We start from the raw sequence: 57671 nt of genomic DNA, 5'->3' as shown, positions 1-57671 counted from the left end.
TTTTATTTTTTGGGGATTTTAGAAAAAGAATTTTCATTGTTTTTTAGTGGAAAATGAGTGAATAGCTGATAAAGAAAATGCACTTAAATAATTCATAATGGAGAACTTGAAAAAGAGAAAAAAGGATTGAATTTTGTTGTTTTTCTACGAAATGTTAAATGCTACGAGAATAATATAACGTTAAAAAAAGAAAAATCAATTGCATAGTTAGTATTTTCTTTTAAATTAAAGGATAAATTAATGGTTGTCTAAAATAAAAAAACATTAACTTTGTTTTTATAAATTGAATAGAATTGTTTGGTTATTTGCTTTTTCGTAATGAGATGATTTGATAAATAAAAGAATGCAGCAATTTACTTCTGCCAATTTACTTTGTTCTGCAAAAAATAAATGATTGCGCTTACATGCATTGTTATTATTGGATTTGGGACTTATAATAAAAAATATTTTTTATTTATTGGAAACCTTTACATATTATTTTTTATCAAGTAAGATGTGGGTGTCGGAGGGAGAAAAAGTAAAACGTGTTGAGAGATTTAAATTTTAATAAAATAGACTATTTATAGTGAATTGGTTCATCAGATTCCTACATGTGAGGTGTTGTCCAGCTGGTGGAATGGACGGGAGCTGGTAACAGCTTTTTCACTACAGAAAGGAGGCAGATTAGCTCCTCTATAGGAGTTGTTTCAAAGCAACAGATTTAGATTCCGACAATCATTTCCATCAAGTATAAATACAACGAGTCCAGATACTTTCTCGAATAAAGGCTGCAGCTTCATTCAGATATGAACTTCATTGGACACATTCTAAAAAGAGCAGTTAAAGGAGAGCGAAGGTATGTCGAAATTCAAAATTGCAATTGTTAACTCCAGTAGTTTTGGTAAGGTGTTTCCAGAGCATATGGAACGTTTGGAAAAAATTGGTCCTGTTGCCCATTTCACTGTGGATGGTGAAATCAATGGGCGGGAATTAGCTGAAAAGCTTCAAGGCTATAATATTATTATTGCAAGTGTCACGCCGTTTTTTACTCAGGAGTTTTTTGACCATAAGGATGAACTTATTTTAATTTCACGGCACGGCATTGGCTACAATAACATTGATGTGGAAGCAGCCGAAAAGCATAATACGATTGTAACTATTATTCCAGCTCTTGTTGAACGTGATGCTGTTTCAGAGAACAATGTAACCAATTTGATGACAATTCTACGTCGAACAGTTGAAGCACACCAGAGCGTGAAGGAGGACGACTGGGAGGCCAGAGCTGATTTTGTTGGACGGACACTGTTTAACAAAACTGTGGGCGTTATCGGCGTGGGCAATACTGGCAGCGGTGTAGTAGAAATTGTCCGCAATGGTTTTCGCTGCGAGGTATTGGCTTATGATCCATATAAATCGGAGATGCATATTCAAAGCTTTGGTGCCCGAAAAATCGAGCTGGATGAACTGTTGGAATCCTCAGATGTCATTTGTCTGTGTGCAAACCTGACTGATGAAAACTATCATATGATTTCTGAAAAAGAAATTGCTAAGATGAAGGACAATGTGTATATCTCCAATAGTGCTCGGGGAGCTTTAGTGAGCGAAGAAGCAATTGTAAGCGGATTAAAATCAGGGAAGATTGCCGGCTTTGCGACAGATGTGCTGGAGGAAGAGCCAGGACGTAAGGATCATCCGTATCTTTCAATGAGCAATGTTGTGATGACCCCTCATACCTCTGCTTATACAATGGAATGCTTAGAGGAAATGGGTAAGAAATGTGTTCGTGATGTGGAAGATGTTGCTGCTGGCAAGCTGCCGGAAAGAGCCGTTCAGGCTTACAGCAGCTATATAGCATAGAGAAAACAGGGGGAAAGCTGTATGCTGGATGATTTGAAAGTGAAAATCGGACCGCAGTTCTACCAGTATCATGTAGGCGCAATTGACCGTGTATCGCTGCTGCTGGAGGAATACCAGGCTAAAAAAATACTGGTTGTACATGGATCTGTTTCGTGGGAAAAAGCCAAGCCAAAGCTGACATTCTTGAATGAGGAACGCTATTCATTTATTTTCCATCAATATACTGGAGAATGCAGCTACTATGGAGCAGATTTGATTGTAGCACTTAGTAAACAAGAGGAAGTTGATTTTATTATTGGTGTTGGCGGTGGAAAACTGACTGATTTAGTTGGCTACGCAGCACATGTTCTGAACGTGAATTTTGGGGTTATTCCTACATTGGCTAGTAACTGCGCACCGTGGACACCGCTTTCGGTGATGTATAAGGAAAGTGGAGAAGCAGAAGGAAAGACGGAGCATTTTTTAAGACAGGCTGCTTTTCTGGTAACTGATCCAAGTTTAATCATTGATGCACCAGTCGATTATTTTATTGCCGGTTTAGCTGATACGTTGGCCAAATGGTATGAATCTGATGCAATATTGCAGCAGAAAGACCTGATAAATGAACCATTTTTACAGCTGGCTGGCTTTACATCCAAGCTTTGTAAAGAGGCAATTACTAAGGATTCTGCTCAGGCAATCGAAGATATGAAAAGCGGCAAATTGTCTGACTGTTTTGTTCGGTTATCGGAAATTGTCTTCGCTGTTGCGGGAATGGTCGGCGGATTAGGGGATAAATATGCCCGAAATGCTGCAGCACATGCGATGCATGACGGGATGAGTAAGTATATTCCCGAAAGTCATCAGTATCTTCATGGTGAAAAAGTTGCTTATGGGATTTTTTATCAGCTGGCGCTTGAAGAGAAATGGGCAATGATTGATCAGCTGCTGCCGTTTTATCAGGAGCTGAAGCTGCCGATGTCGTTACATCAGATGGGCATTTATCCTGAGGATGAGGCAGTGATTGAGGATATTATTAAATTTATTGATTCGAAAGAAAAGGTTCATCTCATTCCAATAACGATTACTGAAGATACCTTGCGCACAGCAGTGTATCAGCTGGAAGAGTACATTAAAGGGAAGGGATAGAGGGAGGACATATGGAAACATTAAGTGTATTGCAGAGTTTGTTGATTGCATTATGGACAGCAGCTGTTATGTCAAGATGGCTGGGAGGAGGAGCAACCTTAACATTAAGGTTCTCTCCATTGATGACGGGTCTTATTGTCGGTCTGGTAATGGGGAATGTCGCTCAGGCGATGATTGTGACTGCTTCGCTTCAAATGATTTATATGGGCGTTTTTTCACCCGGTGGTTCGATGCCTGCAGAGCCTTCAATCGCTGCGGCGATTGCTGTTCCGGTTGCGTTAATGGGGAATCTTTCTCCCGAAGCGGCCATTGCAGTAGCGGTACCAGTAGGATTGCTAGGCAGCTATTTATATCAATTTAGATTTTTCATCAACACATTTTTAGGAAAATATACGGATAAAGCTGTCGATGACTTGAATCCTAAAGCGATTGCACGTTCAATCATTGTTTATCCGACAATTGCTTCATTCCTGTTGTTTGTACCGCTGGTATTCGTTTCGCTTTACTTCGGTGCTCCAGTTATTGCCGATGTTATTACCGCATTGGAAGGAACCGTAGTGATTCACGTTCTGGAGGTTGTGGGCGGCGGTTTAGCAGCTATCGGAATTGCAACGACTGTTTATGTTATTGGCCGGAAGGACTACATGGTATTTTTCTTCCTTGCCTACTTCATGAGTATCGTGTTGAAGTCATTAGAAGTGACAATGGTTACTTATGCCATCTTCGGTGTATTGATTGCCCTGATTTTTGTACAGTCTCAAAAAGGGAAAAACGTACAAGCGGCAGATGGCGGCGGAGGTACAGCAAGTGCTTCGTTTGATGACGACGATGATTATGATGATGGATTTTAATGGGGAGAAGGAGGGAATAAAATGACAGAGATGACAAAAAATACCAATCAGGCACCAGAGGAAATTACGAAAAAAGATGTAACGAAAGCGTATCTTAGATGGCATTTTGCCAATGAGATTCCCCATTCTTTTGAACGTTATCTGGCACCGTCTTTGCTTTATGCAATGATGCCGATTTTAAGAAAGCTATATAAAAATGATGATGCACTAAAGGCAGCATACAAACGTCAGCTGCTATTCTTCAATACTCAGCTTAGCTGGGGCGGTGGAGTAATTACTGGCCTGATGTCTTCGATGGAGCAGCAGAGAGCTCAGGAAGAGCACGATGGCGCAGAAGTGTTGATGCAGGATGATTTAATGTACAATACTAAGGCCGGTTTGATGGGGGCTTTAGCAGGAATCGGTGATGCGATTGACTCAGGAACCGTACAGTATATTTTCATTGCAATCGCTGTGCCGTGGGCAGAACAGGGGAGCGCGTTAGGCGCGTTGTTCCCATTCATCGCTTTTGCTTTGTATCAAGCGATCTTAGGTGTTTTCTTTGCCCGTCAGGCCTTCACGATGGGGCGCAATGCAACAGGGTTGATGCAGAGCTCAGGTGTTCAAAATGCGATTGAAACATTGTCAGTGCTTGGACTGTTTATGATGGGGATTCTGGCTGGAAACTATGTGAAGGTTGCTTCGACCCTGCAGTTTAAAATATCAGGGCGGGAATTCGTTATACAGGATATACTGGATCAAATTGTTCCCGGGATACTGCCATTAGCAGTTGTTATGGGCGTTTACTGGTTCTACACCAAGAAGGGTCTGAAGGTAACACAGGCACTGTTATGGCTGACCGGTATTTTGATTGTGCTGGCAGCAGTAGGAATCTTATAAACCAGAGAAGGAAGTGACTAGTAATGGGAGTAGTTAATTTAGCACGTGTAGATGAACGGCTGATACATGGACAGGTAATGATGACTTTGTCGCAAAAGAGCGGCGTCAATTCAATCTTCGTAGTAGATGAAGTAGTGGCTAAGGATAAGTTCATGCGTGATTTATACAAGAGCGCCGGCAGCCGAACGGGTCAGAAAACGATTGTGATTACACCGGAAAAGGCAAAATTCTACTGGGATGAATTTAATTTCAAGGAATACAACTGTATTTTGATTACTAAAACAGTCAGTGTCATTTACGATTTAGTTACACATGGTGTACCAATGAAGGAACTGAACATTGGGGGGATTGCGCAAAAAGATCCTGAGAAAGATATTCTGGTAACGAAATCTGTTTATTTAAATAAATCAGATGCGGAAAAGCTGAAGGAAATGAATGAGAAATATGGGGTAGAGAACATCTATTTTCAAGCAACACCGTCTGCACCTAAATCAACATTGAAAGATGTTTTGGGGCAGTTTGGTTTATAAAAGGGACAGGTAAAAAAGCTGGATGACGGCTGAAAGATCAGGAGGGATGGATACGATGGAACAAAATGAGACATTCAAAGACTGGCTTTTTCGCTACCAGCATATCTATCGTCTGCGCCGCACCGACAAGCAAAAGCAGCGGTTTCTTTCAGCACTGTTCAAAGATATCGCAGAGGTTAGACAAGATATTCAGGTCATTGAATACCAGAAAAATAAACGGTACATTTCCAGCAATTTATACGTTGGAAATATTGAAAAGGCCGATCGGATTATCTGTACGTATTACGACACGCCGCCGCAAAGTCTAGGCGCCTACTATCTGTTTGACCGCAGACAGCAGCGCAAGGCGACAACCAATTTTATTTTAATCAGTCTGTTCGCTGCGCTAATTGCGGGACTTTTGTTGACTATTGTCTATATGAAAAGCGCAAATGATACCTTTGATTTTCGGTCATTCAGTACACTCTTGGTAGTTGCCGGTTACGGTTTATACTTTTATCTATTGAGTAAGATTGCTAAAGGTCTATCCAACAGAAAAACACTGATTCGCAACAGTTCTTCTATTCTATCAATTTTGACTTTAATTACGGAAATCAGAGATCAGAAAACAGCATTTGCTTTTGTAGATGAAGGCTGCTTTGGCGACGTCGGCTTAGAGGTACTGCAGAGCTCCTGCAGAAAATCAGCGAAGATTTATTATTTGGATTGTGTCGGTGCTGAGGATGAGCTGCATTTTATAGGAAGCAGCATTCCCGAAGCCAGACTAAAGGATTTTATCGTTCAGCCGTCTTCGAATCAAGTTACACATATTTTTAGCGGGAAAACGGAGCATTCAGAACAAGGAGAACGTTATTATCTTGAGAAATCAGTGTTAAACAGCAAGACAATACAGCTAAATAACTTAAAAATAATTAGTAAGTTGTTTAAATAAGAGCAAGGAGGCTACTCAATGCTAGGAATTGTAATTGCAACCCATGGCCAGTTGAGCACTGGGTTAAAGGATGCAGCTGAAGTCATCATGGGGGCAGTTGATAATATTGCAACGGTTAGTTTGAATCCAGGGGATGATATTCAAGAGTTGGGTTTAAATATAAGACAGGCTGTTGACGGTGTGAATCAAGGAGCAGGTGTAATCATTTTAGTAGATTTAGTTAGTGCCAGTCCTTATAATCAGGCAGTATTAACTGCCAATTCTTTGAAGGAGCTGCAGGATTCGCTCTATATTATTGGTGGAGTGAATCTGCCAATGCTGCTTGAAGCAATCAACCACCAGCTGCTGGGCACTTCTGTAGAAGCAGCAGCTCAGGCAATCGCTGCGCAGGGAACTGAAAGCATCAATACATGGCATGTATCGATGGTTGCGACAGAAGAAGATGATGACGAGGATGATTTTTAGGGGCTGTGACATTCGTATGCCTCAATCCCTTAAACCGGGATAAACGGTGTTTCAGAAGTAACTTCTTCGCCTTAGTGCTTGAAGCTGAACACTTCTGTCACAACCTCTTAATAAAAATAGGGTAGATATAAATCTGCTCAAAAAAATAGTGAAGGATGATTCAGAATGAAGTGGGGATTCAGATGGTATGGTGAAAAAGGAGATTCCATCCCATTAAAGCATGTAAAGCAGATTCCAGGGATAAATGGAGTTGTGGGCACACTGTTGAACAAACTGCCCGGAGATGTGTGGGAAATTGAGGAAATTCAGGAATTAAAAGAATCAATTGAAAAAGAAAACCTAGAGTTATTGGGTATCGAAAGTGTCGCTATTCATGACTCGATTAAGGCTGGCGCGCCCGATAGAGATCAATATATCGACAATTATATTCAGACAATTAAAAACCTGTCTCATTGCGGCGTCCATCTGATTTGCTACAGCTTTAAACCGATTTTCGGCTGGGCTAAGACAACGTTGGCGCATGAAAATCCAGATGGCAGCTTTTCACTGCTGTATGATCAGGCAGTTGTTGACAATATGGAAGCAAGTGATATGTATAAACTGATTCACAGCCAATCTAAAGGCTTTCGTCTGCCGGGCTGGGAAGAAGAGCGGCTGAACAAGTTTAACAGTCTGGTTAAAATCTATGAAGGTGTCACAGAAGACGATTTATTTGAAAATCTGAAATATTTTCTGATGAAAGTAATTCCGATTTGTGAAGAAAATGATGTGAAGATGGCCATTCATCCGGATGATCCGCCTTGGGAAATTTTTGGTTTCCCGAGAATCACAAAAAATCTGGCAGATTTGCAGCGAATCATGGATATCATCGATTCACCTTACAATGGCATTACCTTCTGTACAGGTTCTTTAGGTGCGGATCCAGCCAATGATTTAGTAGAGATGATTGAGAAGGTCGGCAGCCGCATCAACTTTGTCCATTTCCGGAATGTCGGATTTTTAGGAGAAAAGAAATTTGTTGAAAGTGCTCATTTGAGTACAGAAGGTTCGCTGGATATGTATGCGATTATGAAGGCGCTGATAGATGCGGGCTTCGATGGCGTGATTCGTCCGGACCATGGACGGACTATCTGGGGCGAGCATGCAATGCCGGGTTACGGATTATACGATCGGGCGATTGGTATTTCTTATATGCAGGGACTACATGAGGCAATTACCAAAGCGAAGCTGAATTAGTTTTTTGGTGAATTTTAGCAGCAATTAGGTATATAAACAACAGTCCCTTAGGCGTTCCAAAAACCTAGGGGACTGAATCAATTAGAGCAGCAGAATATAAAGCATTGGACAAGCGCTGATTAAACTGCTGAACGTAAAGGAAGAGTGCGTATGCTGGCAAATATGAATCATGAAATCTACAAACAGATGGAAGCAGTCCGTTTGCTGCCGCTATATACAGCAACAGACTTAGCCTATCTGGACAAGCTGGAAGAGATTCTGGTTACCAATGAGGTTCGCTTTATTGAAGTAACTTTTCGCAGTAGTCTAGCTGCAGAAGCAATCAAAAAACTGGCAGACTCAGGTGAACTAATTGTGGGTGCCGGAACGGTTAGAACGTTGCAGGAAGCTGAGCTGGCAGCGGCAAACGGAGCGAAGTTTATCGTATCTCCAGCAGTCGTTCCCGAAGTCATTGAATTTTGTATCAAAGAAGACATTCCGGTATTCCCAGGTACAGCGACACCGGGAGATATTCAAAGAGCGTTAGATTACGGTATTAAGGTAGTCAAGTTTTTCCCAGCTGATATTTATGGCGGCGTGAAGGCAATTAAAGCTTTGAGCGGCCCGTTTTATGATGTGAAATTCCTGCCGACTGGCGGGATTGATCAAACGAATGTATTAGACTACATTGGTAATGACCATGTGATTGCTGTAGGCGGTTCCTTTATTATCTCAGAAGGGGCAATCAAAGAAGATAATGGAGAGACGGCAAATAAAGCACTAAAAGAGCTGGTAGCACAGCTTCGGGAATATAAAGAAGGGTAAGGAAATGAAGGGCTGAAGAAATCAGTTGTCTTTTTGAAAATAACTGATTTTTGAGGCAAATAGAAAATTAAGTAGGAAATTGTGACAGCTTTTGTATTGGCGGAAACTCATTGAGAGGATTCTGCCAATATTTTTTTGCTAGTAGTGGAATCATATGATTTTTATGATTGTAAGCGCCCGAACATCAAGGAAAGCAAAGAGTTAAGTTCTAACTTCACGAGCAAGCATTTCTTGCAAACAAGACGAGTCCGCTTTTCTGACTGTGGAGAAGGTGAATAGAGATAAAATAGCAGATACAGTAGATAATTGTACAATATTAGTAGATAATTATTTATAGCGAGTGTTAATTAAAAGGAGGTTCATATGAAAAAAAATGTAAAAGTGCTAACGATTGTTTATCTGCTATCTATCTGCTTGCTATTATCTGCTATTTATTTACCTGGTATTCTTTCTCCCCAAGCACAAACGCTTGATTTTAGAGGCTATGTGGAGGAAATACAGGTGGATGAGAAAAAACAACTGATTACAATCAATGCGTCCTATATCAATTCTGAGGCGAAAGCAGAGATTAAGGCATCTACAAAAATTTCATGTAAATACCTAGATGGTCGAGATTTCCCCATCACTAATTTAAAACAAGGAGACATGATTGATTTAGATTATAAAGGAGAATGGGGACTTAATGGAGCAGGTGTGATGCAGGCTGAGGCTAAATGGCTCACTGTGTGTCCAGTGAACTGATTGTCAATGAAAGCAGCTGTTTTTGAGTGAGAATCCGGTAATTAGTAAGAGAAGTCATCTTTATTTTGCCATTTTATTATGCTAAATAATCAAAAAGGTTAAAGAACTATTTTATGTTGGGGAAAAAATTAAAAGGAGTGTTAAATATGCTATTTGGCAAAAAGAATCCAGTGACTATTCTATCAGGAGGGTCGTGGATTTTTCCTAATGCAAAGGACAATGTAGAGCTTTCTGTCGTACGCGGGAAAAATAATATGATTGGTTTCGCTTTTAAATCTTCAGAGAAATTCTTCTATCTTCGTGAAATTATTATGGAGAATGTTGGAGCCGATAAAGGGAAAGCACAGATGGCTGGTTCAGCATTTGGAGCAGCAAAATCACTTTTAGGCGGCGGTGGTCTGGGTGATGCTATGATGTCTGCAAAAAGCGGTAAAAAACTAGGAAAGCAATTAGCTGGAGAGTCAACAGCTAAACTAAGATTATTTGACCTGGAAGATAATAATGAATTTCAGGTATTAATCGAATGCCCGTCAGAAGCACATACAATGCTGTCAAATTATATCGTTGCTGAATAAATAGTTCAGATAGGGATGCTTTATCATGGGGAAAGAGCAGCCGCTAGATATAATGATATGAATCGAGTAATTGAATGTATAAAAGAAGCAGACGGAGCGATAGACAGCCCGTTTGCTTCTTCTTTTTGTTGGTGTTTTTCTATTTAAAAAGATGCCAAAAATTTTTTTGATAATGACGAATCCATAAGGTGCTTACGAGCACTAACAGAGCTAGTACTGCTAGATTGACTGGCCAGAATGGCAAATACACAGCTGCAAATCCATAGATAAGTAAAATAATTACACTACCAAAAATAGAACCTAGCATAGTGGCTACTAGCCCAATATTTCCGGAACCTCTATTAAACAGTTGGGTAACACTTGTCCAGTCCAAAAGTAGAAATCGGTAATCTCTGGCGAAAAAACGCAGACAAAGCAGATAGCTTCCCAAAAGTGCCCCTGCCAAAATGGAAATAATAAAAATAGGCGGCAGATGAAAGACAAAGCCGGCAATTAAAGAAATCCCACCTGTTAATAGACTTTGTAGAATTAAACCAACTTGAAATTTTTGCTTCATATACTGACTCATTGAGATAGGTAATGATTGCAAAAAAGTAAAATTTTCTTGATCAAGAGAAATTAGATTGCTGATAAAAGAGGTTTGGTTCACCGTCATGCTGGCTAAAGCAATCCCAGCGACAAATACGACACCAATAAAATTGATGCTGATTGAGCTTAAATCCAGCGAGCCGCTGACTGCAAATGTGACAATGAATATCACAGGCATCAGTAAGGAATTTGATAAGACCTGCATGATTAGGTTCGGTTCTTTTAACAACTGCATGTTATAGCTGATGAACAACTGCTTCAGATTTTGATTTTCTTTATGCTTCCGCTGTCTATTACTGGTTGCTGAAGAAGCATCTGTCAGTTGTTCATATAGTTTAGGTAGAATGAACAAATAGATAGCCCCTAGCAAGGCCAGGAAAATAGCTAATAATCCGACAAAGCTGATAAGTCCAGCCGATGAAAATGGTGCAGAAATAATGTGAAAGACCGGCATCAGCACTGCAATTGGTGATCGGTCCATTTGTTCGCTGCCGGAATAAGAGCTTTGACCGTTCATCAGTAAAATACCAACAACTGCAATTGTCATTGAAATTCCCAGCAACAGACTGGTCACTACTTTTTTATTTTTTTTGAAAAATTTGGTTCTGGTTAAGCCGAAAACAATGAGGCTGCATAGAGCAAAAACGGTTGCTAGAATCAGGCAGAAAACGAGTAAAGCCAGCAGCAATGTTAACGGTAGAAAAATCCCTGCGCGGAAGCCAGTCAATAGAAACACAACAAACATTGGTAAAACAAAAGGAACTACGGTTAAGGTGACGACTAGAATTTTCGAAAGAAAAATAGTACTTTGCTGAAAAGGAAGCGGCAGATAGGCCGGCAAATCCTGGCTTTCAAAAAAGACATTATAAATAACAGAAATTCCCTGTGAAAAAGCCAGAATACTGAATAAGGCTACGTAATAAGTGAAAAAACCGGGCAGTTTACTTAAATCCAGCATAAACATCGTTGCGCCGTAGATAAAGAGGAATAAGACACCTGATAATAAATATTGATTGATGATGGATCGTGTCAGTTCTTTACCGCTTTTCCCTTTGCCGCGCAAACGATTCGTTACTTGCGGGTTTGCATAGCGTAAGTTTACCCGAGTCAACTCAAAGAGCTGCAATTTATTCATAGGAATCACCTTCGATATCTGCTAAAATTTGCGCATCAGCCTGGCGCCCAGCCATTTTCAAATAGATGGATTCTAGTGATTCATTAGGCGATTGTGCTAATAGATTTTCGACAGAGCCGTTATAGATTAGCTCTCCCTTTTTCAAAATCGCCAGCTCATCACATAATTGTTGTGCGGTATCCAAGGCATGTGTAGAAAAAATTACCGTTTTGCCTTTTTTCGCATGAGCTTTCATCATTTCTTTTAAGTCAAAGGCTGCCTGAGGGTCTAAGCCCTGTAGCGGCTCATCTAAAATCCAAATATCAGGATCAGCTAGCAAAGCACCAATAATAATGGTTTTTTGACGCATACCATGAGAAAAGCCGGCAATTGTTTCATTTTGATGATTTGTCATATCAAATAAGGCTGCTAGCTCACTTAAGCGCTCTTGCTTTTTCGCTTTTTCGATTTCATAGGCAGCGCTGATTAAATCCCAGTATTCTCCAGCAGTTAACTGAAGAAAAATATCCGGGGTATCTGGGACATAAGCAATTTTTTTCTTGATTGTCTGACGATTTGCTGCAAGCTCTAGCCCATCGACTGTAATTGTTCCGCTGGAGGGCTGAATGATACTGACCAGACTTTTTATAGTCGTTGATTTTCCAGCACCGTTGTGACCAAGAAAACCAAAAATTTCACCTGGCTTAATCGTTAAGCTTAAATCTTTTAATGCTTGTTTTGCTTCATAATTTTTACTGACATTTACCAATTCAATCATAAATTTCCCACCTTTTCTTTTTCCTGTTGTTTACTATTGTACTCCAGCTGATTTTACAAAAAAATACTTTTTGAAAATTTTCTTGATACTATCGGTAAAAATAGGGCATTGGATTTCTTGATATTGCCGTGACAATATTTTTTTACATAGAAGCCTATCAATCAAAGCTGGATTTTTGCTTTTCTTGATAGGCTTCTATTTGTTTTAACAATTAATTGTTATTGCTGACTTATTCATTTTGAAGAGCTGGTGGTTATAGGATAGGCAACCTCAATCTCAAATCCATTCTTAGCACCTTGTCTAAGCCCCGCATTACCGTTAGCATCAATCGTCACATCTGTTGACAAGCTGATTTTTGCCCGATTATTTTGAGACATATGCTGAATCTCATAAAAGAATACGCCTTGTTCATCCGCTTTTATCCAAGTTTCTCCGCCGTCATTGTTTTCTAGGTTTTCTACATAAACGTAGATGATTGTATTAGGATCAGTTGTGCCATTTAGTTGAAAGTTTCCGTCTGAGTCAGTAAAAACCTTTGTTCCAGAGGTGTAATCTTTCACGTTCATTGGGACACTCTTTTGCTGGATATTGCTTAGAACAGCTCCTGTCTCTTGGGTATCAGACCCACTGGTAGTATGTTTAGATTCCATATCGTCACAGCCTGTTAAAAAGGCAATGACCGCAAAAGGAAGCAATAGTATTTTTTTCATCGATAAGCTCCATTCTAGTTGATAAAATTTAAGCTGCTTATTCTTTATAGCCTGCGTAAAACTGTTTATAATAAACAAAAGTTCTTGTATTAATCAATTATAGCATGTTCTTACTTTGCTTTATGCAACAAGGTAGCGGCGTATTCAGCTGATTAGTGATTTCCTGCCGAAACATGCAGCAATAGCTGTGGCTATATCTATAAAATTTGTTTGACTTTGATTTTAGTGAACAGTAAATTGTAAGCAATAGAAAAATTTGAGGAGCAGCAATGATGGAAAGACAACTAACAAAACGAAATCTGTGGTCTTTTTCTTTAGGAACTGTCGGTAGAGATATGGCTGCGGCAGGCTTATTTACTAATTATTTATTGACCTATGTATTATTTACGAAGTCTCTGACGCCAATTCAATTTTCAGCCATCACAATCATCATGTTTTCCGCTCGTTTTTTTGATGCTGTCATTGATCCGATTTTGGGTAATCTTATTGATACGAGTACAAAGAAAAGTAAGTTCAAGCCGTTTATCCTTTGGGGTGCTCTGGGAACAGGGGTGATTGTCTCGTTTTCTTTTGCCAACACTCTGCAGGGCTGGCCGTATGTTGTCTTTTTCGGAATAATGTACGTTCTCTTTAGTATTTGTTTTTCGGTCAATGACATTGCTTATTGGGGAATGCTGCCGTCCTTAACAACTAGTCAGGATGGGCGTAACCGCTTAACATCGATGACCACCTTAATGGCGGGTATTGGTGCGTTTCTCTGCAGCTTTCTTGTACCGGTATTTACAGTTGGAGAACACGTTGTCGGTGGCAGCGCGGTAACTGGCTACGCCGTTATTGGTATTTTATTTTCAGTTATTATGCTGATTACACAAGGGATTACTTTGTTTGGTGTAAAGGAGGAAGTGGTTCCGATTCGCCCATCTCAAAAAACAAAATTTAGTATTAAAGAGATTGCCCGCATCATTCTTAAGAATGATCAGGCACTTTGGAGCGGAGTCATTCTTTTTATTTATATGATGGTTTCTACGTTTAGTACGACACTAGTGTCTACGTATCTGTATTTCAGTTTTGGTTACAATGGTCTTTTTCTTACCCTATTTAATATAGTGGGTCAATTTTCAGGTGCAGTAGTATTTATTATTTTTCCAATGCTGTCTCGTAAACTTGGACGGAAGCAGCTGATTAGAATGGCTGCCGCTCTTTCTGTTTCAGGGTACATTTTGTTGTTTCTATCAGGGATTCTTCTGTCTCCAGATTTGGGGATGATTAAGCTTGGAATCATGGCTGGAGCGAATATATTGCCGTCGATTGGCAATGGTGTATTCTACTTAGTTATTATGATTAATATTGCTAACTCAGTTGAATACAATGAATGGAAATATGGAACGCGGAATGAAGGCATCATTTTCTCAGTTCGTCCCTTTGTTACACAGCTGGGTATGGGCTTAGGACAGCTTCTTACTATGGCTGTATACTTAACAATTGGCATCCTAACTTCAACCAATCAAATTTCTGTGCTGGAGAATAAGGCTGCCCGTTCACAAATCTCATCTGTAGAGAAGACTGCTGGAATCCAAAGAATTATTGAGGCGGCTCCCGATATGAAAAGCACTCTTTTACTAGTGTTTTTAACTGTGATTCCAATGCTTGGGATCACTATTTGCTACTATCTGTTTAATAAAAAAGGACTGCTTTCAGAGGCAGAATTTGATCAGTTGAATCAAGAGCTGATTAAAAGGAGGGAGCCCCTTGGTTAAGTGGATAATTATTTTGGTATTATTGTTTACCGCTGGTGTCTGTCTGGCTGCATTCAAAATGTATCGAATGGCTTTTAATCGTTCTGGGAATAGAGAAGAAGCGTTTGAGACAGATCATAATCTAATTGCTGCGCCAGCAGCAGAGCTTCTAAATCCAGTAAAGGAAAAGAAAGTAGAATGGCAAGAGACTTCAATTGAAAAAAGTGTCCAGCTTCAAAGTGTTGATGGGTTGCGTTTACAGGGCTATGTCTATCCTCAGAAGGAATCGAAACGCTGGGTACTCCTAGTGCATGGCTTTGGTGGTAACCATAAGGAAATGTTTGATAAAGCGCCTTATTTTGCAGAGCTGGGTTACAATCTATTACTGCCGGATAACCGCGCGCATGGTGAAAGTGAAGGGCAGCTTATCGGCTTTGGCTGGCAGGATCGGCTGGATATTCTAGTATGGATAAACTATTTAATCGAGCAGGAAAGTGAATGTGAGATTATTCTTTATGGCATTTCAATGGGGGCAGCAGCTGTGATGATGACATTAGGAGAAGAGCTGCCTCGACAGGTAAAGGCAGCAATTGAGGATTGCGGCTATTCGTCGGTTGGGGAGGAGCTTAGCTATCAGTTGAAGCAGATTTTTCACCTTCCGAGTGAACCGCTGCTGAGTATAGTTTCGTTAATCAACAAGCTAAGGCAAGGCTGGTGGTTAAAAGAAGGCAGCTCGGTGAGACAGCTAAGTAAAAATACACGGCCCACCTTATTTATTCATGGCACAGCAGATACCTTCGTCCCCTTTGAAATGTTGGAAAAAAATGTTCAGGCACAAAAAGGTCTGAAAGATACGCTGGTGATTGACAAGGCGCAGCATGGAATGGCAGGGATTGTTGGAGGAGAGACGTATTGGCAGACAATCAGAGAATTTTTGATAGAGTATACTTCTCTTAGTTAATATTGAATGAGGAAATAAAGAAATTTTGTTTGCTGATGAAGAATAAAGCTGCTGTTGTCTCATCTATAAGCGGAATCATTTGAGTTGTTCTTCAATAGAGTCGTAAGCAGTAAAATTTACTTTTTTTTAAATACTACTTATGATAAATGGCATTACTAGTATGTATGGGAGGAAATGATTATGGTTAGAAAAATATACAACTGTGAAAACGGCTGTTCCGTTGAATCTACACTACAGCTCATTTCGGGTCGCTGGAAAAGCGTGCTGCTTTATCATTTGATTTTAGAAGGCGATTATCGCTATAGTGAGCTGCAACGGATGGTTCCGGGAATTACCCGAAGAATGCTGTCGCTTCAGCTAAAGGATTTGGAAAGTGATGGTCTGATTGAGCGGAATGTACTTCAGGAGAAACCGTTGATGGTTTCCTATCACATAACAACATTTGGCTTGACGCTTAAACCAGTAATCGAAATGCTTTATAACTGGGGAGAAAGCTTTAATCAGATGAACACCGGCAAGTTGGAGGAAGAATGCTTAATTCGTTATCAGGAAAGCACAGGCTAAGAAAAATGCCTGTGCTTTTGTTTATGCTGTGAGTGGTCTGTTTGGAAATAGAGGAGTAACTGTTCAAAATAATTTAGTAATAATCTCTGCTATTTATCGAAATGAAAATAATGCCGTTTAAAATTAAAAGAAAAATGACAGATGGTTATGGAATCAATTTTAAGTGTAGAATGTTGGATTCTCGAAATGAGGATTTTATCAAACGTTTGATGATTGTGTAACAAAAAAATACTTAGCGTACTTTCTCAGAGAATCTATAAAAATACCCTATTAGAAGACGGCAACAGGAATAAATTTCTTTGAAAAGTTAAATAAGAGCTACAAGAAAAATACGTGTTGAAGAAAAGCGGATATCTGTTCTGGAGCATAGGCCGGCTTTTAATAAATAATGTAAATGAGGATTAATGCGTGATATGATAGAGTTAAGGTCCTATCTATAGAGAGTTGGGTGTTTGAACAGCTTAGAGATAAATCAAGAAAAGGTTGATTGTATGGAAGTGATTTTGTTCTAAAAGAAAAAGACTAGCAGAATGTGTTGCTATTTTTAATTGAAATAGATATTATTTTTTGAGTTTAAATAGCACTGTTCAATTGTTTTCAAAAGTAATCATTTGATACAAGGCAAAAATTTTCTCTAAATAGATAGATTGACTGGAAATAAGAAAGGAGTATCTAATGGAAATAGAATTCTTCATCAAAGTGATGATGTGGGATTAAAGGATGAGTTGAGTATGATGAAAAGCGAATGAAGGAATAACTTTTATCCAATAGTGTAAAGCTTTAAATGAAGAGTTGTGTAAGGAAATATTATTCCTGCTAATGAATAAACTTTAAAAAATAAGTAGTGGATCAATCAAAGATAGTCGTTCCAGTTATTGCCAAGTTGCCTGGAGGATTTTTAAAGTAAACACTAAAAGGTTTCTTAAGGATAGAAGTGAATAGTTTTACTAGAAAAGAATGAGGAGTATAGGATGAAAAAGATACAAATTGGAATGCTAACATTATTAGGTTTGATGGTGCTGTCAGCTTGTGGCTCCTCGGATGCGGATAAGAAGTCAAGCAATACTGAACCAAGCCTCACAGAGGAAACAAAGCAGTCTTCTAGTGAAGAAGTGAAGACTGAAGCCCTTCAAGAAAATGCGCCGAAAATAACTCAAGATGAACTCAAAAATTTATGGATTAATGCTATAGCAGGAAACACCTATGATGACAATTATATTGGAAATATTACGTACAACATTACGCCTGAAATGAACGAAGATACTTTTAGTATGGTTAAGGAATTTACTAAAGCTGTTTACAATAGTGATTATGATAATGCGGTTTTAGAAGAACAGACAGCCATAGATGAGCTAAAGCAGCATCTGCAGGGTGATGGAGCTGATATTTATTTTGAAACACTAGAATCATTACGAAACACTCAAAAAGAGTGGGTGAAAGAACTCAGGTCGGTAGAAACAAAGGAACAAGCCCTTGCGTTAAAAGAAAAGATTGATAATAATACCCAACAGTATTCTTCTGACTCAATGCAGTTGGGGATGGCTATGAGGCTTATTGTTCAAGAGAATGATTTTGGGTTATCTACAGAGGAACAAACGGTCTTTCTGACAGATATTATAAGGATGGCTACGGAGAAATATGGCGATCCAACTGATGCAGAAAGTATGGAGTAAAGCATTGTAAAAAGAGGTGCTTCCTTTCGATAAGTTTGAGCGCACTTTCTACTATGGGCTAGTAACTGGGAGAGAGCCTGAGCGAGGATTACAATAATTCCATAGGTATAACACAATGCAGGGATTGTGCCATAAGTTTGCCTCAGTCCCTTAAAACCGAATAACGTGAAAATCGGCGTTTTTGATTGGAGGGAAGAAACATGATTGCGAATATTGATGAACTATATGAAGCTTTAAAGGAAGTTATGGATGATAAAAAATGGTGGAATACGGACAATTTATGGGAAATTATGATTGGCGCAATTCTTGTCCAAAATACTAACTGGCGCAATGTTGATTATTCACTCCAGAACATCCAGTCAGAAGTGGGCTTTTTACCTGAAAAGATTTTGCTGCTGGAGGATCAGGAGTTGGAGAAACTTATTCGCCCAAGTGGTTTTTATAAAAATAAATCGCAGACCATTAAACGGCTGCTAAAATGGTTGAAAGCATATGATTTTGATTTAGAAGCTGTTGCGGCTATTGATTCTTCGAAGCTGCGGAAGCTGCTGTTGGAAATAAAAGGAATTGGGTACGAAACAGCAGATGTTTTATTGGTTTATGTCTTTAAAAAATCAGCATTTATTGCGGATAAATATGCGCAGCGTCTTTTTCAGTGTCTTGGGATTGAAGAGCACTTAAATTATCAGAAGCTGCAGAATATGATTCCGTGGTCGGAAACATATACAAGTGAGGCAGCTCAGAACTTTCATGGCTGGATAGTAGATTACGGACAGCAATATTTAAAAAATAAAGAGCTTTGGAAAACCGGTCCGCTCAGCACGTTTACACTGAAAATTATTTGAGTAATTTTTTTAATTGGAGGTATAAAAAAATTCCCTAATTTACATTGAAAATAATGTTGCGTATGATATAGAGGTTCAAGTGATGAACAGAAAAATCGGCGAAGCTGCTATTTCTGGCAGCCGTAATATCTATACCAACAGAAGAGGAGAATTTATATGAATGCCAACAAGGAAGAATTGCGTAATCAAATTTTGTCTGTACATAAGCGCCGCTTTGCAACAAAAGCTTTTGATTCCAAAAAAAAGATTTCAGCGGAGGATTGGGCGGTTATTTTAGAAGCGGGACGTCTATCGCCAAGTTCATTTGGTTATGAGCCATGGAAATTCCTATTGATTGAAAATGAAGCAGTCAAAGATGGGTTAAATGAGATTGCCTGGGGAGCTCAAAACAGCTTAAAGGGAGCCAGCCATTTTCTAATTGTGTTAGCCAGAAAGAATCTAACCGGCAATAGTACACATGTGAAGCATATGGTAGAAGATGTGTTTGGCGTACCGTATTCTGAAACTGCCCCTCAAACAGTCTTTTTCAATCAGTTTCAAAAAAATGACTTTCAGCTGACAGATGAGCGGTCGTTGTTTGACTGGGCATCAAAGCAGACCTATATTGCTATGGCCAATATGATGACAACCGCTGCATTTCTTGATATTGACAGCTGCCCAATCGAAGGATTCAATAAAGAAGCTGTGGAACAGTATCTATCCAGTCAGAATATAGTTAATCTTGATACATTTGGCGTATCCTATATGGCTGGATTTGGCTATCGTGCACAAGATATTCCAGTAAAGAAAAGACAAGCCTTGTCTGATATTTATGAGGTTGTCGAATAAGTGATGTTCTCTTAAAATAACTTAAACTCCTGCATTCCAATAAATTGGGGCAGGAGTTATTTTAATTTTTCAACTTATTTTTACATTGAAGGTTTGCAACATAGCAATTTCTGCTTGTAATCTTGTTTAATTTGTTGTATATTCCACTTGTGGAATATAAAGCGTGAGGGTGATATACTATGTCGTTAAAACATGGACTATTGGGTTTATTAAATGCTGGAGCGATGACAGGCTATGAGTTGGATCGTTCATTTAAACGGTCGCTTTCTTTTGTGTGGAAGGCTCAGACGAGTCAGATTTACCGAGAGCTTACAGCAATGGAAGCAAAGGGCTGGCTGGAGAGTCAACGGGTGGTTCAAGAAGAAAAGCCAAATAAACGGCTATATTCAATAACTGATGCTGGAAGAGAAGAATTGAATCGCTGGCTCTCAGTTCCCAAACCAGATATTGAAAAGGCTTTCGATGTGCGAAATGGATTTTTGATGCGTGTACTTTTAGCGGGAGAAACAACAGATGAAGAAGCTCTGGCTATGTTAGTGGCATTTCGTGAAAAATGTCTGCAGGATCTTTCGTCATATGGAGCGATTTATCAATCCATCCAATCCAGCAATAAGACGGAAGAAACGGCCAAGAGGGAAAAATACTGGATGCTGTCGGCGAAGTTTGGCGAAGGTCAATACCATGCTGCGTTGGAATGGGTAGAGGAAGCGATTGACTTATTGAGGAGTGAAGAAAATGAAATATCCAGAAATTGATGATATTAAAAGTGCCTTGTTTATCCAGCCTCATCCTGATGATAATGAGATTGGTGCAGGGGGACTGATTGCCTATTTAAGAAAAAAAGAGATACCAGTTTATTCACTAACTGTTACAAAAGGAGATGGCGGAGGTGGTGATACTGCCCCAGAGATTATCAGCGGCATTAGAGCCAAAGAAGCACAGGAAGCGGCAAAAATACTGAATCAAACCTATTTAGGTAGTTTAGGCTATTCTAATGAACAGCCGGGAACGATAGATGAGATTGTACAGGATTTAGTCGAAGTTATCAGAAAATACCGTCCAGATGCTGTTTTTTCAGTTGACGGCAAGCTGAAGGATGAAATACATCCAGCTCATTTACGAGTAGGTGCTGCTGTAGATACAGCCTTTTTCAGAGCAGGGCAAAAGACCTATCCTTTTGGTCAGAAAAAAATGTATGACACTGCTTTTTCACCGCGAATATTAGGAAAATATTTTACAGAGGACGATAACACAATTTTGGATATTACAAACTATTATGCACTGAAGCTTAAGGCTATCAGCGCCCATCGTTCTCAAGTTAATGAGGAATTTCTGGCGATGCTGGAAGGCTATTATGAATTATTGGCAATGGGGACAGGTTATGAGAAAGCTGAACGCTTCAAGCTGCTTTTCAAAGAGCAGACACATGCCTTTGCTATTCCTAAAGCACTAAAAAAATATCTAGTTTAAAAGCTGTAAAAATAAACCTTTTGAAAGGAGAAATAGAAAAATGAAAGATGCGGTATATTGGGTTGAGAAGTTTAAACAAAAAGAAATCAGTTTATCGGAGTACTATAAAGAGTTGGATCAACAGGTTCAAAAACTGAACCCAGCAGTTAACGGATTGGTTGAATGGGATTTTGAAGCAATTAGTAAAGAGGTCAAAGACTTCTCTATAGATGAACAATTGCCTTTTTCCGGCATGCCTTTCCCCTTAAAAATGCTAGGACAAGAGAAAGCCGGCTGGAAAGCGACTTTCGGCTCACATTTATTTTCGGATGCTCGTTCAAAGCGTACATCAAATTATGTGAAAAAGTTAGAACAGCTTGGCTTTATTGCTGCCGGGCAAACCAATTCTCCAGAATTCGGCTTTAAAAACATTACAGATCCAGTACTCTATGGTCCAGCCAGAAATCCGTGGAATCTGGACTATTCTCCTGGAGGGTCCAGCGGTGGAGCAGCGGCAGTCGTTGCCAGCGGGCTTTTTCCAATTGCCGGAGCAAGCGATGGAGGCGGCTCGATTCGAATTCCAGCAGCCTTTACTGGTTTGATTGGTCTTAAGCCCACCAGAGGTGCGATGCCGACAGGGCCAAACGGTTGGCGGGGCTGGCAAGGAGCAGCCATTGACTTTGCACTGACTGTTTCTATGCGGGATACAGAAAAGCTTTTCTACGGTATGAGAGGAATTGAAAAAGCAGCGCCCTATCAGCCGCCACTTGCAGAATGGCAGTCTCATACAATCGATAGACCGCTGAAAATTGCTTATATAGCTGAATCTCCTGTGGGAACAGAAGTATCTAAGGATGCGCAGCAGGCGTTAAAACAAATGGTTAATGAGTTAAATCAGTTGGGGCACGATTTGACTGAAGTAGTCTATCCTGTTGATGGCGTCAGTCTAATCGAAAGCTACTACCTGATGAACGGGGCGGAAACCTCTGCAATGTTTGACGGCATGCAGCAGAAGCTTCAAAGAAAGCTCACAGCAGATGATGTGGAGCTGATAACCTGGGGACTTTATCAATATGGGGAACAGATACCTGTAAAAAAATACATTCATGCTCTTAATCTATGGGATCATGCAGCAGTTAAGATGGAGGAGTTATTTACTCAGTATGATTTGCTGCTGACGCCAACTACTGCCTATTCTGCGCCTGAAATTGATCAGGAGCTTCAAAGTGATGCTCAGCGTGAAGCATTGCGCCACGCAGAAGAACTAACTGAGGCTGAGTTGAAAGAATTGATCTGTGAGATGTTTGAAAAGAGTCTTGCGCTGTCACCGTATACTCAAATAGCAAATATGACCGGTCAGCCGGCAATTAGCCTGCCTACTTACGTAACTGAAAAGGGGCTGCCCCTCGGCATTCAATTTATTGCATCAAAGGGCCGGGAAGACCTGCTTCTTCATATGGGAAAACAACTGGAAAAAGAGCAGCTGTTTAAGCTGCCGAAGGTCTGGAAAAATACTTGAAATAAAAATGGAGGCCGAGACATAAATAAATTTCCAGATTTTTAGTATACCTAAATCCGAATAAACGGTGAGACAAAAACAACTTTTCCTATTTCCGAAGGTCTTGCTCCTGCGGTTACTCGTCGCAGTTAAGTGCTGTGTGAGTGCTCCTGCGGTTACTCGTCGCAGTTTAATGCTAGTGAGTGCTCCAGCGATTACTCGTCGCAGTTCAAAGCTGGTATGTCCTACTCACGCTTTTTCTATTTTAGCGGGGTAGTTTTGAAATCTTCCGGTATAGTGTATGCGATAGGGCTTTCACTGTTTAAGAGGGGCTCAGTCAACTGAATGGAAAAAGTCTCAGGAGTATGATACGGGTTAAAATAATACAGCTTATTTTTAGTATCGAATGCAGCACGATATTGCGTATAATCCATAGCTCCGTCATCTTTAATATTCACGCCTTTAGGAATGGTGACATTATCTAAAACGTGGAAAATAGCAGAGAGTGCACCATCTGTTGTTTCGGTATGGGAAATATTGTTTTTCAAATAAGCTGCGCGAACAAAGCGTTCAGGAGAAGTATAGCCGCCAGGCAGGCCATAAGTTCCAGAGCCTTGACCAAAAGGAGCTGCTGAAAAATTGCCAAATGTTTTTGGCAGATAATTTTCAGGCTGTAAAAACAGATAATTGTTTAAATTCTGCAGCTGCCACTCAAAACGGGGACTATTAGTCATGAGCCCCACTGGATTGTTTTTAATCGTCAATGCTTGATCATGAGTTTCGATAATAATTGATTCACCGGAAGCATCTGTTACGATAAAGTGTAGGGGTAAAATAACGTTTAGCAGTTGGTTTTTGGCATTGATAATCGCAACCTCAGCGATTCTTGTTCTAAGTTCAGTGATACTGCTGATATTGCCGAGGGCCCACATGATGAACTCATGGGGAGCCAAAGAGAGCTTACCAGGTCCAGCCGTTTCCACATAGGAAGCCTCGCCGGGAAAATATAATTCGGCAATTGCCAGCCCCTGCTCATTAACACCATCAGCAAATAGATAAGAATTCAGCTTTCTCCCTGTACCGACAAAGCCTAATGGAAATGTCAGATGTCCACCCAAATCTGTTGTGAAGAGATAGTTTCTCGGGATAACAACTGGGCGGCCGTCCAGTTCAAAGCCAAAATCCATTGTTCGGGCCAGGTATGTTGTCAGCTGGTTGGATAAAGTAATACTCGTACACATAGAAAAACCTCCTTTATGCTGAAAATTATACGTACTCTTATAAAAAATCTCAAAGAAAACAGTTAGCAAATAAGCGGAAACTGTACTGGAAAGGAAGTCGTGAGCCTGAAGCCGGTTCAGCTAAATAAAATAACGAAGAATAGTGGAGAGATTATTTGCTGATTTTTCACAGAAGCTGTATCCTATAGATGTTCAACATCTGTTGTCAAAAAGGCAGGGATTGTTTGGAGCTGCTCGCTGAGCAGGTGGTGTAATGTGTCTAGCGGCAGATGTTGAAAGCTAAAGTAAAGGGGACAGGGTTATATGGATAAAGAAGCGGAATTTCAGGTTCCTCAGGAAATTATTGAGCAGCTGGAGTTTAATAAAAAAACAGAAATTGATTTAGATGTGGATAACGGCAAAGTGATAATTCGAAAAAAGGAGAAGACTGCTGCCGGACAAACGATATCCTTACGAGGATTTATACTGCCAACATTATTGGCTACTCTTGTTTTTTTCCTGTTTTTCTATTTTAAAGAATACAAATATGTTCCCTTGGTAGGCCGTCTTTCTATCGGGGAGCTGGTAAGTACAGTAGGAGTGCTTACTGGAATCGCCACTCTGTTTTTTTCATTTATAGGAATAAAAAAAGGCCGAATTGTTTCACAGGCTAAAAATTTATATTGGCGAAATTTTCCTGCAATTGTGATTTCTTTTTCGATTATTCTATTTTTAGGCTCACTCTTTCTGTTTAAACTTCTAGGCTATATGTTTCCTGGGATTGCTTTTGATTTATTTACCTCTACACTGTTCTTCTTTTTAATTATGGCTATGGTGAATTACCTGATGATATATATAGTGATGGAGTTGTCGCCGATGCTTTTGACTAATATTTTAACCGTAGTGATTGTCGGCGGCGTTTTAGGCGCTATGCTGACAAATCGGGAAAAGCAGTGGTGGCAGCATAATTTTAGTTTTCTTGGAACGATGGAGGCGACTAGCAGATGGCAGTTTAATCTGACGCTGATTCTGTCTGCTGTTCTGATGATTGCATTAATCGACTATCTTTTTGTTAATCTAAAGCAAAGATACGGTGGTTTGCGGTTGTCGATTTTACGCTGGCTATTGATTCTTACAGCTCTTAATTTAGGTGGAGTAGGGGCTTTTCCATACAAAGAGCATTCGATTTCAGCAGTCATTCATAATCAGGTGGCTGCTAATCTGGTGTACCTGATTATTATCTTAATTATAGGGATGTACTGGCTGCTGCCCAAGGTTACCAAAGAATTTCAAATAACTTCTTATGTTATTATGGGATTTCTGGTTGCTACAGTTGTTCTTTTTCAGGTTGTTCATTATTTTTCATTAACAGCTTTTGAATTTGTGGCTTTTCTGATTGCATTTGTCTGGCTGTTGATGCTCTTCCAGTATCTGCAAAAGCTGGTGCTTGACAGTACACAAAGAGCTTATATTCCTGTGTATTTGAAAAATGACGAGAGGGAGCAGTGATGAGCAGCTTTGCTTATGTAAAAGAAAAGATAAATGGATAAATTATTTTATAAAGTGAGAAACACATGAAGAATTCGTGATGAATAACGGCTGAAAATTTTTGCTTGTGTTGATTATTAAAAGGCTGCAGCATATCGGTATATCGATGCTACAGCCTTTTATTTAATTTGCGAAGTGTCATTTTTAAGTGTTTGCTGGACGTTCATTACTGAATACCTTTTCCTTCTCTATAGTTTATGCATATGCTAATACCATTAAATTTATGTCCGGTGTGATACAGGTTTGAAGAGTGATTCGCTCACCGCCGCCGGTTCCAACTGTTAAGTCCCAATGGTTTGCGCCAGAAGCTAAGTCGTTTCCATAATCATCTACGGTCAGAATTGACTGGACAACATAGTCTGTCGAAGTCCCGGCACTATCTGTTACTGTGATAACACTGCCTGTGCTTAAGCTTAAAACAGAAGCAAATATTCCTGGATTGTGTCCAATAAAGTGAGTATTTTGACCATCTGCTCCTGATTGAACGGCTGCTCCGCCCCAAGTTGAAGCAGTGCCATAAGGGTTGCCGTCGATAATTGCCTGACCGCTGCCTGTTCCGCCATTTTGATAAGGAATTGAAACGCCAAGAAAATTCAGTGTATTGGCACTGTAAACTGGCGCTGGCGGTTGAGTAGGTTCTGCCGGCGGGGTAGATATGGTTGGGATTTCTTCTTCTGCAATGGGAGCTTGACTGATTTCTGCTGGCGGTGTTTCAGGGATAGGTTCGTCGAGTGGGATGGCGGGCTCTTCTGAGGGAGGAGATTCGGCTATGATAATCTCATCAGCCACAATGATGGTTCGGTCCTTAGCGATGTGATTGCTGCTGCTGTCAGTTACGCTATAGGTTAGTGTATACGAGCCTGCACTTGAAGTGTTTACTTTACCTTTTACGACCACCTTTTCCTTAAGGTCGCCATCAACATTGTCTGTTACTGAAAGCTCTGACAAAGGATCAAATGGAGTGCCATGTGGAATCGTAAGATTTTTAAAAGTTAAGTCGGGGGGGGTTCTATCAATAAAGGTGATGACAGCCATATGCTTCTCGTAATTGCCGTTTTTTGCCATTTGTTTATAAAAGACATAGCGTTTTTGTGGTTTATCCGCCTTCAACAGCTGGTCACGTTCATCTTCAAGCTTAATCGTTTCTGGAGCTAATCTGAGCAGTTCATAGAAGCTGACTTCTTTTCCTACCTCAGCCCGTTCGTATCGAAGTGTTAGGGGAGCATCTGTTGTTTTTCCAGTTTGTGTTTCGGAAGCTGCGGTTGATTTGATAGAGGGAGACAAAATTAATGATGCCAGCCAGAAAAGATAACCTGCTGAAAATAGCAGACTGGCTATCAATCCCAGCTTTGCAAAACCCAGCTTTTTCATAGTGGTTCTTCCTTTCTTTTGATGAACGTAGTTATCTGACTATTCTAATAAATACATAGATTTCCCTCCTTTATAAAAAATAGTTAAAACCCAATCTTTAGAGAGGATGATAAACTTTCCCTAGTAGAAGTTTATCATTTTCATAGTTCATAATATATTTCTGAAACATTCAAAAAAGTTTATTATTTTAAAAAAAACTAAAAAATATAACAAAAATATATTTTTGTTATATTTTTATTTATTTATTTTTCCGTAAGTATAACAAACTATTTGCCATTTTTTTGATATAAATGTTAAACCAAAAAAAGAGATATCTTTAAAAAGTTTTTGAAAAAGTCTTTTTTCAAAAAAACATCCAAAACTGCAAGAGTTTCGGATGTTTTCAAAAGATAAAGTTTTTTTCCTTATAAAGATATATAAACCGTTTTATAAAGCTCTTATTTTTACTCAGATAGTAGCTCGACTGCTTAAATCGTGTGAGAAAAATGATTTCTAACGAATTTAGCTATGCTTGTACTCTTGGGCTTTTCTTAACAGCCTGATGATTATTAGGTTGGAGCAAATTGACTGTTGTATAAATCTGCATAAAAGCTTTTCTGCGCCAGCAGCAGCTGATGATTGCCTTGTTCAATAATAGCACCATCCTTCATTACGAGGATTAAATCTGCATTTTTGATGGTAGATAAACGATGAGCAATGACAAAGCTGGTACGGTTTTCGGTTAGATGATCCATTGCTTGCTGTATCAATTTTTCTGTTCGTGTGTCAACACTGGACGTTGCCTCATCCAGAATAAGGATATCAGGATTAGCCAGAATGGCTCGTGCAATAGTCAAAAGCTGCTGCTGCCCTTGGGAAATCTCGCTTCCTTCCGAAGAGATAATTGTTTTGTAGCCATCAGGCAGCGTTCGGATGAAATGATCACATTGAGCAGCCTTAGCTGCTGTAATAATTTCCGGCATAGTCGCCTCTTGCTTGCCGTAAGCAATGTTTTCAGCGATTGATCCTTGGAATAGCCAAGTGTCCTGAAGAACCATCCCAAATTTTCTACGAATATCAGCGGCTGCGAATTGAGAGGTATCCATTTCGTCCACAGTGATTTGTCCGCCGCTTAATGGATAAAAACGCATTAATAGATTAATCATCGTTGTTTTTCCAGCTCCAGTCGGTCCCACAATAGCTACAGTCTGTTTTGGTTTTACAGTAAAATTGACATCCGTCATTAGCTGATTTTCCGATGTATAGCCGAAGGCAACCTTATGGAAAGCTACTTCTCCTTTTAGTGTTGCAGGAACAGGCAGCGGCTGAGTCGTTTCTACTTCTTCTACAGCGTCGAGTATTTCAAAAATCCGTTCCATAGCAGCTAGGGCACTTTGTAAAGTATTGATGATATACGAAGCTTGAGTAATCGGTTCAGAGACTTGATTAATATATTGCAGGTAGGCTTGAATCAAGCCAATGGAAAGCTGACCGCTGATGACTAAAAAGCCGCCAACAACTGCACTAATAACAAAGCCAATCTGATTAATGAAACGGATGAGCGGATTGATTGCAAAACTAACAAACTGGGCTCGCTTAAACGCTTCAAACTGCTGATTATTCAGCGCAGTCATTTCCTGCTCTACTTCTTCTTGACGGTTATACGCTTTGATAACTAAATTACCAGAGTAATATTCCTCCGCTTTAGCTCCGACATCTCCAAGAGCCTGCTGATTGGCTGCAAAATAGACTTGATTGTGCATGGCTAGTTTTTTTGTTATATAGCTGCTGAGCACGAGAATAATCAAAATGCCAATAGTCAGTAATGGACTGAGTATCAACATAGTGACAACACCAAATAAAATGCTGATGACAGCTGTGATTAACTGCATCAAACCGACCTGCAGCACCTCAGAGACTTTGTCCAGATCTAGAATGGTTCGGCTGAGAATATCACCGGTCTTATGCTGATCATAGAAACCGATCGGCAGCCTATTTAGTTTGGCAGTAACTTGTTTACGTAGTGTAAGAGTCAAGGTTTCGCTCACACTAGCCATTGTATACTCCTGAAGCAGAGAGAAGAGACTAATCATTCCCCAGCTGACAAATAACAGGATAATGGGCAGCTTGATATTAGTAAACATATTTTCTAGTGTAAAGCGGCTGGACTTGATTAAAAGAATCAAATTATCTAAGCCCCAGCCGACAATCAGAGGGGTGACTGCCATTAAGGCTGAAAAGCAGAAGGCTGAAAAAATGATTAAGATAAATTTTTTCTTTTGGATAATTAACAGCTGGAGTAAACGCCGACTGGTTTGTTTTAGTTCTTTTGGTGAATCGATAGTTTCTTTAGCTTGTTTTTGCGTCATGTCCATTCCCTCCTATTCCTTGTGATACAGCGAATTCCTGATAAGTTTTACAGCTGCTGAGAAGCTCGTCATGACTTCCGCGTCCGACAATCCGACCTTCATCCAGAACGATAATCTGATCAGCGTCTTTTATTGTAGCAATTCGCTGGGCCACAATAACTACAGCTGCATCTTTTAGAAAAGTTTTTAACGCAGACCGCAGTTTGGCATCTGTTTGATAGTCCAATGCGGAAAAGCTATCGTCAAAAAAATATAAATCTGCTGGTTTAATTAAGGCTCTGGCAATACTTAAACGTTGTTTCTGTCCCCCAGAGAAATTGCTCCCTTTTTGAGCAACAAATGACTGGTATTGATTAGGTAATCCTTCAATAAAGGCTTTCGCCTGTGCAACTTCAGCAGTCTGTTTGATTTGCTCTGGCGTAGCCTGTGGGTTTCCAAATAAAAAGTTATCCATGATTGTACCACTGAAAAGCAGTGCCTTTTGCGGAACATAACTGATTCTCTCTCTCAGCTCCTGTTGTGTTACGCTGCGGATATCTGTATCCAAAAATTCAACGGTGCCTTTCGTAACATCCTTAAATCGTAACAGCGCTTTGGCAATAGTGCTTTTTCCTGATCCAGTTCCGCCAACAATAGCTGTAACCTGCTCCCGATGAATATCAAAGCTAATATCCTTTAAGACAGGTTCTTCTGCCCCCGTATAGGCAAAATCTGCTTGCCTAAAACTTGCTACCAGTGTGGTTTTTGCTGGTTTAAATGTTTCTGAACCATCTTCGATTTCATTTTCTTTATACAGAATCTCTTCAATCCTATGCAGGGAAGTCAGGGCTTTTGGAATCATCACAATAACCATTGCGGCCATCGTCAGAAACCATAAACTTAAGGTTGTGTATTCTATAATCGCGGTAATGCTTCCGACCGGAATCTGTCCCTCACCACTTAAAAAACCGCCGAAAAATAGAATAGCTGTCATTGATAAGCCCATGGTCAGGTTAACCATTGGATTAAGAACGGCAAAAAGGCGATTGACCTTAATCATGACCTGAGAATAGGTAGTGAAAGCTTGATCTGTCCGCTTTTTCTCGTGCTCTGGTGTATCAAATGCTCTAATTACTTTCACACCAGTATACATTTCACGAAGAATACGCATCATTTTATCCACATTTCTCTGCATAATTGCGGCCAGCGGAATTGCTTTTTTTATGACAACGCCGGCAACAATCGAAAACAATAAAATAGCAAGGAGAGGAATCCAAATCATTCGAGGTGAAACAGCTCCAGTTAAGATAATAGAAGCTAGAACAATCAAAGGTGCCGGCAAAATCATTTGAAGTGTCATCATCAGTATCTGCTGAATATTATTGATGTCACTGGTGCTTCTTGCCAATAATGTCGGCGTACCAAATTCCTCAACATCTGTAATCGATAGCTCTTGAGTTTTTCTGAAAAGCTTTTCTCGTAAAAAATGACCAAATTTACCGGCCAGATGAGCAGAATAATAACTGGTTAGGATGGAAAGAATCCCTGTCAGCAATGCAGTTAAAAGCATCCATCCGCCATATTGAAGGATGGCTTGTTTATTTTGTACCAGTATTCCGTCATCGATAATACTTGCTACAAAATGGGGAACCAGAAGTGTTCCAAAAGACTGCAGCGTCATTAAAATAACCACTCCGAAAATCATGCTGGAATAGTTCTTAGAAAACAGCTTGAATTGTTTCATTATTTTTCCTCCTAAAATCGACATACCATGTTAGAATAAACTGTAACGTAACGTTACAGTCAACCCTTTGGAGATGATTTTTTGAAAAAATATTTATCAGTTAGCGAAATGGCTGAATATGCTGGAGTAAGCCGACGAACATTGATTTACTATGATCAGATAGATTTATTTAAACCGAAAAAAACAGGTGATAATGGCTACCGTTATTATAGCTTTGATCAGTACGCAGAACTGGATGTTATTCTCATTTTGAAGGCACTCAATATGTCATTAGAAGACATAGCTGCTTTTCTGAAGCAGAGAAATCCTGAATATACGTTAAAAGAACTAGGCGTTCAACGGGAAAAGGTGAGAGAACGAATCACGAATCTTAAGCAGATTGAAGGAGTACTGGATGAGTATATTCACCGCTATGAAAAAATTCGATCAGTGGATTTTGAGGTGCTGACTTATGATTATCGGGAGAAGGAATATTATGTTGTCTCTGATATGATTGACCACACAGATGAACCATCGGCGTTTCAGGTCTATTCTCATTTTTATTCCCTGATTCAGTCCAGAGATATTTTTAGCGGATACCCCATAGGTTTTTTGACTGAAGGAAGTGACTTTGAGCAACGGGATATTCACTCCTCTCCTTATCGGGCTTTAATCAGAATTCCCGAAGAAAGGCGGAAAGTATATCCAAATAATCTGGTTATTGAAAAGCCGGCTGGCTACTATGTTTCGGGTTTTGTCAGAGATGATATTCATCATCTGGTAAATTTTTCTGAACGCTTCAAAAAATACTTAAATGAACAGAATCTAGTTATCAATGGAGATATTTGGGAATTGATGTGGCAGGATGAGGTAGCAACAGCTAGCAAGGAGCAGCAGATTTTTGAGGTTATGCTGCCGGTTAAAAGCATGAATTGAGCAATAGGATAGTGCTAACTGGAGATAAAGGGCTGTTTTTATTATGACAAAAATATACTGACAAAAGAAGGATTCTTTCTTACAAATTTTATTAAAATATGTTTAAAAAAGTAAATAGTTTTTGAATAGATTGAGTAGGTAGTAAATCAGTTTCGGGAGCTTTCTAAGAGTTCTCCATGTAGTAGGAGGACCAAGAGTTTGAGATATAACTAAATGTCCAAACTTGGACTTCTCTAACATCCGAATAAACAGTGGGACAGAAGCAACATACTGCAATTCGTTCCGATAGCATCAACTTCTAAGCGCTAAAAGCACTAAGAGTTGAAGTTTTCGGAAATCAGCCGAATTTTTCAAAGTTTAGCACTTCTGTCCCATCCTCATTCCTCCTGTTGTATTTTTCATAAAACCTGCTATTATTTCGATTGATTTTAGCTTATTATAGTAGAAAAGGAGCAACTAAAAAGGGAGTAATGGCGTATGAAGAATATTCAACTAATAAGTAGAAAGAAATATAATTATCCATTGGTGTATGAGTGGATGGAACCAGGAGTTTATCGCTTTTTAGGAGAAGATGATTTAGTAGACAAGGGTAGTTTTGTATTGTCAATGTCGTTTGAGCTGGAAGAAGAATTAGGAGAAGCAGAAGACCATCAATACCCCTTAGAGGATATTCTGGATAAATATGGTGCATTTGTTTCCGAAGTAATTGAGGACAACAATAATACTTCAGTGATGAAGCTAGAGCTGTCAACAGGGGACGACCTGGCAAATATTCAAAAGCTAAAAGCTTTGGCCGGACGTCATGTTTATAATAAAGAGCGCACAGAGAATGGACAAGTCTTTATTGATTTAATGATTGACTGAAGTTGTGAAAATTATCTTATGGTAATAAATTATTGAGGTATAAAAAACGATTTTGCGGATAGAACATAAGGGATAGCGTATAATACCGCTCAAGAGGTATTTGTATGGTTTTAAAGTGACTGTCAAAGTTTTCATTGTTTTAGCAGCAGTTTTAATCAATAATAGAAGAATAGAACGAGGAGTTTTTAGGAGGAAATAAAATGAAAAAAGTGATAATGGGGTTAAGCTTGTGTTTGCTAATGGGGCTGACAGCCTGCTCAAATGGAGGTAAAAAAAATACTACAGATGAAACAACCACATCCAGTAGTATAAGTAAGGAACAGAGTGAGAAATACGAAGCAGCAATAGATGATGGAAAACAAGCAATTGTTGATAAAGAAATCAGCAAAGCAGTAGCTTCTTTTCAATTGGCATTAGAATATAAGACTGATGATAGAGAGGCCAATCAGCTCATATCACAGGCCGAGCTGTATCAAGAGGCGCTTTCCTTAACAGAAGACAAAGAGTACGCTCAGGCACTCAAAAAGCTGACAAAACTAAAAGAAACACGAGGTGGTTCAACCGCTTTGAAGCAATATGGAACTAATCTAACTGATAAAATCAGTAAAGAAGTAAAAGCTGAACGGGAAGAAACGAAGAAACGGAAAGCTACCGAGGAAAGTAAGCAGGCAGAAAAAGAAAAGAACTCTACTGAAGAAAGCAAAGAAGCAGAGAAAAAAGAAGAAACAGATCCTTCGAAAGAAGCAGCTCCTGCAGCTAATTCATTATGGAATGCACAAAAGAGCAGTGCTCTAGGCGCATTCATGATAAGCTGGGGTCAAACAATGGGACAGGCGTATATAGAATATTCCCCATCTTCTGAACTGGACTACTATGGAGTTAAATTCCCTAGTACGTTTGCGGCTGGGAATATTGCTGTAAACGGCGCTCCAGCCAGTGTACAGTGGTCTACTGACGGTTCTGCAAGCAATGTTTACAATGTTGTGGCTATTTACTCAGATGTTCATACTACAAGTGCTATGGAAAGACATTTATACCTGTTTGCCATCTATAATGGTCAGCCGGTTGCTCTGGTGACTATGCAAAATCAAGGGAATAACGAAAACCTAATTTATTTCACACCAACACAAAATGCCGACCTAAGTAATGGATTTGCGCAAATTATCGGCGGCTAGTTAAATAAGCTGTTATGAAAAAACTCATTTTTTAAATGAGTTTTTTCTTTATGTTTAGGTGATTAAATGACTGGGATTGAAAATAAATTCCAATCATTCTGATAGTGAACCTGTCTGTTTTTTAGGTAAGGGATGAGATTAAATTAATAACGGCTGCTTCTAAAATATAAATAAAAGCAGGCAGTAAAAAAAATAAATTTTTTGTTGACAAAAATAAAAGAGAGGTGTATTATAAAAATATAAATAAACCGACAGACGGTCTATGGAGAACAGCAAATTATTCTTTTGCATCACCTCAGCATATGTTGAGGTGAAAAATATCTCAAAAAACGACAGGCAGTCGGTCTTATGAATAGGAGGAAAAATGATGAATCATACACAAACAATTAACACAGTCGCTGAAAGAAGCCAAGTTGATCTGCAAACCAGTGAAGCTGTAATTAAAAGCTACGAACGGTATTGCGGAAGCAATATTACACGAACATCAAGTAAAAATATGAAGGCGATTATCAGCTTTATTGCAGAGGATTCTTCGGTTGATATGTGGCAGGCAGAATCTGTAATGACGGAACTATTTGCGCTGCTGAAAGAACAAGCCAAGAAAAAAATTTCATTTTTAAAATAAAAACAATGAGTTACAGTAACGAACAAAAAAAACAAAAGATAAGGGGAAAAAGAAAATGATGAGAACAAAAGTAATGGTAGGAATACTTGGAGCAATCACATGTTTAGGGTTAGTGTCTCAAGCAGCAGAAAAAGAACTAAACAAAGAAGAGATTAAAAGTTATATAGTAAATAACTTCAAAGAACACGATGAGCGTGATGCATTGATTGACTTTGATAATGATGAAAAGGAAGAACATACATTTTTAGAATGGTTAGGCTTTTAAAGAGCAGCCAAGCAGACACCCTTGAACGACTCTTCAAGGGTGTCTGTTGGTTCCTAACTAGGATAGACACGTTTTTTTAATCCAAGTAGCGTGACATTAGCTCCATATGGTGCATGACAGCAGCCTTGCGCATGACTCCCATTCCGGGAAATTTATTTTCCGCAGCGGCCTTCAGTAATAGCTGCAAGCCCGCAGTTACCTGAGAACCGCATAAGATCGTCAGCCAGCGGGTCACTTCCTCCATTAGCTCGAAGAATTTTTCTTTTTGAGAAGGAGCCTCTTCGCTGGAAAGAAAATGGTGGATACGCAGGATATTCTGCTCAAAATAGACAAGATGGAGGCTTAAAATTTTTGAGGGATAGCTATGCTCGTAGTAAATTCGGCTGTCGATAGAGAAATCGCTGAACCCCAAAAATCCTTTTTTATGAAATGTAAGATGAGTTGTTGAAAATAGCTCATCTGGGCATTCCTGATAAAAAACCGTTTTTGGAAGTCGAGTAAAGCCATCCTGAGATAGGATCTTTTCTCCTTGAACTTTATTCAGAAGACGGAATTCTTCAGGAACAACAACTTTATATCGCCCCTCTTGCCAGTCGCTACTCATAACAGGCTGGGCTTCATGAACAATTAACAGAGGAGGGACTACTTCAATGGTTTCTATCGGCTGTTCAATAATTAATGCTTTTTCGCTCGAAGCAGCTTGAAGCTGCCGCAGCCCTTCCTCTGTGAGGAAATCACCGCTCAGCGGATTTTGAATAAGGTAGAATAGATAATTCTTTTGTTGAGCTAGAGCAATAAATTTTTTCAGTGCGTTGGAATTCTTCACTGGTTCGATAATCGGCAGAATTTTTCGGGATAATAAATCATTTTCCAAAAGAGCGGTCAAAGCCAGTAAATCAAACTGCTTTCCTCTAAAATAGGGATAGTACATCAGCTCTCCTCCAATAAACGCTTTTCCAACTCAAAGTAAGCCGCTCTAGTTGCTTCCAGCTCTTCCTTCAATGCCTCGACCGCCTGTTCATTGACATCTTCGATGAATCGGTCGTAAAAATTGATACCGCCGCCAAATAAATCATATTCAGGCTGCCTTTTTTTTAGCTCTTTATAAAGCTGGTCTGTGGAAAAAACACGTAATCCCCGAGCGGTTTGTTTTGCTTTTCCTACTTCTCTGGCTTGGGCACCAATCAGGCGAAAAATCAATGCTTGTTCATTAACCATCAGTTCTTGACGCTGAGGCTTTTTTTCAATTGTAAAGTAGCCGGGCAATGTCTGAGAATCTGGTGAAAGATATTGATGGTAGACCATTAGGCCGATATGAGCGGGAATCTCTTCTTTTACTTTTTCAGCCAGTGCTTCAGGAAGAACAAAATAGTTATAGTTTCCTACAAAGGAAAGCTTAGCATTGGAACGAAAGTCGGCTTTACTAACCTTTAGCTCATAACAACGCCATTCAAACTTGTTGTCAGCCAGCAAACGGCAGCTCAATGTATCGACAATACCCTGATCCTCCGGCATAGTAACCTCTTCGACAACAATATCGCCATTTTCCCGGCAATAATAATAAAGCACCTCTTCCATCTGCAGCGTTAGGGATGTTTTCATGAGCAGCTCCTTTAAAACTTTTTTATCTACTATAAAACATATGTTCGCAAAAAGAAAGAGCTTTTAATCTTTTTTAAACAAGAAGAAATAAAAAAAAGTTGCTGAAAAAGCCTTAAAAAAACAAAAGCAGAAAATTCTTTTTTTGTTTTTTTCTATAAGTTCATTTAAGGTAGTAGGGTAGCGCTAATTGATTTACTATTATTTTGTAAAAAATAAAAAACATATTATAAGAAACGGAACTGTTGGTTGCCTAATGTAGCTAATCTGAAATATTCTTGTAATATTTCTATGTTTGAAATGAAATATGAATGTGTTAGAATCAATTCGTCATAAGGAAAAATTAAGATTTTAATATAGAGGAAATTGTGGAATAAATCAGTCGGAGGAATTAAGAGTGAAGAAACGTATATTTGCATCATTATTAGTATGTTCATTAGCACTTACTGTAGCAGTTGCTCCAAGTACAGCGTCAGCAGAGAATATTGATCAGAAGATTGAACAAAAAGATAAAGAGATTTCAGATTTAAAGGCTCAACAGTCAGATCTAGCATCTCAAGTTTCTTCTTTGGAAGCTGATATTGCAGATATTATTAACAAAAGCTCAGAACTATTAGAAGAGCAGACAACACTGCAAAGCAAATCAGATCAGTTGAAAAAGGATATTGAAACATTAAACCAGCGTATTGAAAAACGTGAAGCAGCAATCAAAAATCAAGCACGTGATGTACAGGTGAATGGTCAAAGTACAACATTTATTGATGCCGTATTGAATGCAGAATCAATCTCTGATGCGATTGGCCGTGTTCACGCTTTTACAACAATTGTTAGTGCAAATAATGACTTAATCAACCAGCAAAAAGCAGATAAGCAAGCTGTAGTAGATAAAGAAGCTGAAAATGAACAGAAACTGCAAGAGCTTGAAGTAAGCAAAGCAGAGCTGGATACAAAAAGAGCAGACTTTGCTACAAAACAATCAAGTCTGAACGTTTTAAGAACCTCTTTAGAGTTGGAACAAGCAACAGCTGAAGGAACAAAAGCTGATTTACAACAACAAAAATCAGCGGCAGAAGCTGAACAAGCTCGTATTGCAGCAGCTCAAAAAGAAGCAGCTGAAAAAGCAAAAGCTGAAAAAACAGCCGCAGCAACTGCTGAAAGCTCTGCAGCAAGTAGCGCCGCAAGCTCAGAAACAGCACAAAGTAGTACAGATTCTTCAGAAACAGCGCCAAGTAGTGAAATACCAAATACAGGTGGTTCTACTAATACAGGTAATGAATCAAACAATGCAGGCGGAAATACTGGCAATACAGGCGGAGGCATTGTTGAGTCAGGAGATGCAACCTTCATGGCTCTTAATGCTAAACGTAAAGAGAATGGCTTGAATCCCGTTAGCTGGGATGCTGGTTTGGCAGGAACTGCTTCAGCTCGTGCATCATTAATTAGTGCAACTGGTGGAATTCCTTCTGATCATTGGTCTCGTGGAGATGAAGTGATTGCAATGGGATTTGCTCCTGGGGCTGAAGTTATTAATGCTTGGTACGATGAGAAAAATATGGTGAGTGCTTCTGGTTTTGGTCACCGTGATTGGGAAATGAACCCAGGCATGACAAGAGTTGGTTTTGGCTATAGCGGTGGAGTAATCGTTGGTCATTCCGGCTGATAATAATTTTACAATTTTAAACAGACCTTTCATGAAAATAAAAGGTCTGTTTTTTTGGCAATTATTTAATAAAGTAGGATAGTATTGGTTTTCAATAGTATTAGCTGAGAATCAATGAAATAAACGGGCTATAATTAGTTACGGAACTGGTAATATTACTAGAATCAAAATACTAATCAATCATTCAAGGAAATGCTAATAAAAGGATTTCCGATATTGATTAGGGCTGATTCCCAGTTTTGTTTTAAATTGGCGATTGAAATTTGACTGAATAGGTATTTCTAAAATAAAAAACCGCCAACAATTTTTTTGAGTCTTTAGAAAAAGGGACAGCCAACGGATGAAATGAAATCGACTAAAACTCTAAATCATTCGCTTTGTTGTCCTTTTCAAAAAAGAACTTGGAACAAAAACCAGAGATTCTCTGTTTTTTTATTCCAAGTTCTGCACTCTTATTCATTTTTTGTCTCACCAACACAACTTGATGTCGAACGATTAATCCTGTATTCGCTGGTCTTTTTTACTTCAAATAGTCATCTTTAGTAAATTCTGTATGTTCATACTTCCCTTTTTCCCCATAAAACCGGTTATAGCGTTGTTTGAACTTACGGAAAAGATAGGTAACAGTGACTTTTATCAAACAATACAGAGGGATTCCGAAAATAACCCCTACCAGTCCAAGCAGCTCACCCATAACTAACAAAACAAGTAAAATTGTAATAGGATGGATTTTTAATTTGTCCCCCATCACTCTAGGAATAACTAAATCACCGTGAATCAGCTGAATGACAAACCAGACGATAACAAACTTGACAACCATAAAGGTAGAGTCCTGAAAGGCAATGATTAGTCCAGGAACAAAGGCAATAAAAGGACCAATATATGGAATAATACAGAGGATACCAGCGGCTAAAGCCAAAACACTGGAAAACTGCAGGCCAATTAAAAGAAAGGACGGCCAGTACATAACTCCTAAAACGATCGACGCAATAATCTGTCCTTTTAAATAGTCGCCAATTTGAATATTAACAATCTGACTGTATTCATCAAAGTCAGCACGAAAGGCAGGAGGAATCATCCGTTTAATCGAAGCATAAAATTTCTCTTTATCCTTCAATAGGAAGAACGCGATAATTGGTCCGGTAAACATAGTTAGAAAAGTTGCAGAGACGGCAGAAAAGACGCTTCCCAGCCCTTGTGCTCCTTTTTCGATATAATCCCCGGCAACGTTACTTATCTTGCTCCAGAGATTCTCTAAGGACTCTGTAGCTTGACTAAATTCATCAGCAAACGGTGTCTTAGCAATTAATGATTCGGTTGTTTTTTGGAAATCATTCAAAATGGAAGGGAATTGTTCGATTAAGTCCTCTGTCTGCTTCTGAACAATCGGAAAAACCTGTAGTCCGCCTAAAAACAGCAGCAGCAGAATCAAAATATATAAACCGGCAATTGCCCATACTCGGGGAATTTTTTTCTCGAGCAGCCGCACAAGGGGATTTAATAAGTAATAAATGATAACAGAAAAAATACCCGGTGCCAATACTGAAATAAAAATAACCCAAAGCGGTTTAAAAATAAAGGAAACTGTGTGAAATAAAAAGATTGTTATTGCCAGCAAACAAAGTGCTGCCAAAGTAAAAATTAGACTTTTCCCACCTAAAAATCGTATCCAGCGATTTTTTTCTTTGTCCATTTTATCACTCCTACTTTAACTCAATGTTATTTTTATTATAGACTATTGTCGAAAGGCTGTAAAAATTTTACTATGTATTGTAGTTTGTGAAGTGAAAAAACCGCTGATTTCTGATGGAAAACCGTTAGCATTTAAAGACAGGAGAAGCCTTCGAGCAAGTTGCAAAGTATGAATGGCTGAAACAGTGCATCTCATAGATTTAAGCCGTTAAAATCAGCTATTCTTTTTACAGTCAGTTAAAGGTATAGTTAAATCTGGAATAAAAGGAGAAATAATTAAGGAGGAAAAGGTTGTATGAGGTTTAAAAAGGTGATAAAAAGCATCGTGCTGCTGCCGCTGCTTATTTTTCTGGCAACATTTATTTATGGACTGCTGAGTTTTGATGTTTCAGGGATGGATGAAGGACTTCCTTATGGCCTAATTTATTCTTTTGTAATTATGGGATATGTTTATCTAGCCTATCTTTTAGCATTTGTTCTGAATGGGATTGTTGCTGTTGTATTTCTGATAAAATTCAGCAGAAAATCTGTCAGACTGCAGTTTCTGATTAGTGGGTATTTAGCAGCTTTACTCCTGCTGGTAGCTGTCTGGTGAACAGCTAATGACCTCACAGACTGTCTCAGCGGTAATTCCAATTCAGCATCCTTATAAAGGGGGCAGCGACTTAGATGAAAGAGAGCAAAATGTTGAAGAATATTACAAGGTCTTGATTAAGGCGATTGATTTTTCTGCTATGGTAGATGGGTATTACGAAATAATTATCGGTAATAGTCACAGAGGACAGCAGATGTTGGTCAAAAATCATAAAGTAGTCGAGGTTATTGAGTCACAGGGCGGTAGCATGCTGAAAAGACCAGTGGACAATCTTGGCAGTTATACCTCCTCAGAATATATGCAGTGGTAAAAAAGAACCGTGAGTAAATAAGGAGCAGGGTAAAGTGATAGAAGAAGGAATTTCAATGGAAAAACTAGAATATCTAAAGGTTGTTGACTACTACTTGGAAAAGCTACAAAATATGATTCGAGAGAATGAGAGTCAAAAAATTGCAGCAATTATCTATGAGGATGCCTTTGCAGATATTGCCTGGACTCCATATTTTTTGGAGAAAGTCTATTGTTTGATTCAGATTGAGCATCGACAAATGTCGCAAAATCTGATTGATGCGTTTAAAAGTATCTATGGAAAGAAGCTGGAGTTTGCTAATATAGAACCCTTAAGCATCAAGCAAATGATGATGGTATTGAACTTGTTGGAGCGGTATCTGGCTTCAAATGAAGAAGACTATCACCTGTTTTTCTTAAAAAGCAGCGAGCGGGCGGAAAAAAGCCGTAGATGGCTGGAAGCCACGCTATTTAATCACAGTAGAGTAGAACTATTTGAGACGGAGCTATTTCAAACGCTAGATGAATATATGGATTATTTAGATAGCGGTTATAAACAGTTGCTAGAGCTGCTGAAGCGTGATCCAAACATCTCTAAATATAGAGATGATGGTACGATACTGGCTTGGATTTTTAACGTTTTATCCATAGTGAACCATGCAGGCTTTGTTTTAGATCGTTTAGATGCTCAGCGGATTTATGCAGTATTGAAGCTAAATGAAATAAATAAGGATACGCCCTCTACTAAACAAGATTTGCCGCAAATGTTAAAAAAAGCTCAAAAGCGGAGTATTTTGAAGTGGTGGAGGCGGCGAAAAAGAAAACCGCAGCTGTAAAGTGAATAGTTGATGTATAGCTGCTTGAAGACCGAGACAGATGGGTTAGGTATTGTGGGAACCACCCCTGTCCCGCTGCTGCTTATTAGGATGATATTAGTGAAAGAAAAGGTTAGGGAGGAGTTATGTCCGCACTCCTTTTAGCTTTCCTTAATTTTTTGGTAGAAGGTTGGCTTTTTTGAATCTACTGACTTATGATAGAAAATGAGTAGTAATCATAAAATGTAGTGAAAGTGAGGAAGAGCTGTGATTAAAAATATTGTCTTTGATGTAGGAAATGTTCTGGTTTGCTACAAGCCAAAGGAATTCATCCGTAAGTTTACAGATGATACAAGCCATCAGAATCTGCTGCTGAATGCCATTTTTCATTCTCCTGAATGGATAAAATATGATCGGGGTACTATTACGAAAGCAGCATTAAAAGAGGCGGCCTGTCTAAAACTGCCTGCGATATTGCAGACTACTGCTGTGGAAATGATTGAAGACTGGTACAAGGAAATTAAGCCGATTGCTGAAATGGAGCAGGTACTTTTGAAGTTGAAGGAAAAAGGCTATCAGCTATACATTCTTTCTAACACTTCTCTGGCATTTTATCAGTTCAAGGATAAGATACCTGGTCTGGATTATTTTGACGGTATATTCTTATCAGCGGAATGGCATATGATTAAACCGGAGGCTGAAATCTATAAAACCTTCTGCAGCCATTTTCAATTGGTACCGGCTCATTGCTTCTTTATCGACGACATGCCTTTAAATATAGAAGCGGCTATGAATATGGGGATGAATGGGACGGTTTTTAGAGGAAAAGTAGCGGACTTACTTAGTGATTTTAAAGTAGCTGGGATTGATATTTTTAAAGAAAATTAGTTGTAAGATAGCTTTTGTGTATTAAATTATGAGTAGTGGAAATAGGTAAAAAAGATAGCGGTGTCCAAGTGTTTGCATTTGTTGTATACTATATTTGCTTAATTTTAGTATTTATAGAAATCTTATGAGCATTTTTGTGGGTAATAAACACAAAAATTGTCAACAATAGTGTTAAAATAAAGTGCTAAAATAATATGAAAAGAGAACTCAATAAGAAAAATAGAAATTGAAGAAATTAAACGAAAGCAGTGACGTCTAAAATGTTTGTCGGTGTTTTATGAGGAGTGGACATTTAACTATGGGGAAAATTGTGACTAAGTTCAGTAACTTGATTCTGCTTATACTATTGGCTGGGAGCTACTGGATGTGGATAATGGGAATAGTAAACGAGAAAGTCCTGTTTGTATATAGTAATGCAGCATACATCTGTCTAGCCGGTTTGCTACTTATTCTAGTAATTAACTTTAAAGAAATGACAAAGCCGGATTGGCTGCTTTTGGCTTTAGCTATTATTGTCTTTCTATTTTATTTATTGGTGTCTGTTCTTTTCAATATTGATAATCAACCGCTAGTCATCCCAATTATTTGCTTATTTTTACTGGGATTTAAGAAAATAATTTTTGATGCGATTGATTTTACTTTATTAATAGGAATTTCTTTTGTTTCATTAGTAGTTATTCTTTATAAGGTTTATGTGACGGTTAGCACTGGAATACCCAACTGGATTAATTCTAATACAATTGGCGCCGCAATCACTTTTTCAACTATCACAATTGTGATTTTTCTAAAATCATTAAATATAGGCAAGATGAAATATTTCCTACAAATTCCAATTTATGCGAGTAGTTTGCTGGCTATCTGGGCGCTACGGTCTGATACTTCATTTTTAGTTTTAGGGATATTTGGACTGCTGGATAATTTCTTCTCTAAAAAGTTTATTCAAACACTAAAAATAAATGTCTTTGCCGGTATTTTCGCTTTCTTATCACTAATCGCACCGATGTTCTTCTATCTTATTGCCCAATCTAAATCGACAATTCTATTTTCTGGAAGAGAAGCTATCTGGAACGAGTTCTTTCGTGACTGGCTGAGTAAACCTCGCCATATTCTGATAGGGATGGAAACCTTTAAAAGTACAAATTATGTACGGCCACAAGCCGTTCATAATGGATTTCTGTTTATTTTGGGAAATTATGGTTTATTAGGGTATTTGTTGTTGTTTGGTCTGTTTACACTAATTATCTACAAATTCTGGAACCCAAGAATTCTTCATTCGAAAAGAGATATTTCATTTTTATTAGCATTTTTTTGTGTATTTATTCATTCTACTATGGAGCAGACTTTTACATCATATCAATGGATGCCAATTGTTTATCTATTTATTGGATTAACGATTAGTGATCGGCAGACCACAGAAAAGAATGGGCCGCACAGCACAGCTGAAATGAAAAATTCGATAGAGATAGGAACAAGATCCAGCAGGCATCGGCGATAAGTGCAGCCTCTGTTTTCTTTCTAATGTTTCCTTAATTTAGAAGGAAAATATTAGTTCCGTTAAGAAGAGAAAGGCTATCCTAGTGGAGGTGAAGCTTTCTCTTTTTTAATATGTAATTGTAGTAAAAGATAGAACAAACTAGTCTATAAAAAACTGAGTAAGAGCACTATCTAATAAGAAACCTTTAGCTGTCATCGACTAGTCTCGAATGACAACTAAAGGTTTTTTTGCACAATGGACAGGCTTCTTTCCGAAAAGGAGCTGTTGAACGGCCTCTCTGCCAATTTCGGATTGACGAAAATCAATACTCGAAAATCCAGAGAGCCGGCTATAAGGTAAATTACTTTCACCCACTACGACAAAATCGCTCCCATGCTCATAACCGATTTGCTTCGCACCTGCGATGATACCAGCAGCAACCTCGTCTCCATTGGAAAAAATGGCGTCTGGTTTTTCGACAGCTGAAAAGAGTGTTTTGCTTAATTCAAAGCCATCTTCGTATGTTCGAATATGAGGAAAGTAGTTCACCCCTTCAGAGAAAGAACCAAAGTATTTTTTGAAAGTTTCGGCTTTTTTTAACGAACTGACGCTTTCCTGAATGGAACGGTTGACAATAAATCTGACACTTTTTCGTCCTTCAGAAGCAAGATGCCTGAACACTTCTTCATAGGCATACTGACGATCTGGAAATATTGCAGAGACAACAGCTGAGTTGCTTTTTTCAGTTAAAACAACCGGACCAGCAGAGGCGAGCTGGTCGATGGTTTTATCATTACGGGATTGATAAGTAACAATCAGCCCGTCAATAACTTTTTTTTGTAGAAGAGAATAGTAATGGCTTTCTGCATCCTTTTCAAAAAAGGTCGGCAGCAGCAACACCTGATAGCCATATTTCTTTGTTTCTAAAAGGATGCTGCTAATCAGCTCATCATAACAGGAATTGTTGTTGTAAGGAATCAGAATGCCAATTGTATTACTGGTTCCTTTGCTAAGATTAACAGCATTTTTATTCGCAATATAATTTGTCTCTGCAATGATTTGATTGATTCGTTGTCTCGTTTCTGAAGAGACATGGGGGTGTTGATTGAGCACGCGGGATACCGTGGGAACGGATACCTTTGCCATTCGGGTAATATCTCTAATATTGGTCACAGCTAATCATCTCCTCTAGCTCAGTATACTGAAAAATTAAAAAAGCGGCTGTCTTTTTTTGCTTGACGTGGAACGCGTTCCAGCGTGTACACTTGAATTATCATAAAATAGGAGGAACAACAATGGCAGTGAAATTGATTGCAGTAGATATGGATGGTACATTTTTAAATAATCAGAAGGAATATGACCGAAAACGGTTTGCTAAAGCTTTCCAAAAGATGGAGGAAAAAGGCATTCGCTTTGTAGTTGCCAGCGGCAATCAGTATTTTCAATTAAGATCCTTTTTTCCGGAGTACGATGAAAGAATTAGTTTTGTTTCTGAGAATGGAGCAAATATTATTTTAGGGAGAAGCTCTTTTTATCACGGACAGATGGAACCCGGGCTTGTCCAGCAGGTTCTTCAAGTGATTGAAAAGCTGGAGCCTAAGAATTTAATTCTTTGCGGTAAAAACAGTGCATATGTATCAGAAGATATCTCACCGGAAACGTTGGCGCTTTCTAAAATTTATTATCCAGAAATTCAAAAAGTAGCTGATTTTAACGAGATTGAAGATACTCTTTTCAAAATTGCACTGAGCTTTGAGACGGAAGCAGTCACAGAAACATTGGCAGCACTGGAAAAGGTATTAGCAGGGCGGCTGGTTCCGGTTTCCAGCGGACATGGAGATATTGATTTAATTATTCCGGGGATTCACAAAGCGAATGGTATTAAACTGCTGCAAAAGGAGTGGGGGATTGCAGATGAGGAGGTAGCAGCGTTCGGCGACAGCGGTAATGACTATGAAATGATAGTCCATGCTCACCATAGCTTTGCTATGGAAAATGGCAGCCCTGTCATCAGAGAAGCTGCGAAAACGATAATAGGCAATAATAATACAGATACGGTTCTGGCAACGATTGAGAAGCTGATAGACCTAGAATAGTTAAGGAAGAAAAGTAAAAGAGCAAAAGCTTGGGTATTTAAAGAGATTAAAGAGTCGAAAATTATGTTAGAAAAAGTTTCTTTGTTCCCCTTTTATTCGTATATGATTTTTGATATGATAGCGGTCAAGTAGTACTGACAGTAGTTGCTAAAAAATGAAATAGGGGGATAATTATGGAAGCTATCAGAATTATTGAAATCAGTGACCGAAAGATGGTCTCGTCGGGAATCGGCATGTTTGGTGAGGAAAAATTTGAGCATTTTGAGCAATGGTTTTCGACAATACCTCGGGATATTTTTCCGAAAGATTTTCTATTTTGGGACAATACAACTAAGGAAAAAGAAGGATTCCATTGGCTATACATTTATGAAGATGGGCTGAGCGTTCCGGCTGAGTTTGAAATCATCGACTTTACAGGGGGCCTGTATGCTGTCTCAACGGGGATTGACCAGCAAACAGATATGGAAGCAATGACCATGGAAGTAGATAAGTTCTTGGCTGAACATGGATTTCAACGGGATCTGTCAAGATTTCAATTAGGAAACAGCTTTACCGCCCCAGCTGCGAAAGAAATTCTGGGTTATGATCAGATGGATTACTACACACCGATAAAAAAAGCTTAGGAGTCGGAAGTATAGCTGCTAACGATAAATAAAGAAGCGGTGACATTAGCACATCACCCGCCTCTAAAGCTGAATAAACAATATGTTAAAAGCTGACTCTTCGGAATTAAAGCGGATTTTCTCAAAAATATAGAATGAGATGAGAATGAATAGTTAGACCAACGGCCAACTGGAGAAATCTGGTTGGTCGCTTTATGTTGTCGGTCATATTAGATTCAGATGATTTCTTACACAGTTTCTTTTTCAACCTGTGCGCCCAGACTTTTCAAATACTCTTTGTGCCACTTGTTGGAAACCTGCCGCGTTCCCGGCTCAAAAAAGATTTCTTCAGTTCCGGCATCCTTGGCTTTTTTATAGTACCATTTCTTCCAACGGAGAAATGCCAGATTTGCTTCCAATAGTTTGATTTTTGTTTCCAACAGCTCTTCCTGCTCAACAATAAATTCGTAGCGTTCCGGCAGGGTTTCTGCACCTTGTACACACCAATTCATAAATTTTGCAATTTCTTTAACGGGAATAGCCGATTTTTTCAAACACTCAATCACTTCAATATAGCCTAAATCATCTTGGGTAAATATCCGCCGGCCTGATGGGGATTTTTTTACAAAAGGCAGCAGCCCCTCCTTATCGTAATAGCGTAAAGTATCCGTTGAGATACCATATATTTTTGAAATTTCTCCGATAGAATACATTCTATTTCCTCCTTCAGATTTGATTATTTAGCAGTAATAAAAAAAGCTGAATCAGTTCTCTTGACTTGGAGTAAGCTCCAACTTGTATACTAAGTATACTTTAACAAAGAAAGCAGGAATTGACTATGAATAAACCATTAGTTGTCATCACTGGGGCAAGCTCTGGATTTGGATCAGAAATTGCAAAGCTGTTTAATCAGGAAGATTATCCTATGCTGCTGTTAGGCAGACGGAAAGAAAAAATAATGAAGCTGCCGCTAAACTTTGAGAAGGTTATAGTAGATAGTGTAGATGTAACTGATGGAGAAGCCTTCAAAAACAGCATAAAAGAAGCAGAAGCTGTTTATGGACCCACGGATCTTTTAATCAATAATGCAGGTGTTATGCTGTTGGGAAATGTTCAAAATCAAGAGCCAAATGAATGGAAAACCATGATGGATACCAACGTGCTAGGTGTACTAAATGGCATGCAGGCGGTATTAACAAATATGAAAGACCGAAAACACGGAACGATTATCAACATGTCTTCTTTAGCTGGTCGTAAAACCTTTGTGAATCATGCGGCGTATGTAGCATCAAAGTTTGGGGTGCATGGCTTAAGTGAAACAGTTCGGGAAGAGGTTTCCAGCTATAATGTCCGCGTCTCTTTAGTTGCACCAGGAGCTGCCGAGACAGAACTACTGACACATGTGACTGACCAGCAGGCTCTTTCTGATTATGAAGCCTGGAAAGATACAATGGGCGGTGTTACTATGAACCCTGTGCATGTGGCTGAGGCGGTTAAGTTTATCTATGATATGCCTCAGGAAGTCAATATTCGCGAAATCGATATTGCTGCAACACGGCAGGACGGATAGTACAAACCAATCTAAAATCAGTTGATTTATAAATGAAAAGCAGGATAGAACACTCTCTTTGTGTTATTCTGCTTTTTTAATCTGAATACACGTTGAGATAAAATTTGCTTTTTCGAAAAATTAGCTATTGTGTTTCAAATACAGGGTAATATTCTAACTAGTAACCGATAAAAGAACCAAGATGAAACAACTGCTAGTGATGGAAATCCAAAGTAGAAACATTTCTCATACTTAAGCATAATGCGGTGTTAAAAATAAACAAAATGAGAATAGACTAACAACAGACAAAAAAGTTTTTCACTTGAAAGTGCAAGGGTTGGTATAACAAGGATGTAAGCGTTACAATATGGTTGAGTCCGTATTTACGGAGTAACTGCTGCTGAAAGAAGGGAAACCGATGAAGTCCACTGTAGAAGCTGCGCCTTATATGGCTGCTGTTTATGAACGACTAAAACCGCACATTATCCATACACCGCTAATGCCCAGCAATACGATGAATCAAATGATTGACGGAGAAATATTTTTAAAGCTGGAGAATCTTCAACGGACAGGCGCATTTAAATTTCGAGGCGCTTACAATAAGCTGCAGCAGCTTTCAGAGCTTGAAAAGAACAAAGGTGTTATTGCCTGCTCAGCTGGAAATCATGCGCAGGGAGTAGCACTGGCTGCTTCTCTGTTGGGAATAAATGCCCGTATCTATATGCCGATGACAGCACCGCGGACAAAGATTGAAGCAACAAAAGCATATGGCGCGGAAGTAGTATTGGCTGGAGAAACCTTTGATGAAACGAAGCAGCTGACAATCATGGAGGCTGAGCAGTCGGGAGAATTGTTTATTTCACCTTTCGATGACCAAGAGATTATTTATGGTCAGGGTACAATCGGACTTGAAATCTTAGCAGATTTGCCTGACGTAGATACTATTATTGTTCCAATCGGCGGGGGTGGACTCATTGCAGGAATAGCTCTGGCAGTCAAGGAAATACGTCCGGAAATTCAAATTATTGGTGTACAGAGCTATCAGGTGCATGGTATGATTCGATCCATTTGGGGCCACAAGCGAATTCCTAACCGCACGTCTCGAACGCTGGCTGACGGCTGCGATGTTGCCTTAGCAGGTGAGCTTACGTATGAAATAGTCAAGAACCGCATTGATGAAACTGTTTTGGTTGAGGAGCAGGAAATAGCAGAAGCGGTTTTCTTTTTAGCATTAAAAGAAAAGGTAATCGCCGAAGGAGCAGGTGCATTAAGTACAGCCGTTGTTTTAAGCGGGAAGATTGATCATCTATTGAAAGGGAAGAAAACAGCAGTGGTTGTTTCCGGAGGAAACATCGATTTCTCTGTTTTAAAGGAAGTTTTATAAGCATATAAGAAACTATGTCGGAATCAGGTAAGCGATTATTTTTTAGCCGTTTACTGATTGCGGCATAGTTTTTGTTTTAAGAAGAAAAGCAGATTTTTTGTGATTGGACGGTAGAACTGCGGCCTGAGTTGGGTATAATTAAATTCTCTGATTGATTTCAGCGAGTCTTTTGAAACCAAGATATATCAGCCTTACGGCTAAGGATAAGACAAAAATTTCCATTTCAATCAGAAAAAGATACTATTTTATTTAAAGCGCTTTCGCGTTATCTTAAGAGCAGAGGAGGAGAGCGTATGAGGGAAGAAAAAATCATCCGGTATTTATTAGCTGATACAAGACGTCAGTCTGTCGAAAAGCTTGCCAAAATGATTGATGTATCGCCTCGAACGATTTCCACGGATATCAAAAAGATTAATTCAACTGCGGCCAGCTATGGGTTCAAGGTTTCTATGGTAAGAGGTCAAGGGTATGCTTTAGAAATTTCAGATAAACAGCGTTTTGATCAGTACCTCACTGAACTGTCTGACAGCCCGCAGCTAAACTTAGCAGATCCAGAAGTCCGTAAAGTTACCATCACGCTTTTATTATTGTTTGCTGAGGAGTACTTAACTATTGGTCAAATATCGGAAACACTGGCGGTTAGCGGCTCTACTGTAAAAAATGACTTAATTTTTGTCAGGGAGCAGCTTGAAGAACAAGAATTGACGCTTTATGCCAAACCTTATTACGGTTATAAGATTGTCGGCTCGGAAGAGAAGCGGCGGGAGCTAATTATCCGGCTGCTGCGAAACGATATTTCCAAACCACAAACGACTCCTGAATATGCAGCATTTCTGGAACTATTTGATGAGCAAAAGCTTAGAAAGTGTGTGACCGACAGTGTTAAGCAGTTGGGGATAAAAATGAATGATCTGGTATTGGATAATTTGATTCTTCATATCATACTTCTTAGTTTTCGTATTCAGCAGAATAATTTGTTAAAAGAATCGCAGGGAATCTTTAAGAATAAGAGCAGTTACGCAAAGCTAACAGAAAGAATTGCTGAATATTTAGAAACCCATGAAGATATCCGGCTGCCTGAAAATGAAAAAATCTATTTAAGCCGTCAGCTATATGGAAAGATGCTGGCAGTTAATGAGTTTTCTCAATATGATGAACTTCATGGCTATATTGATCAGGCGCTAGCGGAAATAGACCAAAAATATCGGACACATTTCTATCAGGATAAAGAGCTAAAAGAAGCACTGGCTCTTCATGTGGCGCCGCTGCTTCAGCGGTTATATGTTGGGCATCAGCTGGAAAATCCAATCATTGAGGATGTTTATACCCGCTATGCGAATGTATTTACGATTGCTTACGACTTTATCCAGCTAATCAGCAACAATGTAGAGGTAACCATTACAAAAGATGAGATGGGCTATCTGGCTATTTATTTCGCTGCTAGTTTGGAAAAAAAATCTCAGGAAGAAATAAAGCGTTATAAAAGATTAGCTGTAATTTGCGCAACTGGCGGCGGCGCTTCTTATTTATTAAAAACCAAACTGGAGCAAATTTTTGTAAACGCTGAAGTACAAACTTTTTCGATTATTGAAGCTGAAGCAATCGATGAAACCTATGACTTAATTATTTCCACAGTACCGATTGAACTTAAGGTTGATCGAATACCGGTTATTTATACACAGGCATTGCTAACTGAGAAGGAAATAAAAAAAATTCAAAATGACTTGCTTTTGATTCAGGAGGATCAAACCATTGATACAGATTTTGATCAACATTTGCTGGGGTTATTCACAGAAAAGAATTTTACCATTTCCAATGAAAGGGATTATTTGAGATTACTGGAGGAAAGAGCGGATAGATTGGAAGAAAATGGAGAAGCAGACAGTGGATATAGAACGCTGGTATTACGCCGTGAACATTTGGTGGATACGATTTATCATAATGGGATTGCAGGACCTCATCCGATGGAAGCGAAAGCGATTCATGAATGCATTGACGTAATTATTGTACGACCGGCAGCAGCGTTTAAGAATAAGCAGATTCGACTAATATTTCTCATTAATATCGGCAATGGTCATTTGTTTATACACAAAGAAATCAGCAGATTGATGATTCGAATGATTGATGACCAGGCATTTGAAAAAAGACTGGACAGTATTAGAAATTACGAGGACTTTTCTCACTATTTAAGAGAAATGCTTAAGAGAGGATAATGGATTATGACGGAACAGGAAAAAAGTATTTTTCAAATTATTTCAGCTTCTGGAGATAGCCGAGGGGCAGCATTTGAGGCATTGCGCTTGGCAAGAAAGGGCAAGTTTAAGGAAGCCGATGAAAAAATGAAAGAGGCAAAAGAAAAAAGCATTACTGCTCATGAAGAACAAACGGCTCTAATTACAAAAGAAATTAATGGAGAAAAGACAGAAACCACACTGTTAATGGTTCATGCACAGGATCATTTAATGAACAGTCTACTGGCAAGAGATTTGATTGAAGAAATGATTGAAATGTTAAGAGATCAAACGAACGGAGCAGAGTAAAAATTAAAGCAGTAAACTGCTTGGAAATAAGAAAGGAAGAAAAGAATGAAGACACTATTGGTTTGCGCAGGTGGTTTTTCAACCACAATGATGATGGAAGCAATGAAGAAAGTAGTCAAGGAATCAGCAAAGCTGGAGGTAGAGGACTACCCGATGGAAGCGATTGGAGTAGATAAGCTGGACCGCTATATCAATGATTATGATGTTATTTTGGTAGGCCCTCAGCTAAGTCACAAATATGACTACATCAAGGGTGAGGCAGAAAAAATCAATAAGCCGTCTGTTTTACTGACTTCTGATATCTATGGCTCAATGGATGGTGCAACCGTAATGAAGCAGGCAATTTTAGCCTATCGTAAAAATCAGTAAAAATAATAAAAACAATATAAATCCTGTAAAAACTTTTGTGTATGAAAAAAAGATTATTATAAGAAGAAAATCAAGTTGAAAACTAGTTTCTTTATAAGATTTGTATTAGTTGGAGGGGAAAAAAATGGAACAAACGAAAGTCTCGACCTTTGATAAGATTGAGGGATTTATCCGCAAAACATTGGTTCCTGTCGCAAATAAAGTGGATAATAATGCGTATTTAACAGCTATAAAAAAAGGAATGGTCGTTTTGACGCCAGCTCTGCTGCTTGGTTCGATTGCAGCAATATTTCCATCAATTCCGGAGTTTATCAAAGTAACAGCTGTACAAAATTGGTTTGATCAGTATGGGTATATCTTTGGTCTATTATCTAAAGTTTCTTTAGGATTAGTGGGACTATATGCGGTTTTAGCGATTGCTTATTTTCTAAGTGAGCAGTGGAAGCTCTATACGATTGGCTCAATGATTCTCGCAGGAATTGGATTTCTGCTTGTTGCCATGGATGTGGATGAGAATGGAAACATCGTCGCTACCCATCTCGATTCCAAAGGGCTTTTTGCCGGGATTTTTATTGCTATTATTTGTGTGAAGATTTACCAGTTTTTTACAAAGCATAAGCTTGTTATCAAGATGCCGGAGGGTGTACCAGATTTTGTTTCCAGTTCCTTTGAGCTAATTACACCAACTGCCGCAATCGGCGTTTTGTTCATTACAATCCGTGCGATTACAGACTCACTGACTGGCGGTACACTACTGCCTCAAGTGATTATGGAAATGCTGGCACCGGCAATTGGCGGACTTGATTCGCTGTGGGTGATTTATCTGATTTTAGTTTTGCGGCTGGTATTCTGGTTTTTCGGAATTCATTCGGCTGTTCTATCGCCGATTTTATCGCCAATTGCTGTTCAGTATCTATCCGAAAATATTGCTGCCCACGAAGCAGGCCAGCCTTTGACGCATGTGATTACCGGAGGCACCTTATCTGCTTTTGCTAATTTTACTGGCTCAGGTGTAACAATCGGTCTGGTTATTGCTATGTTAGTCAGCCGTTCCCAACGCTACAAAAAAGTTGGTGCTGTGGCATTATTACCTTCGCTTTTTGGGATTAATGAGCCTGTGCTGTTTGGTGTTCCAATTATTTTGAATCCCGTACTGATGATTCCATTTATTTTTGGCGGTGCTTTTGTAGGAATGATTCCAATGATTTGTATGAAATTAGGTTTGTTAAATTATCCGATTTTTGATCCGCCTTATGTACCAGTTTTTATGGAGGGCTTTTTGACTGGATTTGACTGGCGTGCCATTATCATTCAGTTAGTTCAGATTGGACTATCTTTTGCGCTCTACCTGCCATTCTTCAAAGTTCTTGAGCGTCAGGAGCTGGAGCAGGAAAAACAAAAAACAGAGGAACATCGTGTAATCAGTGAAGAAGATGAAGCACTTCTGGCCGATTTAGACTTTTAATAAACGAAAGAAGAGGTTGTGACAAAAGTGTTCAGCTCCGAGAACCAAGGAGGTACTGTTTAACATCAGCTTGTCCCTCACTGTGTTTCACAGCAATAAGAAGAATAATCCGAAAATTGTCAAGAAACACTACGAGGGAACCGAGTGGCTGTTGATTGATACCTACCTGGAGCTTCTCATATTTTTGAGCTTATTCGGCTTATTTCCGAGAAAGCTGCTTTTGCGTCTACGGTTCTCACTCTGTTGCGATCCTCGAAGCATACAAAGACTGGAATACCGTTTATTCGGTTTTAGGGATGTCAAAAGTCTGGGATTTTGTTTATGTCCCAGACTCTTTGATTATTTTCAAGGAGGTTGAAAATGAAACATCGATTAACAGCTGTCAAGGCTACTATGGAAGCTCAAAATATAGATGTACTGCTTATCAGCGACAAAATTAACCGGCGGTATTTGAGTGGTTTCACCGGTTCTAATGGTTTGCTGGCAGTTGGGTTGACTCAAGATTATCTACTGATTGACGGACGCTACACAGAGCAGGCCCAGCAACAGACAAAAGATATCCGTATTATTACGACAACTGAACAAAATAACCAGTGGCAGCATTTAGCAAAAATTGTTGGAGCAGGTACCTTAGGCTTTGAGGGAGGCTCAATCTCTTATCAGATGTTTAGTGCCCTTAGGAAATTAGCAGATGATCAAGGTGGACATTTAATAGAGACGCAGAATCTAATTGAAGAACTGCGGATGTTTAAAAGCGATACAGAAATTACGGCATTAAGAAAAGCTGCGGGGCTGGCTGATCAAACCTTCAGTTATATCATCTCTATCATAAAATCAGGCATGTCAGAACTAGATGCCGCCAATGAAATTGACTACTACAGCAAGCGTATCGGCAGTGAAGGTCCGGCCTTCGAAACGATTGTTGCGTCCGGAATAAGAACGGCTCTGCCCCATGCCCACGCATCTAAAAAGATTATTCAGGAAAACGAACTAATTATGATTGACTTTGGTTGTATATCTGGGGGCTACTATTCGGATATGACACGAACCTTTGCACTTGGTAAAGTGGATGACGGCATAAAAAGGACGTATGATCAGGTGCTTCAGGCGCAAAGACAGGCGATTGAAGCAGTTAAAACAGGCAGAACTCTGGCAGAAATTGATGCTGCTGCCCGCAGTGCATTATCCACTGGCGGATTGGCTGAGTATTTTTCTCATGGACTAGGGCATGGAATCGGCTTATCTTGCCATGAATATCCTGCCGTAAATCAATTAAATCAGCTTACTATTCAGCCGCGAATGAGCTTTACGGTAGAACCAGGTGTATATATTCCTAGTAGTTTTGGCATTCGGATTGAAGACGATATTTTTGTCACTGCAGATGGAGAAGTAGAGCTGTTGACTAAAACAAATAAAGAATGGATGACGATTGAATGAAACTAAAAGAACGTTTACTTCGTTTATCAAATTTAGACGGGATTGCAGGACGTGAAGATAAGGTTGGCGATTACTTAGCACAGACGATTTCCCAACCAGTGCTAAAAGATGATTTTAAAAATCACTATTTTGGCAACCTGAGCACAAGGAAAAAAAGAATTGCTGTGTACAGCCATCTTGATGAGGTTGGCTTCTTCATCCGGGACATTGATTTAGACGGCTTTGTTTATTTTCAGCCAGTTGGCGGCTGGTGGGGGCATGTAATCTTAGGTCAGACTGTCCGAATCACTGCTCGAAAGAACGGACAGACTTATTTAGGGATTGTAGGCACCTTGCCGGAAGGCTCAGTCATGAATGACAAGGTTGTACCAATCGACAAAATGTACATCGATTTGGGTGTTTCTAGTAAAGAAGAAGTGCAGGAGCTTGGTATCCAGATTGGTGATATGATTACTCCTGATACGGCAGCAAGAGAAAGTGTGAACGGTGAGTACGTAATTGGAAAGGCTTTGGACAATCGTGTGGGCTGTAGTGTAATGGCTGGTGTACTGGATTATTTCGCTGATCAAGTGCTGGACTATGTGGAAATTATTGGTGTTGCCACAGCTCAGGAAGAGGCTGGAACAAGAGGGTCGAAAGTTGCGGCTGCTAAGGTTCAAGGAGATATCAATATTATTATCGATGTTGCCAATGGTAAAGACACCCCCAATGCTGCAGCTAGAAAGACACGTATTTTGGGGCAGGGACCAGGTATTTGTCTCTATGATAAAACAGCGCTGGCCAATATGGAACTGGCAGATGCTTTACAGGAAACCGCTGAAAAAGCAGGAATCCCGTATCAATTTGATCAGTTTACCGGCGGCGGAACGGACGCCGGCTCGATTCAGCTGTATAAAGGCAAACCAACAATTGTGTTAAGCGTACCAGTTCGCTATTGTCACTCATGGTATTCAATAGTCAATCTCGGCGATTGTCGACAGGCAATAGAGCTGATTTGCCGATATATTGAAAACACAGATAAAGCAGGAGGAAAAGCAATTGACTGATTTTGATCAAATTGTTTCAAGAATCGGTACGTATTCAACGCAATGGGATTATGTTCAAGATCGTTTTGGTGAAAAAGGTCTACTGCCGTTTTCTATTTCAGATATGGACTTTAAGATTCCTAAAGGGACACAGGAGGTTCTGACAGATGCTGTGAAACGTGGTGTATTTGGTTATACCCGCTGGAATCATTCTGATTTTAAGGGAGCGATTGCTAGTTGGTTTAGCCGGCATTTTCAAACAATAGTTGCAGAAGACTGGATTGTCTACAGCCCAAGTGTGATTTACAGCTTATCGGTATTTTTACAGCTGCTTTCAGAACCAGGTGGAAAGGTTGTCACGCTTACACCTTGCTATGATGCATTTTTTAAAACAGTAGCAGAAAATAAACAAGCCTTAATTTCTGTAAGTTTAAAAAAAGAAACAGGCTTCCAAATTAATTTTGAGGAGCTGGCTGAGGTATTTGAGAAAGAAAGACCAGAAATATTTTTACTGTGCAACCCTCATAATCCTACTGGACGAGCATTTAATCAAGAGGAGTTAACTACGTTGATTGAGCTGTGTAATCAGTATCAGGTGGGAATTATCAGCGATGAGATTCATATGGATATTCGCCGAAAAGGCGTTTTCCATCATCCAATCGTGACGTTTGCGGATAAGCTAAAAGTCCCTGTGGTTTTACTATCTTCTGCTTCTAAAACCTTTAATAGTCCGGGAATGGGCTGCTCTTATGCCATTGTACCAGACAGGACTCTCCGTGAAAGCTTTTTAACTGTGCTTAAAAATAAGGATGGTCTTTCTTCAGTACCCTATCTGGGCATGCTGGCACTGCAGGACTGTTACAATTATCAGCAGAAATGGCTGGCAGAGCTTAACAGCTACCTGGATGACACATTTCTGATGTTGACAGACAGGCTGGCAGAGCATCCCTACATTTCTGCATACATTCCTGAAGCTTCTTATTTAGCTTGGCTAGACCTTAGCCGTTTACCAGTTAGTATGGATGAGCTTCAAAAAATTCTCATCCATCAGGAAAAGGTAGCTATTATGCGGGGCGATACCTATGGGAAGGAAGGCAAAAAATATTTGCGTTTCAATCTTGGTGCTCCTCGTGATAAAATTAGCGATGGTCTTGAGCGTCTGCTTCGGGCAGTTCAAAAAAGCAGTATAAATCATTAAATAGATATGAAAAAGAGGTCGAGACAAAAGGGCACTGACCCCCAAGAATGAGAATATAAAAAAGAGGCACCTCCGTTGAATTTATTTTATATAATAAATTTAGCGGAGGTGCTTTTGATGAAGAAAAAAATGGCGTATTCTCTTGAAGTCAAAGAGAAAGTAATTGAATTGAAAATTGAAGGAAAGACAACAAAAGAGATACTAGAGCTGACAGGGGTTAA

General features: G+C 39.2%; 55 protein-coding genes. 43 read left to right on the top strand and 12 right to left on the bottom strand.

Annotated features, from left to right (window positions below; genetic code table 11):
- The first annotated feature begins 837 nt into the window (after positions 1 to 837).
- The 11 genes from AC1Z3K_RS06825 (at position 838) to AC1Z3K_RS06775 (ending at position 9976) form a co-directional block, all read left to right on the top strand.
- A complete protein-coding gene (locus tag AC1Z3K_RS06825; RefSeq protein ID WP_461732265.1) occupies positions 838 to 1836 on the top strand; it encodes a D-isomer specific 2-hydroxyacid dehydrogenase family protein in 999 nt (332 codons plus the stop codon).
- A gap of 21 nt (positions 1837 to 1857) precedes the next feature.
- Positions 1858 to 2964 carry an iron-containing alcohol dehydrogenase family protein gene (locus AC1Z3K_RS06820; protein ID WP_461732264.1) on the top strand — a complete coding sequence of 369 codons (1107 nt, stop codon included), beginning with the start codon at positions 1858 to 1860 and terminating at the stop codon, positions 2962 to 2964.
- Positions 2965 to 2975: 11 nt separating this feature from the next.
- Positions 2976 to 3815: a PTS mannose/fructose/sorbose/N-acetylgalactosamine transporter subunit IIC gene (locus AC1Z3K_RS06815; RefSeq protein ID WP_461732263.1), complete on the top strand. Its 840-nt coding sequence runs from the start codon at positions 2976 to 2978 to the stop codon at positions 3813 to 3815.
- A 21-nt stretch (positions 3816 to 3836) separates the two neighbouring features.
- Entirely contained in the window at positions 3837 to 4694 is an 858-nt protein-coding gene (locus tag AC1Z3K_RS06810; protein ID WP_426083803.1) for a PTS system mannose/fructose/sorbose family transporter subunit IID, read from the top strand.
- A 23-nt stretch (positions 4695 to 4717) separates the two neighbouring features.
- Positions 4718 to 5224 (top strand): PTS sugar transporter subunit IIB, encoded by a 507-nt coding sequence (locus tag AC1Z3K_RS06805; protein ID WP_426083805.1) that lies wholly within the window; start codon positions 4718 to 4720, stop codon positions 5222 to 5224.
- Between the two features lie 55 nt (positions 5225 to 5279).
- A complete protein-coding gene (locus AC1Z3K_RS06800; RefSeq protein ID WP_461732262.1) occupies positions 5280 to 6155 on the top strand; it encodes a hypothetical protein in 876 nt (291 codons plus the stop codon).
- A gap of 18 nt (positions 6156 to 6173) precedes the next feature.
- Positions 6174 to 6620: a PTS sugar transporter subunit IIA gene (locus tag AC1Z3K_RS06795; protein ID WP_426083809.1), complete on the top strand. Its 447-nt coding sequence runs from the start codon at positions 6174 to 6176 to the stop codon at positions 6618 to 6620.
- Positions 6621 to 6785: 165 nt separating this feature from the next.
- Positions 6786 to 7856 (top strand): mannonate dehydratase, encoded by a 1071-nt coding sequence (gene uxuA, locus AC1Z3K_RS06790; protein WP_426083811.1) that lies wholly within the window; start codon positions 6786 to 6788, stop codon positions 7854 to 7856.
- Between the two features lie 150 nt (positions 7857 to 8006).
- Positions 8007 to 8660, top strand: a complete 654-nt coding sequence (locus tag AC1Z3K_RS06785) for a bifunctional 4-hydroxy-2-oxoglutarate aldolase/2-dehydro-3-deoxy-phosphogluconate aldolase (RefSeq protein WP_426083813.1) — start codon at positions 8007 to 8009, stop codon at positions 8658 to 8660.
- Positions 8661 to 9023: 363 nt separating this feature from the next.
- Positions 9024 to 9401 carry a hypothetical protein gene (locus AC1Z3K_RS06780; RefSeq protein WP_461732261.1) on the top strand — a complete coding sequence of 126 codons (378 nt, stop codon included), beginning with the start codon at positions 9024 to 9026 and terminating at the stop codon, positions 9399 to 9401.
- Between the two features lie 146 nt (positions 9402 to 9547).
- Positions 9548 to 9976 carry a hypothetical protein gene (locus AC1Z3K_RS06775; RefSeq protein WP_461732260.1) on the top strand — a complete coding sequence of 143 codons (429 nt, stop codon included), beginning with the start codon at positions 9548 to 9550 and terminating at the stop codon, positions 9974 to 9976.
- A 139-nt stretch (positions 9977 to 10115) separates the two neighbouring features.
- Here AC1Z3K_RS06775 and AC1Z3K_RS06770 read toward each other — a convergent pair whose 3' ends face one another.
- The 3 genes from AC1Z3K_RS06770 to AC1Z3K_RS06760 all read right to left on the bottom strand — a co-directional run bounded on the left by AC1Z3K_RS06770 (position 10116) and on the right by AC1Z3K_RS06760 (position 13166).
- Positions 10116 to 11699 (bottom strand): ABC transporter, encoded by a 1584-nt coding sequence (locus tag AC1Z3K_RS06770; protein WP_461732259.1) that lies wholly within the window; start codon positions 11697 to 11699, stop codon positions 10116 to 10118.
- Positions 11692 to 12456, bottom strand: a complete 765-nt coding sequence (locus AC1Z3K_RS06765; RefSeq protein WP_426083821.1) for an ABC transporter ATP-binding protein — start codon at positions 12454 to 12456, stop codon at positions 11692 to 11694. Before AC1Z3K_RS06765 ends, AC1Z3K_RS06770 begins: the two co-directional genes overlap by 8 nt.
- A gap of 233 nt (positions 12457 to 12689) precedes the next feature.
- Positions 12690 to 13166 (bottom strand): hypothetical protein, encoded by a 477-nt coding sequence (locus AC1Z3K_RS06760; RefSeq protein ID WP_426083823.1) that lies wholly within the window; start codon positions 13164 to 13166, stop codon positions 12690 to 12692.
- A 272-nt stretch (positions 13167 to 13438) separates the two neighbouring features.
- Between AC1Z3K_RS06760 and AC1Z3K_RS06755 the strand changes: the two genes are divergently transcribed.
- The 9 genes from AC1Z3K_RS06755 to AC1Z3K_RS06715 all read left to right on the top strand — a co-directional run bounded on the left by AC1Z3K_RS06755 (position 13439) and on the right by AC1Z3K_RS06715 (position 22741).
- Positions 13439 to 14923 carry an MFS transporter gene (locus tag AC1Z3K_RS06755; RefSeq protein WP_426083825.1) on the top strand — a complete coding sequence of 495 codons (1485 nt, stop codon included), beginning with the start codon at positions 13439 to 13441 and terminating at the stop codon, positions 14921 to 14923.
- Positions 14916 to 15863 (top strand): alpha/beta hydrolase, encoded by a 948-nt coding sequence (locus AC1Z3K_RS06750; protein WP_426083827.1) that lies wholly within the window; start codon positions 14916 to 14918, stop codon positions 15861 to 15863. Before AC1Z3K_RS06755 ends, AC1Z3K_RS06750 begins: the two co-directional genes overlap by 8 nt.
- Before the next feature lie 180 nt (positions 15864 to 16043).
- Positions 16044 to 16427 (top strand): winged helix-turn-helix transcriptional regulator, encoded by a 384-nt coding sequence (locus AC1Z3K_RS06745; protein WP_426083829.1) that lies wholly within the window; start codon positions 16044 to 16046, stop codon positions 16425 to 16427.
- Positions 16428 to 17398: 971 nt separating this feature from the next.
- Positions 17399 to 18100 carry a hypothetical protein gene (locus AC1Z3K_RS06740; RefSeq protein WP_461732258.1) on the top strand — a complete coding sequence of 234 codons (702 nt, stop codon included), beginning with the start codon at positions 17399 to 17401 and terminating at the stop codon, positions 18098 to 18100.
- Positions 18101 to 18300: 200 nt separating this feature from the next.
- Positions 18301 to 18945, top strand: a complete 645-nt coding sequence (locus AC1Z3K_RS06735; protein WP_461732257.1) for an endonuclease III domain-containing protein — start codon at positions 18301 to 18303, stop codon at positions 18943 to 18945.
- Positions 18946 to 19101: 156 nt separating this feature from the next.
- Positions 19102 to 19773, top strand: a complete 672-nt coding sequence (locus AC1Z3K_RS06730) for an NAD(P)H-dependent oxidoreductase (RefSeq protein ID WP_461732256.1) — start codon at positions 19102 to 19104, stop codon at positions 19771 to 19773.
- 179 nt (positions 19774 to 19952) lie between these two features.
- Positions 19953 to 20528, top strand: coding sequence for a PadR family transcriptional regulator (locus tag AC1Z3K_RS06725; protein ID WP_461732255.1), 576 nt, complete (start codon positions 19953 to 19955; stop codon positions 20526 to 20528).
- Positions 20509 to 21243, top strand: a complete 735-nt coding sequence (locus AC1Z3K_RS06720; RefSeq protein ID WP_461732254.1) for a PIG-L deacetylase family protein — start codon at positions 20509 to 20511, stop codon at positions 21241 to 21243. Before AC1Z3K_RS06725 ends, AC1Z3K_RS06720 begins: the two co-directional genes overlap by 20 nt.
- Before the next feature lie 40 nt (positions 21244 to 21283).
- Positions 21284 to 22741 carry an amidase gene (locus tag AC1Z3K_RS06715; protein WP_461732253.1) on the top strand — a complete coding sequence of 486 codons (1458 nt, stop codon included), beginning with the start codon at positions 21284 to 21286 and terminating at the stop codon, positions 22739 to 22741.
- 239 nt (positions 22742 to 22980) lie between these two features.
- Here the strand turns inward: AC1Z3K_RS06715 and AC1Z3K_RS06710 are convergent, their stop codons facing one another.
- Positions 22981 to 23961, bottom strand: coding sequence for a choloylglycine hydrolase family protein (locus AC1Z3K_RS06710; RefSeq protein ID WP_461732252.1), 981 nt, complete (start codon positions 23959 to 23961; stop codon positions 22981 to 22983).
- 303 nt (positions 23962 to 24264) lie between these two features.
- Between AC1Z3K_RS06710 and AC1Z3K_RS06705 the strand changes: the two genes are divergently transcribed.
- On the top strand, positions 24265 to 25449 hold the full coding sequence (locus AC1Z3K_RS06705) for a DUF998 domain-containing protein (protein WP_461732251.1): 1185 nt from the start codon (positions 24265 to 24267) through the stop codon (positions 25447 to 25449).
- 234 nt (positions 25450 to 25683) lie between these two features.
- Here the strand turns inward: AC1Z3K_RS06705 and AC1Z3K_RS06700 are convergent, their stop codons facing one another.
- The 3 genes from AC1Z3K_RS06700 to AC1Z3K_RS06690 all read right to left on the bottom strand — a co-directional run bounded on the left by AC1Z3K_RS06700 (position 25684) and on the right by AC1Z3K_RS06690 (position 30930).
- Entirely contained in the window at positions 25684 to 26859 is a 1176-nt protein-coding gene (locus AC1Z3K_RS06700) for an immunoglobulin-like domain-containing protein (RefSeq protein WP_461732250.1), read from the bottom strand.
- A gap of 548 nt (positions 26860 to 27407) precedes the next feature.
- Entirely contained in the window at positions 27408 to 29213 is a 1806-nt protein-coding gene (locus tag AC1Z3K_RS06695; RefSeq protein WP_461732249.1) for an ABC transporter ATP-binding protein, read from the bottom strand.
- The gene (locus AC1Z3K_RS06690) at positions 29188 to 30930 is read right to left on the bottom strand and encodes an ABC transporter ATP-binding protein (RefSeq protein WP_461732248.1); all 1743 of its coding nucleotides are present in this window, start codon (positions 30928 to 30930) and stop codon (positions 29188 to 29190) included. Before AC1Z3K_RS06690 ends, AC1Z3K_RS06695 begins: the two co-directional genes overlap by 26 nt.
- Positions 30931 to 31011: 81 nt before the next feature.
- Between AC1Z3K_RS06690 and AC1Z3K_RS06685 the strand changes: the two genes are divergently transcribed.
- The 5 genes from AC1Z3K_RS06685 (at position 31012) to AC1Z3K_RS06665 (ending at position 34774) form a co-directional block, all read left to right on the top strand.
- Complete coding sequence (locus AC1Z3K_RS06685) at positions 31012 to 31845, top strand: MerR family transcriptional regulator (protein WP_461732247.1); 834 nt, start codon at positions 31012 to 31014, stop codon at positions 31843 to 31845.
- A gap of 477 nt (positions 31846 to 32322) precedes the next feature.
- Entirely contained in the window at positions 32323 to 32709 is a 387-nt protein-coding gene (locus tag AC1Z3K_RS06680; RefSeq protein WP_426083855.1) for a hypothetical protein, read from the top strand.
- A 200-nt stretch (positions 32710 to 32909) separates the two neighbouring features.
- Positions 32910 to 33884 (top strand): DUF4767 domain-containing protein, encoded by a 975-nt coding sequence (locus tag AC1Z3K_RS06675; RefSeq protein WP_461732246.1) that lies wholly within the window; start codon positions 32910 to 32912, stop codon positions 33882 to 33884.
- Positions 33885 to 34251: 367 nt separating this feature from the next.
- A complete protein-coding gene (locus tag AC1Z3K_RS06670; protein ID WP_461732245.1) occupies positions 34252 to 34509 on the top strand; it encodes a hypothetical protein in 258 nt (85 codons plus the stop codon).
- Positions 34510 to 34564: 55 nt separating this feature from the next.
- Positions 34565 to 34774: a hypothetical protein gene (locus AC1Z3K_RS06665; RefSeq protein WP_426083861.1), complete on the top strand. Its 210-nt coding sequence runs from the start codon at positions 34565 to 34567 to the stop codon at positions 34772 to 34774.
- Positions 34775 to 34850: 76 nt separating this feature from the next.
- Here the strand turns inward: AC1Z3K_RS06665 and AC1Z3K_RS06660 are convergent, their stop codons facing one another.
- Together AC1Z3K_RS06660 and AC1Z3K_RS06655 are read right to left on the bottom strand one after the other, a co-directional pair.
- Positions 34851 to 35705 (bottom strand): sce7725 family protein, encoded by an 855-nt coding sequence (locus AC1Z3K_RS06660; protein ID WP_461732244.1) that lies wholly within the window; start codon positions 35703 to 35705, stop codon positions 34851 to 34853.
- Entirely contained in the window at positions 35705 to 36376 is a 672-nt protein-coding gene (locus AC1Z3K_RS06655) for a hypothetical protein (protein WP_461732243.1), read from the bottom strand. The genes AC1Z3K_RS06660 and AC1Z3K_RS06655 overlap by 1 nt, the downstream gene beginning before the upstream one ends.
- Before the next feature lie 394 nt (positions 36377 to 36770).
- On the opposite strand from AC1Z3K_RS06655, the gene AC1Z3K_RS06650 reads away from it, so the two are divergent.
- The gene (locus AC1Z3K_RS06650; protein WP_461732242.1) at positions 36771 to 38033 is read left to right on the top strand and encodes a coiled-coil domain-containing protein; all 1263 of its coding nucleotides are present in this window, start codon (positions 36771 to 36773) and stop codon (positions 38031 to 38033) included.
- Positions 38034 to 38553: 520 nt separating this feature from the next.
- Here AC1Z3K_RS06650 and AC1Z3K_RS06645 read toward each other — a convergent pair.
- A complete protein-coding gene (locus tag AC1Z3K_RS06645; protein WP_461732241.1) occupies positions 38554 to 39726 on the bottom strand; it encodes an AI-2E family transporter in 1173 nt (390 codons plus the stop codon).
- A gap of 294 nt (positions 39727 to 40020) precedes the next feature.
- On the opposite strand from AC1Z3K_RS06645, the gene AC1Z3K_RS06640 reads away from it, so the two are divergent.
- The 5 genes from AC1Z3K_RS06640 to AC1Z3K_RS06620 all read left to right on the top strand — a co-directional run bounded on the left by AC1Z3K_RS06640 (position 40021) and on the right by AC1Z3K_RS06620 (position 43806).
- Positions 40021 to 40320 (top strand): hypothetical protein, encoded by a 300-nt coding sequence (locus AC1Z3K_RS06640; RefSeq protein ID WP_461732240.1) that lies wholly within the window; start codon positions 40021 to 40023, stop codon positions 40318 to 40320.
- Positions 40321 to 40327: 7 nt separating this feature from the next.
- Positions 40328 to 40630: a hypothetical protein gene (locus tag AC1Z3K_RS06635; protein WP_461732239.1), complete on the top strand. Its 303-nt coding sequence runs from the start codon at positions 40328 to 40330 to the stop codon at positions 40628 to 40630.
- A 55-nt stretch (positions 40631 to 40685) separates the two neighbouring features.
- A complete protein-coding gene (locus AC1Z3K_RS06630) occupies positions 40686 to 41444 on the top strand; it encodes a hypothetical protein (protein ID WP_461732238.1) in 759 nt (252 codons plus the stop codon).
- A 246-nt stretch (positions 41445 to 41690) separates the two neighbouring features.
- The gene (locus AC1Z3K_RS06625; RefSeq protein WP_461732237.1) at positions 41691 to 42311 is read left to right on the top strand and encodes an HAD family hydrolase; all 621 of its coding nucleotides are present in this window, start codon (positions 41691 to 41693) and stop codon (positions 42309 to 42311) included.
- Between the two features lie 277 nt (positions 42312 to 42588).
- A complete protein-coding gene (locus tag AC1Z3K_RS06620; protein WP_461732236.1) occupies positions 42589 to 43806 on the top strand; it encodes an EpaQ family protein in 1218 nt (405 codons plus the stop codon).
- 198 nt (positions 43807 to 44004) lie between these two features.
- Here AC1Z3K_RS06620 and AC1Z3K_RS06615 read toward each other — a convergent pair whose 3' ends face one another.
- Positions 44005 to 44958, bottom strand: coding sequence for a LacI family DNA-binding transcriptional regulator (locus tag AC1Z3K_RS06615; protein ID WP_461732235.1), 954 nt, complete (start codon positions 44956 to 44958; stop codon positions 44005 to 44007).
- 122 nt (positions 44959 to 45080) lie between these two features.
- On the opposite strand from AC1Z3K_RS06615, the gene AC1Z3K_RS06610 reads away from it, so the two are divergent.
- Complete coding sequence (locus AC1Z3K_RS06610; protein WP_461732234.1) at positions 45081 to 45881, top strand: Cof-type HAD-IIB family hydrolase; 801 nt, start codon at positions 45081 to 45083, stop codon at positions 45879 to 45881.
- 173 nt (positions 45882 to 46054) lie between these two features.
- On the top strand, positions 46055 to 46504 hold the full coding sequence (locus AC1Z3K_RS06605; protein ID WP_426083877.1) for a hypothetical protein: 450 nt from the start codon (positions 46055 to 46057) through the stop codon (positions 46502 to 46504).
- Positions 46505 to 46731: 227 nt separating this feature from the next.
- Here AC1Z3K_RS06605 and AC1Z3K_RS06600 read toward each other — a convergent pair whose 3' ends face one another.
- Entirely contained in the window at positions 46732 to 47196 is a 465-nt protein-coding gene (locus tag AC1Z3K_RS06600) for a MerR family transcriptional regulator (protein ID WP_426083879.1), read from the bottom strand.
- A 125-nt stretch (positions 47197 to 47321) separates the two neighbouring features.
- On the opposite strand from AC1Z3K_RS06600, the gene AC1Z3K_RS06595 reads away from it, so the two are divergent.
- The 9 genes from AC1Z3K_RS06595 (at position 47322) to AC1Z3K_RS06555 (ending at position 57450) form a co-directional block, all read left to right on the top strand.
- Positions 47322 to 48053, top strand: a complete 732-nt coding sequence (locus AC1Z3K_RS06595) for an SDR family oxidoreductase (protein WP_461732233.1) — start codon at positions 47322 to 47324, stop codon at positions 48051 to 48053.
- A 397-nt stretch (positions 48054 to 48450) separates the two neighbouring features.
- Positions 48451 to 49416, top strand: coding sequence for a threonine ammonia-lyase (gene ilvA / locus AC1Z3K_RS06590; RefSeq protein ID WP_461732232.1), 966 nt, complete (start codon positions 48451 to 48453; stop codon positions 49414 to 49416).
- A gap of 293 nt (positions 49417 to 49709) precedes the next feature.
- On the top strand, positions 49710 to 51629 hold the full coding sequence (locus tag AC1Z3K_RS06585) for a BglG family transcription antiterminator (protein WP_426083885.1): 1920 nt from the start codon (positions 49710 to 49712) through the stop codon (positions 51627 to 51629).
- A gap of 6 nt (positions 51630 to 51635) precedes the next feature.
- The gene (locus AC1Z3K_RS06580) at positions 51636 to 51956 is read left to right on the top strand and encodes a PTS lactose/cellobiose transporter subunit IIA (RefSeq protein ID WP_426083887.1); all 321 of its coding nucleotides are present in this window, start codon (positions 51636 to 51638) and stop codon (positions 51954 to 51956) included.
- Positions 51957 to 52001: 45 nt separating this feature from the next.
- Positions 52002 to 52325 (top strand): PTS sugar transporter subunit IIB, encoded by a 324-nt coding sequence (locus AC1Z3K_RS06575; protein ID WP_461732231.1) that lies wholly within the window; start codon positions 52002 to 52004, stop codon positions 52323 to 52325.
- Between the two features lie 124 nt (positions 52326 to 52449).
- Positions 52450 to 53790, top strand: a complete 1341-nt coding sequence (locus tag AC1Z3K_RS06570) for a PTS sugar transporter subunit IIC (RefSeq protein WP_426083890.1) — start codon at positions 52450 to 52452, stop codon at positions 53788 to 53790.
- Positions 53791 to 54150: 360 nt separating this feature from the next.
- On the top strand, positions 54151 to 55227 hold the full coding sequence (locus AC1Z3K_RS06565; protein ID WP_461732230.1) for a M24 family metallopeptidase: 1077 nt from the start codon (positions 54151 to 54153) through the stop codon (positions 55225 to 55227).
- A complete protein-coding gene (locus AC1Z3K_RS06560; RefSeq protein ID WP_461732229.1) occupies positions 55224 to 56273 on the top strand; it encodes a M42 family metallopeptidase in 1050 nt (349 codons plus the stop codon). The genes AC1Z3K_RS06565 and AC1Z3K_RS06560 overlap by 4 nt, the downstream gene beginning before the upstream one ends.
- Positions 56266 to 57450, top strand: coding sequence for a MalY/PatB family protein (locus AC1Z3K_RS06555; RefSeq protein WP_426083896.1), 1185 nt, complete (start codon positions 56266 to 56268; stop codon positions 57448 to 57450). The genes AC1Z3K_RS06560 and AC1Z3K_RS06555 overlap by 8 nt, the downstream gene beginning before the upstream one ends.
- Positions 57451 to 57671 lie beyond the last annotated feature (221 nt).

This window comes from Enterococcus sp. LJL128 (assembly GCF_056924295.1).
This window is presented reverse-complemented; position numbering and strand designations above follow the sequence as displayed.

Excerpts from the sequence above, each read along its gene's own strand:
- AC1Z3K_RS06825 (WP_461732265.1), top strand. The coding sequence starts at position 838 with ATGTCGAAATTCAAAATTGCAATTGTTAACTCCAGTAGTTTTGGTAAG.
- AC1Z3K_RS06820 (WP_461732264.1), top strand. The coding sequence starts at position 1,858 with ATGCTGGATGATTTGAAAGTGAAAATCGGACCGCAGTTCTACCAGTAT.
- AC1Z3K_RS06815 (WP_461732263.1), top strand. The coding sequence starts at position 2,976 with ATGGAAACATTAAGTGTATTGCAGAGTTTGTTGATTGCATTATGGACA.
- AC1Z3K_RS06810 (WP_426083803.1), top strand. The coding sequence starts at position 3,837 with ATGACAGAGATGACAAAAAATACCAATCAGGCACCAGAGGAAATTACG.
- AC1Z3K_RS06805 (WP_426083805.1), top strand. The coding sequence starts at position 4,718 with ATGGGAGTAGTTAATTTAGCACGTGTAGATGAACGGCTGATACATGGA.
- AC1Z3K_RS06800 (WP_461732262.1), top strand. The coding sequence starts at position 5,280 with ATGGAACAAAATGAGACATTCAAAGACTGGCTTTTTCGCTACCAGCAT.
- AC1Z3K_RS06795 (WP_426083809.1), top strand. The coding sequence starts at position 6,174 with ATGCTAGGAATTGTAATTGCAACCCATGGCCAGTTGAGCACTGGGTTA.
- uxuA (WP_426083811.1), top strand. The coding sequence starts at position 6,786 with ATGAAGTGGGGATTCAGATGGTATGGTGAAAAAGGAGATTCCATCCCA.
- AC1Z3K_RS06785 (WP_426083813.1), top strand. The coding sequence starts at position 8,007 with ATGCTGGCAAATATGAATCATGAAATCTACAAACAGATGGAAGCAGTC.
- AC1Z3K_RS06780 (WP_461732261.1), top strand. The coding sequence starts at position 9,024 with ATGAAAAAAAATGTAAAAGTGCTAACGATTGTTTATCTGCTATCTATC.
- AC1Z3K_RS06775 (WP_461732260.1), top strand. The coding sequence starts at position 9,548 with ATGCTATTTGGCAAAAAGAATCCAGTGACTATTCTATCAGGAGGGTCG.
- AC1Z3K_RS06770 (WP_461732259.1), bottom strand. The coding sequence starts at position 11,699 with ATGAATAAATTGCAGCTCTTTGAGTTGACTCGGGTAAACTTACGCTAT.
- AC1Z3K_RS06765 (WP_426083821.1), bottom strand. The coding sequence starts at position 12,456 with ATGATTGAATTGGTAAATGTCAGTAAAAATTATGAAGCAAAACAAGCA.
- AC1Z3K_RS06760 (WP_426083823.1), bottom strand. The coding sequence starts at position 13,166 with ATGAAAAAAATACTATTGCTTCCTTTTGCGGTCATTGCCTTTTTAACA.
- AC1Z3K_RS06755 (WP_426083825.1), top strand. The coding sequence starts at position 13,439 with ATGGAAAGACAACTAACAAAACGAAATCTGTGGTCTTTTTCTTTAGGA.
- AC1Z3K_RS06745 (WP_426083829.1), top strand. The coding sequence starts at position 16,044 with ATGGTTAGAAAAATATACAACTGTGAAAACGGCTGTTCCGTTGAATCT.
- AC1Z3K_RS06740 (WP_461732258.1), top strand. The coding sequence starts at position 17,399 with ATGAAAAAGATACAAATTGGAATGCTAACATTATTAGGTTTGATGGTG.
- AC1Z3K_RS06735 (WP_461732257.1), top strand. The coding sequence starts at position 18,301 with ATGATTGCGAATATTGATGAACTATATGAAGCTTTAAAGGAAGTTATG.
- AC1Z3K_RS06730 (WP_461732256.1), top strand. The coding sequence starts at position 19,102 with ATGAATGCCAACAAGGAAGAATTGCGTAATCAAATTTTGTCTGTACAT.
- AC1Z3K_RS06725 (WP_461732255.1), top strand. The coding sequence starts at position 19,953 with ATGTCGTTAAAACATGGACTATTGGGTTTATTAAATGCTGGAGCGATG.
- AC1Z3K_RS06720 (WP_461732254.1), top strand. The coding sequence starts at position 20,509 with ATGAAATATCCAGAAATTGATGATATTAAAAGTGCCTTGTTTATCCAG.
- AC1Z3K_RS06715 (WP_461732253.1), top strand. The coding sequence starts at position 21,284 with ATGAAAGATGCGGTATATTGGGTTGAGAAGTTTAAACAAAAAGAAATC.
- AC1Z3K_RS06710 (WP_461732252.1), bottom strand. The coding sequence starts at position 23,961 with ATGTGTACGAGTATTACTTTATCCAACCAGCTGACAACATACCTGGCC.
- AC1Z3K_RS06705 (WP_461732251.1), top strand. The coding sequence starts at position 24,265 with ATGGATAAAGAAGCGGAATTTCAGGTTCCTCAGGAAATTATTGAGCAG.
- AC1Z3K_RS06700 (WP_461732250.1), bottom strand. The coding sequence starts at position 26,859 with ATGAAAAAGCTGGGTTTTGCAAAGCTGGGATTGATAGCCAGTCTGCTA.
- AC1Z3K_RS06695 (WP_461732249.1), bottom strand. The coding sequence starts at position 29,213 with ATGGACATGACGCAAAAACAAGCTAAAGAAACTATCGATTCACCAAAA.
- AC1Z3K_RS06690 (WP_461732248.1), bottom strand. The coding sequence starts at position 30,930 with ATGAAACAATTCAAGCTGTTTTCTAAGAACTATTCCAGCATGATTTTC.
- AC1Z3K_RS06680 (WP_426083855.1), top strand. The coding sequence starts at position 32,323 with ATGAAGAATATTCAACTAATAAGTAGAAAGAAATATAATTATCCATTG.
- AC1Z3K_RS06675 (WP_461732246.1), top strand. The coding sequence starts at position 32,910 with ATGAAAAAAGTGATAATGGGGTTAAGCTTGTGTTTGCTAATGGGGCTG.
- AC1Z3K_RS06670 (WP_461732245.1), top strand. The coding sequence starts at position 34,252 with ATGAATCATACACAAACAATTAACACAGTCGCTGAAAGAAGCCAAGTT.
- AC1Z3K_RS06665 (WP_426083861.1), top strand. The coding sequence starts at position 34,565 with ATGATGAGAACAAAAGTAATGGTAGGAATACTTGGAGCAATCACATGT.
- AC1Z3K_RS06660 (WP_461732244.1), bottom strand. The coding sequence starts at position 35,705 with ATGTACTATCCCTATTTTAGAGGAAAGCAGTTTGATTTACTGGCTTTG.
- AC1Z3K_RS06655 (WP_461732243.1), bottom strand. The coding sequence starts at position 36,376 with ATGAAAACATCCCTAACGCTGCAGATGGAAGAGGTGCTTTATTATTAT.
- AC1Z3K_RS06645 (WP_461732241.1), bottom strand. The coding sequence starts at position 39,726 with ATGGACAAAGAAAAAAATCGCTGGATACGATTTTTAGGTGGGAAAAGT.
- AC1Z3K_RS06640 (WP_461732240.1), top strand. The coding sequence starts at position 40,021 with ATGAGGTTTAAAAAGGTGATAAAAAGCATCGTGCTGCTGCCGCTGCTT.
- AC1Z3K_RS06635 (WP_461732239.1), top strand. The coding sequence starts at position 40,328 with ATGACCTCACAGACTGTCTCAGCGGTAATTCCAATTCAGCATCCTTAT.
- AC1Z3K_RS06630 (WP_461732238.1), top strand. The coding sequence starts at position 40,686 with ATGGAAAAACTAGAATATCTAAAGGTTGTTGACTACTACTTGGAAAAG.
- AC1Z3K_RS06620 (WP_461732236.1), top strand. The coding sequence starts at position 42,589 with ATGAGGAGTGGACATTTAACTATGGGGAAAATTGTGACTAAGTTCAGT.
- AC1Z3K_RS06610 (WP_461732234.1), top strand. The coding sequence starts at position 45,081 with ATGGCAGTGAAATTGATTGCAGTAGATATGGATGGTACATTTTTAAAT.
- AC1Z3K_RS06605 (WP_426083877.1), top strand. The coding sequence starts at position 46,055 with ATGGAAGCTATCAGAATTATTGAAATCAGTGACCGAAAGATGGTCTCG.
- AC1Z3K_RS06600 (WP_426083879.1), bottom strand. The coding sequence starts at position 47,196 with ATGTATTCTATCGGAGAAATTTCAAAAATATATGGTATCTCAACGGAT.
- AC1Z3K_RS06595 (WP_461732233.1), top strand. The coding sequence starts at position 47,322 with ATGAATAAACCATTAGTTGTCATCACTGGGGCAAGCTCTGGATTTGGA.
- ilvA (WP_461732232.1), top strand. The coding sequence starts at position 48,451 with ATGAAGTCCACTGTAGAAGCTGCGCCTTATATGGCTGCTGTTTATGAA.
- AC1Z3K_RS06585 (WP_426083885.1), top strand. The coding sequence starts at position 49,710 with ATGAGGGAAGAAAAAATCATCCGGTATTTATTAGCTGATACAAGACGT.
- AC1Z3K_RS06580 (WP_426083887.1), top strand. The coding sequence starts at position 51,636 with ATGACGGAACAGGAAAAAAGTATTTTTCAAATTATTTCAGCTTCTGGA.
- AC1Z3K_RS06575 (WP_461732231.1), top strand. The coding sequence starts at position 52,002 with ATGAAGACACTATTGGTTTGCGCAGGTGGTTTTTCAACCACAATGATG.
- AC1Z3K_RS06570 (WP_426083890.1), top strand. The coding sequence starts at position 52,450 with ATGGAACAAACGAAAGTCTCGACCTTTGATAAGATTGAGGGATTTATC.
- AC1Z3K_RS06565 (WP_461732230.1), top strand. The coding sequence starts at position 54,151 with ATGAAACATCGATTAACAGCTGTCAAGGCTACTATGGAAGCTCAAAAT.
- AC1Z3K_RS06560 (WP_461732229.1), top strand. The coding sequence starts at position 55,224 with ATGAAACTAAAAGAACGTTTACTTCGTTTATCAAATTTAGACGGGATT.